Origin of the sequence: Microvirga sesbaniae (genome assembly GCF_025460805.1) — a bacterium.
Classification (GTDB): Bacteria; Pseudomonadota; Alphaproteobacteria; order Rhizobiales; family Beijerinckiaceae; genus Microvirga; species Microvirga sesbaniae.
Map to the genome: position 1 here is coordinate 283,555 of NZ_JAMXFJ010000003.1, position 56,864 is coordinate 340,418.

Annotated in this window: 55 protein-coding genes and 1 tRNA gene (1 of these 56 running past the window's edge); 45 read left to right on the forward strand and 11 right to left on the reverse strand. The window is 66.8% G+C overall.

Annotation, left to right across the window (positions count from 1 at the left end; genetic code table 11):
- Positions 1-187: 187 nt before the first annotated feature.
- Both rpsR and rpsF read right to left on the reverse strand, forming a co-directional pair.
- Entirely contained in the window at positions 188-448 is a 261-nt protein-coding gene (gene rpsR, locus OCW50_RS06605; protein ID WP_036353512.1) for a 30S ribosomal protein S18, read from the reverse strand.
- Between the two features lie 3 nt (positions 449-451).
- Positions 452-856: a 30S ribosomal protein S6 gene (gene rpsF, locus OCW50_RS06610; protein WP_262267808.1), complete on the reverse strand. Its 405-nt coding sequence runs from the start codon at positions 854-856 to the stop codon at positions 452-454.
- Positions 857-1,318: 462 nt separating this feature from the next.
- Here rpsF and OCW50_RS06615 point away from each other — a divergent pair, with 462 nt between their 5' ends.
- The 5 genes from OCW50_RS06615 to era all read left to right on the forward strand — a co-directional run bounded on the left by OCW50_RS06615 (position 1,319) and on the right by era (position 5,067).
- Positions 1,319-2,077: a pyridoxine 5'-phosphate synthase gene (locus tag OCW50_RS06615; RefSeq protein WP_262296886.1), complete on the forward strand. Its 759-nt coding sequence runs from the start codon at positions 1,319-1,321 to the stop codon at positions 2,075-2,077.
- Complete coding sequence (acpS, locus tag OCW50_RS06620) at positions 2,074-2,472, forward strand: holo-ACP synthase (RefSeq protein ID WP_262296887.1); 399 nt, start codon at positions 2,074-2,076, stop codon at positions 2,470-2,472. The genes OCW50_RS06615 and acpS overlap by 4 nt, the downstream gene beginning before the upstream one ends.
- Positions 2,473-2,675: 203 nt before the next feature.
- Entirely contained in the window at positions 2,676-3,452 is a 777-nt protein-coding gene (gene lepB, locus OCW50_RS06625) for a signal peptidase I (protein WP_373371319.1), read from the forward strand.
- Between the two features lie 3 nt (positions 3,453-3,455).
- Positions 3,456-4,166: a ribonuclease III gene (gene rnc / locus OCW50_RS06630; RefSeq protein WP_262271245.1), complete on the forward strand. Its 711-nt coding sequence runs from the start codon at positions 3,456-3,458 to the stop codon at positions 4,164-4,166.
- A complete protein-coding gene (gene era, locus OCW50_RS06635) occupies positions 4,153-5,067 on the forward strand; it encodes a GTPase Era (protein ID WP_262271246.1) in 915 nt (304 codons plus the stop codon). The genes rnc and era overlap by 14 nt, the downstream gene beginning before the upstream one ends.
- Before the next feature lie 130 nt (positions 5,068-5,197).
- On the opposite strand, the gene OCW50_RS06640 is transcribed toward era, so the two are convergent.
- Positions 5,198-6,907 carry a methyl-accepting chemotaxis protein gene (locus tag OCW50_RS06640; RefSeq protein ID WP_262296888.1) on the reverse strand — a complete coding sequence of 570 codons (1,710 nt, stop codon included), beginning with the start codon at positions 6,905-6,907 and terminating at the stop codon, positions 5,198-5,200.
- A 374-nt stretch (positions 6,908-7,281) separates the two neighbouring features.
- On the opposite strand from OCW50_RS06640, the gene OCW50_RS06645 reads away from it, so the two are divergent.
- Positions 7,282-9,054, forward strand: a complete 1,773-nt coding sequence (locus tag OCW50_RS06645) for an adenylate/guanylate cyclase domain-containing protein (protein ID WP_262271248.1) — start codon at positions 7,282-7,284, stop codon at positions 9,052-9,054.
- Between the two features lie 48 nt (positions 9,055-9,102).
- Here OCW50_RS06645 and OCW50_RS06650 read toward each other — a convergent pair whose 3' ends face one another.
- Entirely contained in the window at positions 9,103-11,037 is a 1,935-nt protein-coding gene (locus OCW50_RS06650) for an OmpA family protein (protein WP_262296889.1), read from the reverse strand.
- A 386-nt stretch (positions 11,038-11,423) separates the two neighbouring features.
- Here OCW50_RS06650 and recO point away from each other — a divergent pair, with 386 nt between their 5' ends.
- Positions 11,424-12,155: a DNA repair protein RecO gene (gene recO / locus OCW50_RS06655; RefSeq protein WP_262271250.1), complete on the forward strand. Its 732-nt coding sequence runs from the start codon at positions 11,424-11,426 to the stop codon at positions 12,153-12,155.
- Positions 12,156-12,221: 66 nt separating this feature from the next.
- Positions 12,222-14,468 (forward strand): DNA topoisomerase IV subunit A, encoded by a 2,247-nt coding sequence (gene parC / locus OCW50_RS06660; RefSeq protein WP_262296890.1) that lies wholly within the window; start codon positions 12,222-12,224, stop codon positions 14,466-14,468.
- 249 nt (positions 14,469-14,717) lie between these two features.
- On the opposite strand, the gene wrbA is transcribed toward parC, so the two are convergent.
- On the reverse strand, positions 14,718-15,398 hold the full coding sequence (gene wrbA / locus OCW50_RS06665; protein ID WP_262296891.1) for an NAD(P)H:quinone oxidoreductase: 681 nt from the start codon (positions 15,396-15,398) through the stop codon (positions 14,718-14,720).
- A 166-nt stretch (positions 15,399-15,564) separates the two neighbouring features.
- On the opposite strand from wrbA, the gene OCW50_RS06670 reads away from it, so the two are divergent.
- Positions 15,565-15,852, forward strand: coding sequence for a hypothetical protein (locus OCW50_RS06670; protein ID WP_262271253.1), 288 nt, complete (start codon positions 15,565-15,567; stop codon positions 15,850-15,852).
- A 25-nt stretch (positions 15,853-15,877) separates the two neighbouring features.
- Here OCW50_RS06670 and OCW50_RS06675 read toward each other — a convergent pair whose 3' ends face one another.
- From OCW50_RS06675 to hemB, 5 genes are all read right to left on the reverse strand, one after another.
- Positions 15,878-16,624, reverse strand: coding sequence for an arginyltransferase (locus OCW50_RS06675; RefSeq protein ID WP_262296892.1), 747 nt, complete (start codon positions 16,622-16,624; stop codon positions 15,878-15,880).
- Positions 16,625-16,911: 287 nt separating this feature from the next.
- Complete coding sequence (locus tag OCW50_RS06680) at positions 16,912-17,394, reverse strand: RDD family protein (protein WP_262271255.1); 483 nt, start codon at positions 17,392-17,394, stop codon at positions 16,912-16,914.
- Positions 17,395-17,404: 10 nt separating this feature from the next.
- Positions 17,405-18,667: a threonine ammonia-lyase gene (locus OCW50_RS06685; RefSeq protein WP_262296893.1), complete on the reverse strand. Its 1,263-nt coding sequence runs from the start codon at positions 18,665-18,667 to the stop codon at positions 17,405-17,407.
- A gap of 9 nt (positions 18,668-18,676) precedes the next feature.
- Positions 18,677-20,209 (reverse strand): branched-chain amino acid ABC transporter permease, encoded by a 1,533-nt coding sequence (locus tag OCW50_RS06690; RefSeq protein WP_262296894.1) that lies wholly within the window; start codon positions 20,207-20,209, stop codon positions 18,677-18,679.
- Between the two features lie 38 nt (positions 20,210-20,247).
- Entirely contained in the window at positions 20,248-21,291 is a 1,044-nt protein-coding gene (gene hemB, locus OCW50_RS06695) for a porphobilinogen synthase (protein WP_262271258.1), read from the reverse strand.
- A gap of 334 nt (positions 21,292-21,625) precedes the next feature.
- On the opposite strand from hemB, the gene OCW50_RS06700 reads away from it, so the two are divergent.
- From OCW50_RS06700 to OCW50_RS06755, 12 genes are all read left to right on the forward strand, one after another.
- Positions 21,626-22,678 (forward strand): enoyl-CoA hydratase/isomerase family protein, encoded by a 1,053-nt coding sequence (locus tag OCW50_RS06700; protein WP_262296895.1) that lies wholly within the window; start codon positions 21,626-21,628, stop codon positions 22,676-22,678.
- Positions 22,678-23,139, forward strand: coding sequence for a DUF6163 family protein (locus tag OCW50_RS06705; protein WP_262271260.1), 462 nt, complete (start codon positions 22,678-22,680; stop codon positions 23,137-23,139). The genes OCW50_RS06700 and OCW50_RS06705 overlap by 1 nt, the downstream gene beginning before the upstream one ends.
- A gap of 256 nt (positions 23,140-23,395) precedes the next feature.
- A complete protein-coding gene (locus OCW50_RS06710) occupies positions 23,396-24,667 on the forward strand; it encodes a L,D-transpeptidase family protein (protein ID WP_262296896.1) in 1,272 nt (423 codons plus the stop codon).
- A gap of 380 nt (positions 24,668-25,047) precedes the next feature.
- Positions 25,048-26,352 carry a serine hydroxymethyltransferase gene (gene glyA / locus OCW50_RS06715; RefSeq protein WP_262296897.1) on the forward strand — a complete coding sequence of 435 codons (1,305 nt, stop codon included), beginning with the start codon at positions 25,048-25,050 and terminating at the stop codon, positions 26,350-26,352.
- A 319-nt stretch (positions 26,353-26,671) separates the two neighbouring features.
- Positions 26,672-27,181 (forward strand): transcriptional regulator NrdR, encoded by a 510-nt coding sequence (gene nrdR / locus OCW50_RS06720; RefSeq protein WP_262271263.1) that lies wholly within the window; start codon positions 26,672-26,674, stop codon positions 27,179-27,181.
- On the forward strand, positions 27,178-28,326 hold the full coding sequence (ribD, locus tag OCW50_RS06725; RefSeq protein ID WP_262296898.1) for a bifunctional diaminohydroxyphosphoribosylaminopyrimidine deaminase/5-amino-6-(5-phosphoribosylamino)uracil reductase RibD: 1,149 nt from the start codon (positions 27,178-27,180) through the stop codon (positions 28,324-28,326). The genes nrdR and ribD overlap by 4 nt, the downstream gene beginning before the upstream one ends.
- A complete protein-coding gene (locus OCW50_RS06730; RefSeq protein WP_262271265.1) occupies positions 28,326-28,961 on the forward strand; it encodes a riboflavin synthase in 636 nt (211 codons plus the stop codon). The genes ribD and OCW50_RS06730 overlap by 1 nt, the downstream gene beginning before the upstream one ends.
- Positions 28,962-29,165: 204 nt before the next feature.
- Entirely contained in the window at positions 29,166-29,654 is a 489-nt protein-coding gene (ribH, locus tag OCW50_RS06735; RefSeq protein WP_262271266.1) for a 6,7-dimethyl-8-ribityllumazine synthase, read from the forward strand.
- A 2-nt stretch (positions 29,655-29,656) separates the two neighbouring features.
- Positions 29,657-30,139, forward strand: a complete 483-nt coding sequence (gene nusB / locus OCW50_RS06740) for a transcription antitermination factor NusB (protein ID WP_262271267.1) — start codon at positions 29,657-29,659, stop codon at positions 30,137-30,139.
- Positions 30,140-30,166: 27 nt separating this feature from the next.
- Positions 30,167-31,156, forward strand: a complete 990-nt coding sequence (gene thiL, locus OCW50_RS06745) for a thiamine-phosphate kinase (protein WP_262296899.1) — start codon at positions 30,167-30,169, stop codon at positions 31,154-31,156.
- The gene (locus OCW50_RS06750) at positions 31,131-32,360 is read left to right on the forward strand and encodes an MFS transporter (protein WP_262296900.1); all 1,230 of its coding nucleotides are present in this window, start codon (positions 31,131-31,133) and stop codon (positions 32,358-32,360) included. Before thiL ends, OCW50_RS06750 begins: the two co-directional genes overlap by 26 nt.
- 156 nt (positions 32,361-32,516) lie before the next feature.
- Positions 32,517-34,643, forward strand: a complete 2,127-nt coding sequence (locus tag OCW50_RS06755; RefSeq protein ID WP_262271270.1) for a sodium-translocating pyrophosphatase — start codon at positions 32,517-32,519, stop codon at positions 34,641-34,643.
- A gap of 599 nt (positions 34,644-35,242) precedes the next feature.
- Here the strand turns inward: OCW50_RS06755 and OCW50_RS06760 are convergent.
- Positions 35,243-35,695, reverse strand: a complete 453-nt coding sequence (locus OCW50_RS06760; RefSeq protein WP_262271271.1) for an outer membrane protein assembly factor BamE — start codon at positions 35,693-35,695, stop codon at positions 35,243-35,245.
- 102 nt (positions 35,696-35,797) lie between these two features.
- Here OCW50_RS06760 and OCW50_RS06765 point away from each other — a divergent pair, with 102 nt between their 5' ends.
- The 24 genes from OCW50_RS06765 to OCW50_RS06880 form a co-directional block, all read left to right on the forward strand.
- Complete coding sequence (locus OCW50_RS06765) at positions 35,798-36,328, forward strand: ubiquinol-cytochrome C chaperone family protein (RefSeq protein WP_262271272.1); 531 nt, start codon at positions 35,798-35,800, stop codon at positions 36,326-36,328.
- 12 nt (positions 36,329-36,340) lie between these two features.
- Positions 36,341-36,856 (forward strand): YceD family protein, encoded by a 516-nt coding sequence (locus OCW50_RS06770; RefSeq protein ID WP_262271273.1) that lies wholly within the window; start codon positions 36,341-36,343, stop codon positions 36,854-36,856.
- A 131-nt stretch (positions 36,857-36,987) separates the two neighbouring features.
- The gene (plsX, locus tag OCW50_RS06775; protein WP_262271274.1) at positions 36,988-38,022 is read left to right on the forward strand and encodes a phosphate acyltransferase PlsX; all 1,035 of its coding nucleotides are present in this window, start codon (positions 36,988-36,990) and stop codon (positions 38,020-38,022) included.
- Positions 38,023-38,034: 12 nt separating this feature from the next.
- On the forward strand, positions 38,035-39,012 hold the full coding sequence (locus tag OCW50_RS06780; protein ID WP_262271275.1) for a beta-ketoacyl-ACP synthase III: 978 nt from the start codon (positions 38,035-38,037) through the stop codon (positions 39,010-39,012).
- A 126-nt stretch (positions 39,013-39,138) separates the two neighbouring features.
- Positions 39,139-39,450, forward strand: a complete 312-nt coding sequence (locus OCW50_RS06785) for an integration host factor subunit alpha (protein WP_009491113.1) — start codon at positions 39,139-39,141, stop codon at positions 39,448-39,450.
- Positions 39,451-39,472: 22 nt separating this feature from the next.
- Positions 39,473-39,973, forward strand: a complete 501-nt coding sequence (locus tag OCW50_RS06790) for a MerR family transcriptional regulator (RefSeq protein ID WP_262271276.1) — start codon at positions 39,473-39,475, stop codon at positions 39,971-39,973.
- Positions 39,974-40,157: 184 nt separating this feature from the next.
- Positions 40,158-40,234, forward strand: a tRNA-Asp gene (locus tag OCW50_RS06795).
- A 184-nt stretch (positions 40,235-40,418) separates the two neighbouring features.
- A complete protein-coding gene (locus tag OCW50_RS06800) occupies positions 40,419-40,847 on the forward strand; it encodes a low affinity iron permease family protein (protein WP_262271277.1) in 429 nt (142 codons plus the stop codon).
- Positions 40,848-41,020: 173 nt separating this feature from the next.
- Positions 41,021-41,386 carry an NADH-quinone oxidoreductase subunit A gene (locus tag OCW50_RS06805; RefSeq protein WP_036351452.1) on the forward strand — a complete coding sequence of 122 codons (366 nt, stop codon included), beginning with the start codon at positions 41,021-41,023 and terminating at the stop codon, positions 41,384-41,386.
- Positions 41,356-41,961, forward strand: a complete 606-nt coding sequence (locus OCW50_RS06810; RefSeq protein ID WP_373371320.1) for a NuoB/complex I 20 kDa subunit family protein — start codon at positions 41,356-41,358, stop codon at positions 41,959-41,961. Before OCW50_RS06805 ends, OCW50_RS06810 begins: the two co-directional genes overlap by 31 nt.
- A gap of 14 nt (positions 41,962-41,975) precedes the next feature.
- Entirely contained in the window at positions 41,976-42,578 is a 603-nt protein-coding gene (locus OCW50_RS06815; protein ID WP_262296901.1) for an NADH-quinone oxidoreductase subunit C, read from the forward strand.
- 18 nt (positions 42,579-42,596) lie between these two features.
- Positions 42,597-43,787 (forward strand): NADH-quinone oxidoreductase subunit D, encoded by a 1,191-nt coding sequence (locus tag OCW50_RS06820; RefSeq protein WP_262296902.1) that lies wholly within the window; start codon positions 42,597-42,599, stop codon positions 43,785-43,787.
- A gap of 115 nt (positions 43,788-43,902) precedes the next feature.
- Positions 43,903-44,961 carry an NADH-quinone oxidoreductase subunit NuoE gene (nuoE, locus tag OCW50_RS06825; protein ID WP_262296903.1) on the forward strand — a complete coding sequence of 353 codons (1,059 nt, stop codon included), beginning with the start codon at positions 43,903-43,905 and terminating at the stop codon, positions 44,959-44,961.
- A gap of 14 nt (positions 44,962-44,975) precedes the next feature.
- Positions 44,976-46,277, forward strand: a complete 1,302-nt coding sequence (gene nuoF, locus OCW50_RS06830) for an NADH-quinone oxidoreductase subunit NuoF (protein WP_262271282.1) — start codon at positions 44,976-44,978, stop codon at positions 46,275-46,277.
- 8 nt (positions 46,278-46,285) lie between these two features.
- Positions 46,286-48,364, forward strand: a complete 2,079-nt coding sequence (gene nuoG / locus OCW50_RS06835; protein WP_262296904.1) for an NADH-quinone oxidoreductase subunit NuoG — start codon at positions 46,286-46,288, stop codon at positions 48,362-48,364.
- 11 nt (positions 48,365-48,375) lie between these two features.
- Positions 48,376-49,401: an NADH-quinone oxidoreductase subunit NuoH gene (nuoH, locus tag OCW50_RS06840; protein WP_262296905.1), complete on the forward strand. Its 1,026-nt coding sequence runs from the start codon at positions 48,376-48,378 to the stop codon at positions 49,399-49,401.
- Between the two features lie 11 nt (positions 49,402-49,412).
- The gene (gene nuoI / locus OCW50_RS06845) at positions 49,413-49,901 is read left to right on the forward strand and encodes an NADH-quinone oxidoreductase subunit NuoI (protein WP_210811803.1); all 489 of its coding nucleotides are present in this window, start codon (positions 49,413-49,415) and stop codon (positions 49,899-49,901) included.
- A 138-nt stretch (positions 49,902-50,039) separates the two neighbouring features.
- Positions 50,040-50,654: an NADH-quinone oxidoreductase subunit J gene (locus OCW50_RS06850; protein WP_262296906.1), complete on the forward strand. Its 615-nt coding sequence runs from the start codon at positions 50,040-50,042 to the stop codon at positions 50,652-50,654.
- A gap of 11 nt (positions 50,655-50,665) precedes the next feature.
- Entirely contained in the window at positions 50,666-50,974 is a 309-nt protein-coding gene (nuoK, locus tag OCW50_RS06855) for an NADH-quinone oxidoreductase subunit NuoK (RefSeq protein WP_173950489.1), read from the forward strand.
- 24 nt (positions 50,975-50,998) lie between these two features.
- A complete protein-coding gene (nuoL, locus tag OCW50_RS06860; protein WP_262296907.1) occupies positions 50,999-53,062 on the forward strand; it encodes an NADH-quinone oxidoreductase subunit L in 2,064 nt (687 codons plus the stop codon).
- The gene (locus tag OCW50_RS06865; protein WP_262296908.1) at positions 53,062-54,573 is read left to right on the forward strand and encodes an NADH-quinone oxidoreductase subunit M; all 1,512 of its coding nucleotides are present in this window, start codon (positions 53,062-53,064) and stop codon (positions 54,571-54,573) included. Before nuoL ends, OCW50_RS06865 begins: the two co-directional genes overlap by 1 nt.
- 7 nt (positions 54,574-54,580) lie before the next feature.
- A complete protein-coding gene (gene nuoN, locus OCW50_RS06870; protein WP_262268913.1) occupies positions 54,581-56,020 on the forward strand; it encodes an NADH-quinone oxidoreductase subunit NuoN in 1,440 nt (479 codons plus the stop codon).
- Between the two features lie 2 nt (positions 56,021-56,022).
- On the forward strand, positions 56,023-56,853 hold the full coding sequence (locus tag OCW50_RS06875; RefSeq protein ID WP_262268914.1) for a biotin--[acetyl-CoA-carboxylase] ligase: 831 nt from the start codon (positions 56,023-56,025) through the stop codon (positions 56,851-56,853).
- On the forward strand, positions 56,853-56,864 hold the 5' portion of the coding sequence (locus tag OCW50_RS06880) for a ribonuclease J (RefSeq protein ID WP_262268915.1). 1,662 nt of this gene lie beyond the right edge of the window; the window shows 12 of its 1,674 coding nt (coding positions 1-12); its start codon is at positions 56,853-56,855; its stop codon lies beyond the right edge, outside the window. The genes OCW50_RS06875 and OCW50_RS06880 overlap by 1 nt, the downstream gene beginning before the upstream one ends.

A 56,864-nucleotide genomic window follows, 5' to 3' on the forward strand; every position in this document is an offset into this window, starting at 1 on the left:
TTGGGGCCTCGCCCCCAACTGACCCGGGGTTTTCCCCCGGCTGGGCTATCTTATGGAGGAGCGGCGGGCCGCACGGCGGCCCGCCGGAGGTCTTGCTTGAAGCATCGAACTCACGCGCGACGCTTCAAGCTTTTGTCTTACGGCATCTTTTCACGCAAAACCGGTTCCCGCTTTTGCGTCCGATGCTCTAGCGGATCACGTAGGGCAGCAGGCCCAGGAAACGGGCGCGCTTGATCGCCTGGGCGAGCTCACGCTGCTTCTTGGCCGACACGGCCGTGATGCGCGAAGGAACGATCTTGCCGCGCTCGGAGATGTAGCGCGACAGGAGCTTCGTGTCCTTGTAGTCGATCTTCGGCGCGTTCGGGCCCGAGAACGGGCAGGTCTTGCGACGGCGGAAGAACGGACGACGGCCGCCGCCAGCGGCGCCACCAGTTGCACCAAATGCCATGACTTACGCCTCCTCGCCTTCGTTGCCGCCGTCGAAGCTGCCGCCGTCGCGCTCACGGCGCTCGCGGTCCTTGCGCTCGTCGCGGTCGCGCTTCTGCATCATCACGGACGGCTCGGTCTCGAGCTCTTCGACCTTGATGGTCATGAAACGAAGGATGTCTTCGTTGATGCGCATCTGACGCTCCATCTCGGCCACGGCCGGAGCCGGAGCGTTGAGGTTGAACATCGTGAAATGCGCCTTGCGGTTCTTCTTGATGCGGTAGGCGAGGGACTTCACGCCCCACATCTCGGTCTTGTCGACGCTGCCGCCGTTCTGCTCGATGACGCCCTTGTACTGGTCGACCATTGCTTCGACCTGCTGCGGGGTGACATCCTGGCGAGCCATGAAGATATGCTCGTAGAGAGGCATAGTGGGCCTTTCTCAGGTTTGAGGTTCAAGCCTCGGCACTGTTTTCAAGAGTGTCTTGGCCGTTTCGCGCGTCCGATCGGCGCCAAGCCCTTCGAGCCTGCAAGGCCCGAGCGGTTGTCGAAGGCGGAGACACGGGACGACGGAGCCGAAACCCCTGCATGGCCAAGCCATACCGTCCGTTCAGCCCCCGGCCGGAGCGAACGCGAAGCGGCGGCTATAGTCGATTTGAGCCGGGAAGGCAAGGGATGTCTGGCGACGCGCCGACCACGTCATCACCGCCTCGTCCCGGCCATCCCGATCCTTTGAAGCTCGGCGTTCTTCCGATCGGGATGGCCGGGACGAGCCCGGCCATGACGGCGAGAGGGGCGTCCCGGGCCGCCGCACGGGCGATTTGCCGTTGATAGCGCATCCACGGGCCAACGGAACCCTGGTCAACGGATCGCCTTGGGCTAAAACACCCTTATGAAAGCTCCTCCTCTCCGCCTCGGCGTCAACATCGATCACGTCGCTACCGTCCGCAACGCCCGCGGGGGCGATCATCCGGATCCGGTCCGGGCCGCGCATCTCGCCGTCCTGGCCGGCGCGGACGGCATCACGGCCCATCTGCGCGAGGACCGGCGCCATATCCGCGACCAGGACATGGAACGGCTCAAGCGCCAGCTCTTCGTGCCGCTCAACTTCGAGATGGCCGCCACCTCGGAGATGGTCGGGATCGCGACGCGAATCCATCCCCACGCGGTCTGCCTCGTGCCGGAGAAGCGGGAGGAACGCACCACGGAGGGAGGCCTCGACATCCTCGGCGCCCATACCCATCTGCGTCCGGTGATTCAGGAATTGAAAGGCGAGGGCATCCGGGTGTCCCTCTTCGTCGAGCCGGAGATCGCCGTCATGGACGCCGCCTGCGACCTGCAGGCGCCCGTGGTCGAGCTCCATACCGGAACCTATTGCGAGGCCGTCGCCGAGGGCGACCAGGCCCGGATCGCCCATGAGCTGGAGCGTCTCAAGCGCGCCGCCGAGCATGGCGCGAGGATCGGCCTCGAGATCCATGCGGGGCATGGCCTCGCCCTCGATTCGGTCCGACCGGTCGCGGCGATCCCTCAGATCGTGGAGCTCAACATCGGCCATTCTCTCATCGGGGAGGCCATCTTCGTCGGCCTCGACGAGGCGGTCAGGGCCATGCGGGCGGCGATGGACGAGGGCCGGTCACAGGTGCCGGCGTGATTCTCGGCATCGGGTCCGATCTCTGCGACATCCGGCGCATCGAGAGGTCGCTGGAGCGCTTCGGCGACCGCTTCACCCACCGCATCTACACCGAGGGGGAGCGGGCGAGGAGCGACCGCCGGGCGGCCCGCGCCCCGTCCTACGCCCGGCGCTTCGCCGCCAAGGAGGCCTGCGCCAAGGCCCTGGGAACGGGACTGAGCCACGGGGTCTTCTGGCGCGACATGGAGGTGGTCAACCTTCCGACCGGCCGGCCGACCATGCGCCTGACCGGCGGCGCCCTGGAGCGTCTCGAAGCCATGACGCCGGCCGGGCACAGGGCAGTGGTGCACGTCTCCCTGACCGACGACCCGCCCATGGCGCAAGCCTTCGTGATCATCGAGGCGCTTCCGGCCTGAGCAGGCCGCGTTGCGGCAGGACGCCGCTTGGGTTAGAGCATGGCCGCCGCGGAACGGGCTCCGGTCCGCGGCAGTGACTGCAGTAAGGACGAATTCTTTCGAGAGTGGTTTGCCCCTGGGGCTGAGGCGCAAACCCCTCTCGACCTGCCACACGGACGAGGTCGGCTCAGGCCGCCGCCGTCCAAGAGCATAGGTCGACGGACGTGAGCGAAAAAAGCAGCAAGTACGTGGGTAGCAGCGCGAAGAACGAAGAAGGCGGCCTCTGGGAGACCATCAAGGTCATCGTCCAGGCCCTTCTGATCGCGGTCGTGGTGCGCACCGTGCTCTTCCAGCCCTTCAACATCCCGTCGGGATCCCTCATCCCGACCCTCCTCATCGGCGACTACCTGTTCGTCTCCAAGTATTCCTACGGGTATTCGAAGCACTCCATCCCGTTCAGCCCGGGCCTCTTCTCCGGCCGCATCTTCGGCTCCGAGCCGAAGCGGGGCGAGATCGCCGTGTTCAAGCTGCCCAAGGACAACTCGACCGACTACATCAAGCGGGTGATCGGTCTGCCGGGCGACAAGATCCAGGTGATCGGCGGCGTGCTGCACATCAACGGCCAACCGGTCCAGCGCGAGCGGGTGGAGGACTACAAGACCACCGACCTCTACGGCCGCACGATCTCGGTGCCGCAGTACAGGGAGACGCTGCCCGGCGGCGTCGCGCACTTCGTCATCGAGCGCGACGGCGACCGCGGCTACTGGGACAACACCAACGTCTACACGGTGCAGCCCGGCCATTTCTTCATGATGGGCGACAACCGGGACAACTCGACGGATTCCCGGGACGAGGCCAGCGTCGGGCAGGTGCCGTTCGAGAATCTGGTGGGCCGCGCCGAGATCATCTTCTTCTCGATCGACGAGAGCGCCTCCCTGTGGCGCCCGTGGGAATGGCCGCAGAAGATCCGCTGGAACCGTCTCTTCGAGCGGATCCGGTAAGCCGTGAAACGTCGCAAGCCGAACCTCGACGAGCTTCTGAAGAAGCTCGACTACCGCTTTGAAAAGCCTGAACTCCTCGACGAGGCCCTGACCCATGTCAGCGCCCCGCAGGCCGCCGGCCAGAGCTACCAGAGGCTGGAATTCCTCGGGGATCGCGTCCTCGGCCTGTCCATCGCCGAACTGCTCTACGGGACCTTCCCCGGCGCCCCCGAGGGCGAGCTGTCCCGGCGCCTCGCCGAACTCGTGCGGCGCGAGAGCTGCGCCGAAGTGGCGATCGCCTGGGATGTAGGGCCCCATCTCAAGCTCGGCGCCGGCGAGGCGCATTCGGGCGAGCGGCGCAATCAGACCATCCTGGCCGACGTCTGCGAGGCGATCATCGGGGCTGTGTTCCTCGACGGCGGCTACGAGGCCGCCCGCAGCCTCGTGGTGCGTTCGTTCCAGCCGTTGCTGGCGGCGCCCCGCCGCCCCCTGCGGGACCCGAAAAGCGCCCTGCAGGAATGGGCGCAAGGCAGGGGGCTCCCGCCGCCGACCTATTCCATCGCCGAGCAGTCGGGGCCCGATCACGCGCCGAAGTTCCGGATCATGGTGAAGGTCAAGGGAAGCGAGAGCGAGTTCGGCCAGGGGAGTTCGAAGCGGGTCGCGGAACAGGCGGCGGCGCGGAGCCTTCTCTTGAGAGAGGGCGTCTGGACGGAGGACGAGCATGGAACAGCCTGAGCAAACCACCACCAAGGCCGGTTTCGTCGCTCTCATCGGGGCGCCGAACGCCGGTAAGTCGACCCTTCTGAACTCGCTCGTCGGGTCGAAGGTCTCCATCGTGTCGCGCAAGGTGCAGACGACCCGCGCCCTTGTGCGCGGAATCGCCATCGAGGGCGACGCGCAGATCGTGTTCGTGGACACGCCCGGCATCTTCAAGCCGAAGCGCCGCCTCGACCGGGCCATGGTCACATCGGCCTGGGGTGGGGCGGGCGACGCGGACGTGATCGCCCTGCTGCTCGACGTGCGCAAGGGCATCGACGAGGAGGCCGAGGCCATCCTCGGCAAGCTCCCCGAGCTGAAGCGCCCGAAGGTGCTGATCCTCAACAAGATCGATCTGATCGAGCGTTCGAAGCTTCTCGAGCTCGCCTCCCGGCTCAACGAGGCCGTGCCCTTCGCTCACACCTTCATGATCTCGGCCCTGAAGGGCGACGGCATCGACACGATGAAGCGGCAGCTCGCCGCCCTGATGCCGGAGGGGCCCTGGCTCTATCCGGAAGACCAGATCTCCGATGCGCCGCTGCGGATGCTCGCCGCCGAGATCACCCGGGAAAAGATCTACGAGCGCCTGCACGAGGAGCTGCCCTATCAGTCAACGGTCGAGACCGACCAGTGGCAGGTGCGCCCCGACGGGTCGGTGCGGATCGAGCAGACCGTGTTCGTGGAGCGCGACAGCCAGCGCAAGATCGTGCTCGGCAAGGGCGGCCAGACCATCAAGGCCATCGGCCAGGCAGCCCGCAAGGAGATCGCCGAGATCGCCGAGAGCCCGGTGCATCTCTTCATCTTCGTGAAGGTGCGCGAGAACTGGAGCGACGATCCCGAGCGCTACCGGGAGATGGGCCTGGAATTCCCGCGGGGGTAGAAGGGCGGGGGATAGCGGGGCGGAGGTGCCGTCCTGAGCCACGCTCCCATCGTCACCGTCCTGCGCACGTCATCACCGGCCTTGTGCCGGTGATCCCGACGATGGGCGGCGCCGCCCTCTCGCTCGACACTTAAGCCCTATAGGCGGTTCTCAGCCCGCCCCAATGGCGTCCGAGAACGCGGATCGGAGCATCCACCTCCTGCATCATGACGATTTTGCCGCCGCCCATGTCGCGGGCATAGGCCTGCACGGCGAAGGGCCGCGTGGAGCGGGCCGCCGTGATGCCGGCGCGGTCGTCGAAGATGCGCCTGTTGCGGGCGTTGGCCGCGTTCCACACCGGGTCGGCCGGGCGTTGGGGCTGCGAATAGAGCCGGTTGTGGACCGGGATGTAGCCGTTGCGGTCGATGGCGAGGCAGAACGCCATGGCCGGGTCGGAGGCCAGGACCTTCTCCAGGATCGGCGGCAGGATCCGCTCGAAGACGGGAAGATACGCGGTGGCGTATTGCACCGGATCGGTGCCGGCAACCGGCCGGTACTGCATGTCGAAGACCGCTTCCCTCGACAGCCGGCCGTCCGCCACGGCCTGCTCGATGATCGCCTCGACTTGGCCCGCGGTGTCCCGTGCCAGCAGGATGCGCGGCGCGTAGGCTGCCTCCACCTGGGCGACGAAGCCGTCGATGCGGGCGCGGGTCTCGGCATCGCAGCGGTCGAAGGCGCCATGGATGCCCATGGCGCTCCTCGCCACGATGCGCAGTCCGGCCCGGCCGATCTGCGCGACCTCGATGTCCCCGGTCCCGCCGGCTTCGACGGGCAGGTCGGCGGTCGCCGCCAGCAGGACGCCTCCCTGGCTGATGTCGATCAGGCGCGTCGAGGCGCTGCGTCCGCCGATCCGCAGAGTCGCCGGGCGGTCCACGGGCAGGCGATCCGAGCGCCGCCGGTCGCCGAGCTCGCTCTGGCGCATCACGGTGACGAAGCGCTGACCGAGGGCCTTCGCCAAACCGTCCGCGGTCCTCGTCGCCCGGTCGGCCTGGTGCGCCCTGCGGCCGGCCTCGAGGGAAATGCCGTCCACGTCTCCCGCGCGCTCGCTGACCCGGCCGACGCTGGAGGACGTCAGGCCCGCCAGGCGGGATGCTTCCCCGATGGCCGCATTCTGCTCGCCGACCGCGTGGCGGACCGAATCGAAGACCGGCCCGACCCCCTGGATCACCTCCACCACCTCGGCGACCGCGCCGGTCGAGGCGTGCGCCGTCTCGCGCAGGTGGTCGATCCGCCGGCGGATGTCGTCGGCCGCCCGCGCCGTCTGGGTCGACAGAGCCTTCACCTCGGACGCCACGACGGCGAAACCCTTGCCGGCCTCGCCCGCGCGGGCCGCCTCGATGGTGGCGTTGAGCGCCAGCAGGTTGGTCTGCCGGGCCACCGTCGCGATGGTGTCGACGATGCCGACGATCTCCGCGGTGGCGGAGGAAAGCTGCGTGATGAGGTCGCTCGCCTTGCGGGCCGCCTCGACGGCGTTGTCGATCCGCTGGCTCGCGTGATCCATCGCGCGGCCGATGTCGGCCGACGTGACGGCGAGCTCTTCGGTCGAGGAGGCGAGGGAGAGGGTCTCCTCGGAGGCTTTCCGGCCCGACGAGGCGAGCTCTCCGGCGTGGGTCCGGATGGCCGCGAGGTCCTTCTCGACCGCCGCGACGTCCGCGGCCGCCACCGCGATGGCCTGCGTGACCCCGTCGATCGCCTTCAGGACGTCGGCCTCCAGGGCATCCAGGATATCCGGGTCGAGACGGCTCTCGCGCACGGCTGCCGTCGCGGCTTCCTCGGGGGCGATCGGGACGACGTTGTCCAAAGAACCCGTATGTGAAGCGCGCCGCAATAGACCCAACATCGCTGCCCCCTTTGCTTATGTTCTTGACCAAACGTCACGTTAAAAGGTTAAAGAAGGCAGAATACTTGAGGGATCTTCTCCTAAGGTCTTAGGCGTCAGTATTGCGCTGATCGATCTACAGTGAGAGCGCCTCGAGGAGGAGAAGGTCGGGCTCCTGCCGGAAGTCACATAATCCTTTGAAACATGTTAGTTTTCACGGATTTTGCGCGTCGTCTCGACGCAACCAGATCAGCCGTCGGGCTTTATCCTGAAAGGATCGTGGGAAGGCGCGTTGCTTCCAGTAAAACCTTCCAGTGGTAGATGACCGGTGCCGACGTCGACGTTTCGGGGAGGCCATGAGCAGCTCTTCCGACCAGACGGCGCAGAGACGTCTCGCTGCCGTGCTCGCCGCGGACGTGGTGGGTTATTCCGATCTCATGTCCAGAGACGAGGAAGGGACGCTGGCCCGGCTGCGGGACCTGCGGCGCCAGGTGATCGAGCCGCGGATCCGGTCCCACCGGGGCCGCCTCGTGAAAACCGTGGGCGACGGGTTCCTGTGCGAGTTCTCGAGCCCCATCGAGGCGGTCCGCTGCGCCGTCGACCTCCAGGAGGCGATTGCCCAGGCGTCCGACGACGAGCGCGCCAAGCCGCTCCAACTGCGGATCGGGATCAATCTCGGGGACATCATCGTCGAGGAGGACGGGGACATCTTCGGCGATGGGGTCAATGTCGCCTCGCGGCTGCAGAAGATGGCGCTGCCGGGGGGAATCTGCCTCTCCGGCAAGGTCTATGAAGAGGTGAGGGACAAGCTCCCGTACCAGTTCGAGGATCACGGCGAGCATCGCTTCAAGAACATCGGCAGGCTGATCAAGGTCTATTGCCTCTTGGCAGGTCTGGACCCGTCCACGACCGCGCAGGGGCCATCCACCGCCGCGTCGCTGGACAGGCCGTCGATCGCCGTGCTGCCGTTCGTCAATCTCGGAAACGATCCCGAGCAGGAATACTTCGCGGACGGGATCGTCGAGGATATCATCGCGGCCCTGTCGCGGTTCAGGTCCTTCTTCGTCGTCGCCCGCAACTCGACCTATACGTACAAGGGGCGCAACGTCGGCGTCCAGCAGATCGGGCGCGAGCTCGGAGTGCGATATGTGCTCGAGGGCAGCGTCAGGCGCTCCGGCGACAGGATCCGGATCACCGCTCAGCTGGTCGATTCCGTCAGCGGCATGCATCTCTGGGCCGAGCATTACGACGGCGTCATGGCCGACGTGTTCGACCTTCAGGATCAGATCACCGCCAGCGTCGTCGGATCGATCCAGCCCTCCATCCGGGCAGCCGAGATCGAGCGCGCGCGGCGCAAGCGCCCCGAGAACCTCGACGCGTACGACCTTGTCATGCGCGCCCTGCCTTATGTCTGGGCGCTGGAATTCGAGGCCAACAAGGAGGCGACACGGCTCATCGACAAGGCTCTTCTGCTCGATCCGGGCTATCCGCTCGCCCTGTCGCTGGCCGCGTGGTGCCGGGGGCAGCGGATCGTCTACAACTGGTCGAAGAACGTGCCGGAGGACAAGCGGGAGACCTTGCGCCAGGCCCAGGCCGCGGCGGCGATCGCCCACGACGACCCTTTCATCCTGACGGTGCTCGGGGCCGCCCTGACGATCACCCGGGAATACCAGCGCGCCGAGGCGCTCCTGGAAAGGGCCCTCGCACTCGACCCGAACTCGGCCTGGGCCTGGAACCGCAGCGGATGGCTCCACAACTACCGGCACGATCCGGAGGTTGCGATCCAGCATTTCGAGCGCTCGCTGCGTCTCAGCCCGTTCGACCCCATGGCCTTCAACTGCGACATGGGAATCGGCTGTGCCCACTTCATCGCGAAGCGGTACGATCTCGCCGTGCAGTGGCAGGAGAAGGGGTGGCGGACGAAGCCCAGCGCCACCTGGGTCCACCGGACCCTCGCGCCCGCCTATGCCCTGGCGGGCGATCTCGACAGGGCGCGGGAGAGCGTGGGCGAACTGGTGAGGCACTACCCCGGGATCAGGATCTCGCAGATCATCGAGGCCATGGCGTTCAGCCAGGAAACCATGGGCCGCTTCGCGGAAGGCCTGCGCCTGGCCGGTCTGCCGGAGTAGGGACCCGGGAAGACAACCGGGAGGGTCTCGCCCTCCCGGTTGAGTTCGTCACTGCTGGTTCTGGCCCTGGAGCAGCGGCGTGATCCGGCGCAGGGTCACGCGGCGGTTCTCCTGCTCGGGCCCCTGGCTGGCGACCTTCAGATACTGCTCGCCATACCCTTGCGTGGTCAGGTTTTCGGCCGGGATCTGGAAGCGCTGCGTCAGGATGGTCGCGATGGTCTCGGCGCGGCGGTCCGACAGGGTCAGGTTGTCCTCGTCCGAACCGACCGCATCCGTATGGCCCTCGACCAGGAAGATCTCGTTCGGGTTGCGGGAGATCGCCTGGCGCAGGCCGTCGGCGATGCCCCTGAGGGCATCGATCTGGTCCGGCGGCAGCTCCCAGGAACCGAACTCGAAGTTGATCGTGTCGAGGTCCACGCGACGCATGCGCTCGCGCAGGGGCTGGCTTCTCCGCACCTCGTCGAGGGTATAGGCGCGCTCGATGCGCTCCACCGGCGGCGCCCGGAAGGCCTCGGCGATATCGGCCTCGGACGCGCGCTCGGTCTCGACGATGTACTCCTCGCGCGGGATCCTGACGGTCGGGGGCGGCAGGCGGACGACCTCCTCCTCCACGTAGCCGTAGCCGGGACGCCGGTCGATGCCGCTGCGCCGGTTCTCGATCAGGACGACCTCGCGGCCGGCCGGCTCGCGCCTCACCCGGCGGACGAGATTGCCCTCGGCATCGCGCACGGTGAGGATCTCCGAGCCGTCGGGACGACGCACGATGGTGACCTCCTCGTCGGCGCCGCGCCGCTCGGTGCGGATGTCGGCATCGCGATAGGTCTGGCGGAACCGCTCGGTCTCGTCGTGCCGGATGATGACCTGGTTGCCTTCGCGGATGATGGTGCGGTTGCCCGGCTCCTCGATGATGACCCGGTCGCCCTCCCGGCGCTCGCGGCGCTGGCTGCGCAGATCCTCGATGCGGACCCGGGACGCGTCGAGCGGCTCGGCGCGGCCGGGCGCCGCCTGCTGGGGCCCGAAGCGTCCCGGCGCCTGCTGGGCCGCCGGAGGCGTGCCGGGAGCCGGCGGTTGCGCGCGGGTTGCCGGGGCAGGAGCCGCCGGGGCAGGAGCCGCCGGGGGAGGAGCCGCCGGAGCAGGAGCCGCCGGAGCAGGGGGCGGCGGTGCGGCCGGTGCCGCGGTCGGAGCTGCCGGAGGCGCGCCCGGAGTGCCGGGCTGGGCCTGTCCGGGGCGCTGGCCGCGCGGACGCTCGGCATCGCCTGGACCGCCGGGACGGCCTGGCCGGTCGCGCTCGGCCGGGCGAGCGGCATCAGGGGCCGGACGCGGCTGGGCGGGAGCCGGGGGAGCGGCCTGCTGGGTGGCCGGAGGTGCGGCTGCCGGAGGCGCAGGAGGCGTCGCGGGCTGAGCCGCCGGGGCCGGTGGCGTCGCCGGGGTTGGACGGGTCTGGCCGGCGGGAGCCTGCGGCCGCGGACGCTCCGCCGGCGGCTGCTCGCGCTCCTGTGCGGCGGGACGTTGAGGACGTGAAGGAGCCTCGGCCGGGGGCCGCTCGCCGGGAGCCTGATCGGCAGGAGCCCGCTGGGCCGGCCGGGCCGGCGCGGCATCGGGCGCCGCCCGCTCGGCCGGCGCCGCCCGTTCGGACGGCGGACCCGGCTCGCGGCGGGGACGCGGCGCGCCCGGGCCCTCGTCCGAGCCTGGGCCGCCGGGGCCCGCTCCGCGGCCCGGTCGCGGACCCCGCTCTTCGGAGGCGCCAGGGCCTCCCTGATCCTGTCCGCCCTGGCGGCGCTCCTGGCCGGGGCGCTGGCCGCGCTCGCCGTCGGGTCCCTGCCGCCGCGGCCGGGCGCCCGGCGGCAGCTCCTCATCGGCCGGGGGGCCGGCCTGCGCCAGGACCAGGGGCGTCGCGGGCGCGGGCTGGAGTGCCGACACGTGGGCCGGGAGCAGCATCAGAGGCAGGGCGGTACTCGCAAGAAACAGACGGGAGAGCTTCATGATCCTCAATTCACCGTTGGGCACAGTTAAGTCATCGACAATGACGGGGTGCCGGGTTGGTTCCGAAAATGGCAGGATTCCGCTTGTGAAACAGAATTTTAGAAGTTCGAGCATATGGTTGGAGACCATGGATGAATGCCGTCTGAATGCCTACATCAGGAGGGCAGGATCCGGCCGAATGCGCCGTAGCCTCCGTCGTGGCCGGGCCTGTTCCGGCCATCCCGACTGGAAGAGCGCGGCGCTCCGGACAATCGAGATCGCCGGCACAGGGCCGGTGATGACGAACGAGGTTGGCCGGCACTTGGGATTGGCCGGCACTTGGGATTGGCCGGCACTTGGGATTGGCCGGCACTTGGGAATGACACGACACGAAGGCAGCCGAACCGGTGCAATGGACTGACGAAGGCGTCGTTCTCGGCGTCCGCAAACATGGGGAGACGAGCGTCATCCTGGAGCTGATGACGCGCGAGCACGGCCGGCATCTCGGCCTCGTGCATGGCGGCCGCTCGAAGAGCCTCCAGGCGGTCCTCCAGCCGGGGAACACCGTCCAGGCGACCTGGCGGGCCAGGCTCGACGAGCATCTCGGGACCTATCAGGTCGAGGGCATCAACTTGCGGGCCGCGCGCCTCATGGGTTCGTCCATGGCCCTCTACGGCCTCGCCACCCTGGCTCACCTCCTGCGCTACTTCCCGGAACGGGACCCGCATTTCGCCCTGTTCGAGACCCTGACCGTCCTGGTCGATCACCTGGACGATCCCGACCTCGCGCCGGCGCTCTTCGTGCGGTTCGAGCTCGCCATGCTGACCGAGCTCGGCTTCGGTCTCGACCTCACGTCCTGCGCGGCGACCGGGTCCGAGCGCGACCTCGCCTACGTGTCGCCGAGGAGCGGGCGGGCCGTCTCGGCGTCCGCCGGGGAGCCGTACAAGGACCGGCTGCTCAAGCTGCCGGGCTTCCTGATCGGCCAGTCCCGGTCCAACCGGCCCGGCGAGGAGGAGATCCGGGCCGGATTTGCCCTGACGGACTTCTTCCTGCATCAGAACGTCTTCGACCCGCACGGGCAGCGGGCGCCGGACGAGAGGGCGCGTTTCGTCGCACTGGCCACGGCTGGGGACGAATGAGGTTTGTTTCTGTTATGTTCTCTTTTCAGATGATAAGAAGCGATTCGCAATTGAGGATTTCGACGAATGGGTAAGCCGGTCAATCCGCCGTCAGGGGGCGAGATCGAGAACATCAATCTCAAGGATGCCCTGGAGGAGCGCTACCTCGCCTATGCGCTTTCCACGATCATGCACCGGGCGCTGCCGGACGCGCGCGACGGGCTGAAGCCGGTCCACCGGCGCATCCTGCACGCCATGCGGCTCCTGCGCCTCGACCCGAAATCGGCGCCGAAGAAATGCGCCCGCATCGTCGGCGACGTGATGGGTCAGTTCCACCCGCACGGCGACCAGTCGATCTACGACGCCCTTGTCCGCATGGCGCAGGACTTCGCCCAGCGCTATCCGCTCGCGGACGGCCAGGGCAATTTCGGCAACATCGACGGCGATAACGCGGCCGCCATGCGCTACACCGAGGCGCGCATGACCGAGGTCGCGCGCCTGCTCCTGGAGGGCATCGACGAGAACGCGGTCGATTTCCGCGAGACCTACGACCAGACCAACGAGGAGCCGGTGGTGCTTCCGGCGGCCTTCCCGAACCTGCTCGCCAACGGCTCGCAGGGCATCGCGGTCGGCATGGCGACGTCGATCCCGCCGCACAACGCGGCCGAACTCTGCGACGCGGCGCTGCATCTCATCGCCAAGCCGAACGCGACCTCCGAGCAGCTGATGCAGTTCGTGCCGGGTCCGGACCTGCCGACCGGGGGCATCATCGTCGACACGCCCGCTGCCATGGCCGAGACCTACCGGACCGGCCGCGGCTCGTTCCGGGTGCGCGCCCGCTGGGCCAAGGAGGACCTGGGCCGCGGCAACTGGCAGATCGTCGTCACCGAGATCCCGTACTCGGTGCCCAAGTCGCGCCTGATCGAGAAGATCGCCGAGCTGCTGCAGGAGAAGAAGCTGCCGCTCCTCGCCGACGTGCGCGACGAATCCGCCGAGGACATCCGCGTGGTGCTGGAGCCCCGCGCGAAAACGGTCGATCCGATCATCCTGATGGAATCGCTCTTCAAGCTCACCGAGCTCGAGAGCCGCATCCCGATGAACGTGAACGTGCTGGCCGGCGGCAAGGTGCCGAAGGTCCTGAGCCTTGCCGAATGCCTGCGCGAATGGCTCGATCACCGCCGCGAGGTGCTGATCCGCCGCTCGGGCTTCCGCTTGGCGGCCATCGACCGGCGCCTGGAGATCTTGGGCGGCCTGCTCATCGTCTATCTCGACCTCGACCGGGTGATCAAGATCATCCGCGAGGAGGACGAGCCCAAGGTCGAGCTGATGCGCGTCTTCCAGCTCACCGAGGTCCAGGCCAACGCCATCCTGGACACGCGCCTGCGCTCGCTTCGCAAGCTCGAGGAGATGGAGCTCAAGCGCGAGCAGAAGAACCTGCAGGACGAGAAGGCCAAGATCGAGGAGCTTCTGGGCTCCGAGAAGGTCCAGTGGAAGACGATCTCGGCCGAGATCAAGGAGGTCCGCAAGACCTTCGGGCCCGAGACCGCCCTGGGCCGCCGCCGGACCTCCTTCGCCGAGGCGCCGGACACCTCGGACATCGACTTCGCCGAGGCGATGATCGAGCGCGAGCCGATCACCGTGATCGTGTCCCAGAAGGGCTGGATCCGCGCCATGAAGGGCCATCAGGCCGATCTCTCCGGCGTGCAGTTCAAGGGCGACGACGCGCTCAAGGTGTCGTTCTTCGCCGAGACCACGTCCAAGATCGTCGTGGTGGCCGATAACGGGCGCTTCTTCACCCTCGAGGCCTCGAAGCTCCCGGGCGGGCGCGGCTTCGGCGATCCGATCCGCCTCATGGTCGACCTGGAGGAGGGCGCCGACTTCATCGCGGCCTTCCCGTACCGGGCGGGCGGCAAGCTGCTCGTGGCGGCCACGGACGGGCGCGGCTTCGTGGTGCCCACCGACGAGATCACGGCCAACACCCGCAAGGGCAAGCAGATCCTCAACCTCGACGCGCCGGCCAAGATGGTGGTGTGCACCGAGGCCGAGGGCGACCACGTGGCGATCATCGGCGAGAACCGCAAGCTCCTGGTCTTCCCGGCCAAGCAGGTGCCGGAGATGACCCGCGGCAAGGGCGTGCGCCTCCAGCGCTACAAGGACGGCGGCGTCTCGGACGCCAAGGTCTTCAAGCTGAAGGAGGGCCTCACCTGGAAGGACACCGCCGGCCGCACCTGGACGGTCGCCAAGGAGGACCTGCGCGACTGGATGGGCGACCGCACCGAAGCCGGCCGCCTGCCGCCCAAGGGCTTCCCGAAGTCGAACCGGTTCGGGGAATAGGGAGGCGATCCTCCGCTAAAGCATCGGACCCAAAAGTGGACTTGCACTTTTGGGATCCATCCGATGCTTTCTTCTTGAATGAGAGCATCGGTCAGAACGGAAAACCGGGGCCACTTTTCCGTCCGATGCTCTAGGTCATGGCCGGGCCTGTCCCGGCCATCCCGAACCGTCGAGGCGCGGCGTTCCAATCCATCGGGATCACCGGCACAAGGCCGGTGATGACGTGGAGGGTGACATCGGCCGAAGCCCTCAGGGCCGCCCCTCCGTCCCGCCGGTGGTCTCGGTCGGGTTGTCCAGGTCCGGCGGGACCGGCCCGCGCTCGCCGGCGCCCCGTTCGAGCCGGGTGGCGATCTCGGCCACATGGCGGCCCTGGAAGCGGGCGCCGCCGAGCTCGTTCTCGCTCGGCTGGCGCGAGCCGTCCCCGCCCGCGAGCGTGGTCGCCCCGTAGGGCGTGCCGCCCGTGACCTCGTCCATCTTGGTCTGACCCGGATAGGAATAGGGCAGGCCGACGATGACCATCCCGTGGTGCAGGAGCGTGGTGTGGAACGACGTGATCGTCGTCTCCTGACCGCCGTGCTGCGTGGCCGTCGAGGCGAAGACGCTGCCGACCTTGCCGACCAGCGCGCCCTTTACCCAAAGGCCGCCGGTCTGGTCGAGGAAGTTGCGCATCTGGGCCGCCATGTTGCCGTAGCGGGTCGGGGTGCCGAAGATGATGGCGTCGTAGTCGCCGAGCTCGTTCGGGCTCGCGACCGGGGCCTCCTGGTCGATCTTCATGCCCGACGTGCGGGCGATCTCCTCGGGCACCAGCTCGGGCACGCGCTTGACCGTCACCTCGGCGCCCGCGACCGAGCGGGCACCCTCCGCGACGGCCCGGGCCATCGTCTCGATATGGCCGTAGGAGGAGTAGTAGAGGACGAGGATCTTGGCCATGGCGCACCTTCCGTCGCGTGGGAGTTACGCAACGAACCAGGGGAGCGCGGTGTTGTTCCGGATTCATCGGCATCGCCCCCTCCGTCCGGAGGGCTCCGGCAACCGCATCTTCCTTTAAGGCAGGATATCGCTCCGACGAACCGACGCCTTTCCGGAAGGAGACCCCATGATCATTCGATTGCTGTTGACGGCCGGCCTCGCGGGCGGCTTCCTGGCCGAAGCCTCTTCGGCGATGGCTCAATCCATGCCGTCCGGCCCGGCCATGAACGCTGCCGGCCGGGCCCCGCAGGCGGGCACACCGCCGGCGAGCCTCGAACCGGGTGACGGCCGGGTTGTCGGCACCGGGCGGGCGAAGGGAGGCGCCATGCCGTCGCGCCCGGTTTCCCCGCAGCCCTTCAGCGACAGGCCGGCGAGGCGCAAGCATCCCGTCAACATATCCCGCGACAATGGCTGAACCACCGACGGGCCGATCCCGGGCGTCAGTCCACCCGCACCCAGCCGTGCGCCATGAGCCGCTCCTGGGGCTTGAAGCGGGCCTTGTAGCCCATCTTCTTCGAGCCCTCGACCCAGTAGCCGAGATAGAGATAGGGCAGGCCCATCGCCTTCGCGCGACGGATGTGGTCGAGGATCATGAAGGTGCCGAGGCTGCGGTCCTGCATCACGGGCTCGTAGAACGAGTAGACCATGGAGAGGCCGTCGCTCATCTCGTCGGTGAGGCTCACCGCGATGAGATCGCCCGCGCCGCGGCCCGTGAGGCCGCTGTCGATTCCCCGTCGGCGGTACTCGACCACCTTCGTGTCCACGTGGCTGTCCTCGACCATCATGGAATAGTCGAGCACCGTCATGTCGGCCATGCCGCCATCGGCGTGGCGCGTGTCTACGTAGCGGCGGAAGAGTGAATACTGCTCCGAGGACGGGCGGTTGGGCAGGGGCGTGCCGATCAGGTCGGCATTCTCCTTCAGGACGCGGCGCAGGTTGCCGGAGGGCTCGAAATCGTCGACCACCACGCGCACCGACACGCAGGCCCGGCACGCGTCGCAGGCGGGCCGGTAGGCGATCGTCTGTGACCGCCGGAAGCCGCCTTGAGTGAGGATCTCATTCAGCTCCCGGCCGCGTCGTCCCACGATGTGCGTGAAGACCTTGCGCTCCTCCTTGCCCGGCAGGTAGGGGCATGCGGACGGGGAGGTGAGATAGAATTGCGGTGCGTCGCGGGGCTGGCTCGTCAATCGGGAAAGCCTTGTGGAGAAACCTTGAGCGCTTCGTCAACGCCCAAGGATAACATTGGTGTCCGGGACGTCCAGGAAAAGAGGGGGAATGTCACAGGCGTTTGATGGGGCGCGGTTCCCGCGTGCCGCCGCGCGCTCGGCGGGACCGGCATCCTCCACGTCGCATCCTCCACGTCAAGGCCGGCCTCGTGCCGGCCATCCCGATCCGCTGAGGTGCGGCGTCTCGGACCATCGAGATCACCGGCGCGAGGCCGGTGACGACGAGGGTCGGTGATCGGAGAGACCGTCTAAGCCCTCACCACCCACATGCCCGTGAGCAGGTCGCGGATGAAGCGGCGGTCGTCGCGCACGAAGCCGACGAGCACGTCGCAGGCCCAGAGCAGGAAGGTCGAGATCGCCACGTAGAAGAACAGCGCGTGCACGGCGGCGGCGAGCGGCGAGGCGCCCCGGCCGGTGCGCGGGTCGATCACGCGCAGCCCCATGTAGCGCATGCCGACCGTCGCCTGCGCGGCGCCCCCGATGGTGACCGCGTTGTACACGATGAAGATCAGCGCCGTGAGCGGAAGGGCGAAGAACAGCCCCCAGCCGAGGCCGAGCGTGATGATCCCGAGGAAGAAGATCCCGATTGAGATCAGCACCACCCAGAGGGCGATGACGACGAGGTCGATCAGGTAGGCCCAGAAGCGCCGGGAGATCACGCCTTCCGTCAGACGGGTGTCGAGCTCGTAGGACGGATAGTTCAGCGTCGGCGGGTAAGGTCGGTTGACCATCGGTCTCTCCTCAATAGGCGGCCTCGGGCAGGCTGCGGGACTCGATCCGCTGCGGGGCGAGTCCCTCCGCCGCCAGCGCCTCGAACACCTCCAATGTATGTTGTCGGTCCCGCGTTTCGATAGTGATGTCGATGGAAACGCCCTTGGCCGGCACGTCCAGGAACAGGCGGCCGTGGGACACCTCCAGGATGTTGGCCCCGAGGCTCCCCAGAAGGCTCGCCACGCGGCCGAGGAGGCCCGGCCTGTCGTTGGACGTGATGCGGAACGAGGTGATCCGGTCGTCCCGCTCCAGTTCGCGCACCATCACCGAGGCGAGGATGCGCGCGTCGATGTTGCCGCCGCAGAGCACGAGGCCGACCCGCTTGCCCTTGAAGCGCTCCGGCTGCGCCATCATGGCCGCGAGGCCGGCCGCGCCGGCACCCTCGGCCATGGTCCGCTGCAAGGTCGCATAGGCGTTGACGGCGCGCTCGATCAGCGGCTCCTCGACCGGGATGATGGTGGACACGAGGTCGCGCACGATGGGCAGGGGAAGCTGGCCCACGGTCTTGACCGCAATGCCTTCCGCCAGCGTGGCGCCCCCGATGGGGCGGTGCTCGCCCAGAATCGCATTGCGGAAGGACGGGTAGAGGGCCGCCTCCACGCCGACGATCTCGATGTCGGGCCGGATCGCCTTGGCGGCCACCGTGATCCCCGAGATCAGCCCGCCGCCCCCGATCGGCACCACGATCTGGTCGAGATCCGGCGCGTCGGCGAGCATCTCGAGCGCGATGGTGCCCTGGCCGGCCATGACCTTCGGATCGTCGTAGGGGTGGACGAAGACGAGCCCCTCCTGGTCGGCGATCTCGCGGGCGCGGGCGGCGGATTCGTAGAGCGTCTCGCCCTCCAGGATCACCCGCGCCCCGTAGGAGCGGGTGTTCTCCGCCTTCACCAGGGGCGTGCCCTCCGGCATCACGATGGTGGCCGGAATGCCGAGGCGGCGCGCGTGGTAGGCGACCGCCTGGGCATGGTTGCCCGCCGACATGGCGATGATGCCGCGGCGGCGCTCGTCCGGATCGAGGCTTTCCAGCTTGGTTGCGGCGCCGCGCTCCTTGAAGGAGCCCGTGGGCTGCATGTTCTCGTGCTTCACGAAGACGGTCGCCCCGGTGAGCTGCGACAGGCGCGGCGCGGGAACGAGGGGCGTGCGCAGGACCTGGCCCCGGATCGTCTCCGCCGCGCGCTCCACGTCCCGGATGGTGATGGCGTAGTCGGCCACGTTGTCCTCCGAAAATCTCATTATACGCCCTTAGACGGGTCTCGGTGTCGGATCTCTGAATCCCAGCAGGCCGCCGGGCCGAAAAACCAGGAACACGACCAGGGCCACGTAGAGGGCCATGTCGCGCGCCTCGATGGGGAGATACGCCGACCAGAGGGTCTCGAACAAGCCCACGGCGAATCCGCCGAGCATCGCGCCCGGGATCGACCCGATGCCGCCGATGATCGCCGCGATCAGGGCCTTGAGGCCGTACTGGAAGCCGCCGGCGAAGCCCAGGCCGCCATATTGCGCCACGATCAGCGTGCCGGAGAGTCCGGCCATGGCGCCGGCGAGCGCCAGGGTCTGGACCAGGAGCCGGGGACCGTCGACGCCCATGAGCGCCGCCGCCTTCGCGTCGTCCGCATAGGCCCGCCAGGCCCGTCCGAACCGGGTCGCCTGGACGAGCCAGAGGAGGGCGACCGCCGCCACGAGGCCGATGCCCGCCGTGATGACGGTGATCGGCGTCAGGCTGACGATGAACGCGCCGGCCCGCACGAGGGGCCAGGCCTCCGACCAGATCGGCGGCAGCCAGACCGTCACCGGGCTCTGCACCAGGCGCAGGTATTCCATCAGGAAGAGCGAGAACCCGACCGTGGCGATCAGGCTCGGCTGCGGGCTCGCGCTGACGATCCGGCCGATGGTGAAATAGCCGCCGACCGCGCCGTGGATGGCGCCGGCGAAGAGAGCGGCCGCGAGCCCCGCCGCGAGGCCGAGCACCGGCGAGCTCCCGCCGTACCCGAGCACCACCGAGGCGCCGGCGATCGTCGCCGCGGAGCCGACCGCCGCCAGCTCCCCGAAGGCCAGGTTGATCCGCCCGCTCAGGCCGAACACGAGGGCGAACGCGACCGACAGCAGGGCATAGATCGCCGTTCGCGGCAGGCTCACCACGATCTGCTGAAGCCAGTAGGCGGCACCCTCGGGGATCTCGGCCACGTCGGCGCCCAGCGGGCTGCCCGGATCGCCCGCCGAGCCCTCGGGCGTGTCGATGTAATAGCGCTTGAGCAGATACAGGCTGGCGCCGGACAGGGGACCCTCTTCGGTGGCGAGGCCCTCCAGCTCCGCCTTCCTGGCCGACAGCCCCTCGGCCACGAACTGGCAGATCGCGAAGCGCTGGAGGATCGGCCGGTCCGGGAACTGCGCCAGGTACTCGACCCGCAGGCTGCGCGGCGCGGGACCGGCCTGGATCCGTTCCACGGTGATCGCCGCGCCGGGATTGAGCGCCGGCAGGGCCGACCGGCAGACCCGCGCCTGCTCGGCGTCGGTGGAGAGACCGCAGGCGGAAAGAAGGCAGAGGCTGAGCAGGAGGGAGGCGAGACGGGCCAGATCCAGGAAGTGTCGGACGAGCGGGGCGGGCCCCGGCCGACCTTGCCGGACCTTCATCGTCACCGGGCTTGCGCCGACGATGCGGAACGCTGCGCTCTTCGCATCGGGATCACCGGCACAAGGCCGGTGATGACGTGGGAGGGATCGTTGCGAGGGTCCTTCGATCACGATCGCGCCCTGAGCCAGTCTCCGAAACGCCATGAGCCCGACACGGAACGACCCCCGGATGCGACGGGCGATCAGCCCTGGTTCTTCAGCTTTTCGGCGACCCTCGGGGCGAAGTAGGTGAGGACGCCGTCCGCGCCCGCCCGCTTGAAGGCCAGGAGGCTTTCCATCATCGCCCGTTCCCCGTCGATCCAGCCGTTCCCGGCCGCGGCCTGGATCATGGCATACTCGCCGGAGACCTGGTAGGCGAAGGTCGGAACGGCGAAATTGTCCTTCACCCGGCGCACGATGTCGAGATAGGGCATACCGGGCTTGACCATGATCATGTCGGCCCCCTCCTCGAGATCCAGCGCCACCTCGCGCAGGGCCTCGTCGGAATTGGCCGGGTCCATCTGGTAGGTGCGCTTGTCTCCCACGAGGCACGCAGTGGTCCCGATGGCGTCCCGGAACGGGCCATAGAAGGCGGACGCGTATTTCGCCGCATAGGCCATGATCTGCACGTCCTGGAACCCGGCCTGGTCGAGGCCCCGGCGGATGGCGGCCACGCGCCCGTCCATCATGTCCGACGGGGCGATGACGTCGGCCCCGGCCTCCGCCTGGAGCACGGCCTGGCGCACCAGAAGGGCGACGGTCTCGTCGTTGAGGATGCGCTCGCCGTCCATGACGCCGTCATGGCCGTGGCTGGTATAGGGATCGAGCGCCACGTCGCAGATGATGCCGATGCCCGGCACCGCCTTCTTGATCTCGCGCGCCGCGCGGCAGACCAGGTTGCGGCCGTTGAGGGATTCCGACCCGGTCGGATCGCGCAGAGCCGGGTCCGTGTAGGGAAAGAGCGCAATGGCCGGGATGTTGAGGGCGGCGGCCCGCTCGGCCTCGCGCACGGCCTCGCCGATGGTGAGGCGCTCCACGCCCGGCATGGATGCGACGGGCGTGCGCCCGCTCGCGCCCTCGACGACGAAGATCGGCCAGATCAGGTCGTTCGTCGTCAGCACGTTCTCCTGCACCAGGCGCCGGGACCACTCGGCCTTGCGGTTGCGTCGCAGGCGGTGGGACAGGTTCAGGGAAGAAGAGGGGGCTTCGTCCGCGGAACGGCGGGGGAACGGCGACAGTTTCGACATCATCCTCATCCAGCGCCGGCTTCGATGCGCCGGCCGATGGGCAAGACGGTTAGCACATTTAAATCGCTCTAAAAAAGGGTTCGAGGTCGCAGATCGGGCCGATCCATGGGAAATCGGCCTCAACCCAGCCATGCATTCGAGGCTGCGCGGGTCTGTCATGCCATCTCGATCAGGAAGGCCCCGGCGCCGGAAGGAATCAGGATCACCGGCGCGAGGCCGGCCATGACGGGGCGGGGGCAATCCGTCATGCTGGTGCCGTTCCGGCATAGGCATGATTGCATTGACGTCCGGCGCGTGCCTTGTTTTAAGCCGCCACCAACCGAAGGAGTGTTCCATGGACGAGAGCGTCGACGTGCTCTGCGAGAGGCAGGGCGAGGCAGGCCTCATCACGCTCAATCGTCCCAAGGCGCTCAACGCCCTGACGCTCGGCATGGTGCGCGAGATGCGCCGGGCGCTCGATTCCTGGGCGCAGGACCCGGCGGTCACGCGGGTGGTCGTCCAGGGCGCGGGCGAGAAGGCCTTCTGCGCCGGCGGCGACATCCGGCAGTTGACCGAGGACCTCAAGGCCGGCCGGCGCGAGGACGCGCTCGCCTTCTGGCGCGAGGAGTACCAGCTCAACATCGCCATCAAGCGCTACCCGAAGCCCTATGTGTCCCTCATCGACGGGATCTGCATGGGCGGCGGCGTCGGCGTGTCCCTGCACGGCACCCATCGGGTGGCCGGCAACCGTTACCTCTTCGCCATGCCGGAGGTGGGCATCGGGTTCTTCCCCGACGTTGGCGCCACCTACGCGCTGCCGCGCCTGCCGGGCCGGACCGGCATGTACCTCGCCCTCACGGGCGATCGCGTGAAGCGCGAGGACGCCCTGATGCTGGGCCTGGCGACCCATGCGGTGCCGAGCGGCGACATCCCGGGCCTTCGCGACGCGCTGATCGCCGGCGACCGGGTCGAGGCGGCCCTGTCGCGGGTCGCGACCGACCCCGGCCCGGGCCCCCTGGAGGATGAGCGGGAGACGATCGATTCCTGCTTCTCCGGCGCCAGCGTCGCCGAGATCCTGGCCCGCCTGGACCGGGCGGCCGCCGGCGGCTCCGCCTTCGCGGCCCAAGCCGCGTCCGGCATGCGGACGAAGTCGCCCACGAGCCTGAACCTGGCCTTCGAGCAGGTGCGCCGGGGCGCCGCGGTGGACTTCGAGGAGGCGATGCGGACCGAGTTCCGGATCGTATCCCGCATCGGCGACGGCCACGACTTCTTCGAAGGCGTGCGGGCGGTGCTGATCGACAAGGACAACCGGCCCGGCTGGCAGCCATCCAGCCTGGACCAGGTGGACGAAGCCATGATCGAGCGGCATTTCGCCAGCCTCGGCGAGCGGGACCTGGAGGTCGCCTGATGCCCCGCACCGGAACCCAGCCCCCCTCGACCCCGGCCACCCGGGAGTACCTGTCCGACCGCATCGAGGAGCGGCCGGTCTCCAGCTCCATCATGCGCTGGAGCTTCGTCCTGACCTGGTTCATGCGGGTTCTGGCGATCCTGTGGATCATGAAGGGCCTGAGCGCCTGGGCGGTGATCCTCGGCGTCTGGACCCCGGTCGGGCAGTTCGAGGCCCGGTCGACCGGCTACCAGGCCACGGTCATCTATTTCGCGCTCATCGACATCGTGGCGGCGGTCGGCCTGTGGATGGCCAGCACCTGGGGCGGGATCATGTGGCTCCTCGCCGTGATGAGCCACCTGATTCTCGCCGCCTTCTTCCCGGGAATCGTCTCGGGCGGGATCGTCACCGTGGCGTTCTTCCTGACCCTGATGGCGGTCTATCTGGCGATCTCTTGGCTGGCCGCGCGGGAGAACCACTGACCGGGGGCGGCCAAGCTCCTCACGCAGAAGTGTATCCCCAAGAGCACAGTTCAAAGTTACATAAGTCCCGAAGGCGGTTGCGGAGCGCCAGGAGCCCGGGGCGGGCCGGTTTGCCATAAAACGGCCCCGATGTTCCTCGTTTTCGATACCGTTCCTTAATCCTATCCCGGCACTTATCGCTGGGAAGGGGGCTGTCGTGGGCGTTTGCCCGCCGCTCCCGCCGTCGGAAACATCTAACCGGGAAGAGCCTGCGCTCATGTTCTCTCGCCGTACCCTCCTGACCGGATCGCTTGCCCTGATCTTCACGCCGGCTACCGGAGCCCTGGCCCAGCAATTCGCCCAGAGCCAGGCCGAGTGGTCGCAGAACTACGAGGCCGTGTCGCGCACCCGCGTGCAGCGCACCTCGACCCCGATGATGTCAGCCGAGGCGCTCGCCGCCACCGAGCAGATGATCGAGTACTACCGCAACATCGCGGCCCGCGGCGGCTGGCAGCCCGTCCAGGGCGTCCAGGGTCTGCGCGTCGGCTCCAAGAGCCCGGCCGTGGTGGCCCTGCGCCAGCGCCTCATCGTCACCGGCGACCTGGACCAGGCGGCCGGCGAATCGCCGATCTTCGATTCCTACGTCGAGGCGGCTGTCCGCCGCTTCCAGGCCCGCCACGGCATCAGCTCCACGGGCACCGTCACGGCCCCGACGGTCGCCGCCATGAACGTGCCGGCCGAGGTGCGCATCCGCCAGCTCGAGATCAACGTGGCCCGCATGCGGACCCTCGTGGGCGCCGGACTGCCCAACCGCTACGCAGTGGCCAACATTCCGGCCGCCCTGGTGGAGACCGTGGAGGGCGGCGTCGTCCACACCCGCCACGCCGCCGGCGTCGGCAAGATCGACCGCCAGTCGCCGCTCCTGAATTCCAAGGTGGTCGAGGTCAACTTCAACCCGTTCTGGACGGCTCCCGCCTCGGTGGTGAAGAAGGACCTCATCCCGAAGATGCAGAAGGAGCCGAACTACCTGACGGAGAACCGGATCCGCATCTTCAACTCGGCCGGCCAGGAGGTTCAGTCGAGCCAGATCAACTGGTTCTCCGACGAGGCGACCCGCTACCGCTTCCGCCAGGACCCGGGCGGCGACCTGAACTCCATGGGCTTCGTGCGCATCAACATCCCGAACCCGCACGGCGTCTACATGCACGACACGCCCTCGAAGGGCATCTTCGGGGACGATTTCCGCTTCGTGTCCTCGGGCTGCATCCGCATCCAGAACGTGCGCGACTACATCGAGTGGCTGCTGAAGGACACCCCCGGCTGGAGCCGCGAGCAGATCGACGCCACCTTCAAGTCCGGCGAGCGCATCGACGCGCGCCTGGCCCAGCCGGTGCCGATCCACTGGATCTACATGACCGCCTGGGCGACCCCGGACGGCCTCGTGCAGTTCCGCGACGACATCTACAACAAGGACGGCCTCGGCAGCGCCATCCCGGTCGCGAGCCGCACCCCGACCGAGCCGGACGAAGAGATGTTCCTGCAGAACTGAGGACCGGGCGACCGCCCCCGGCCCAGCGTCACGACGACCCCATCGCCGGCCTTCGGGCCGGCGATCGCGTTTGGGGCGGGGTTGTGACCCTCCACGTCATCACCGGCCTTGTGCCGGTGATCCCGCTTCCCTAGAGCGCCACGCTTCACCTTGTCGGGATGGCCGGGGCAGGCCCGGCCATGACGTGAGGGTGGCAGGAAAGGGCGGAGGGTGCCATGACGGGGGAAGGTGTCGTCACCGGCGCCCCGTTGCAGTTCCGGCGCCCGGGGGGCATGTGTCCCGGGCGGGTTGGCGCGGTCAAGGCAGCCATGGTAAAGGCCTGGGCCATATCGGATCGAGCGGCCCGCCCCAGCCGGGCTCCCAGGAAGACGAGGTGACCCATGAGCGCGAGTGAAGCGGCACGCAACCATCTGTCCAACAGCTTTTTCTCGGCGAGCCTCGCCGACAGCGATCCCGAGATCGCCCGCGCCATCGGGCTGGAGCTCGGCCGCCAGCGCGACGAGATCGAGCTGATCGCCTCCGAGAACATCGTGTCCCGCGCCGTCCTCGAGGCGCAAGGGTCGGTGATGACCAACAAATACGCCGAGGGCTATCCGGGCCGGCGCTATTACGGCGGCTGCCAGTACGTCGACATGGCCGAGGAGCTCGCCATCGAGCGCGCCAAGCGCCTGTTCGACTGCCGCTTCGCCAACGTGCAGGCCAATTCCGGCTCCCAGGCCAACCAGGCTGTGTTCATGGCCCTGATGAAGCCCGGCGACACCTTCATGGGCCTCGACCTCGCCTGCGGCGGCCACCTGACCCACGGCTCGCCGGTCAACATGTCCGGCAAGTGGTTCAACGTGGTGAGCTACAAGGTGCGCGAGAGCGACCAGATCATCGACATGGACGAGGTGGCGGAACTCGCCCGCACCCATCGGCCCAAGGTGATCGTGGCCGGCGGCTCGGCCTATTCCCGGTTCTGGGACTTCGCCCGCTTCCGCGAGATCGCCGACGAGGTCGGGGCCTTCTTCATGGTCGACATCGCGCATTTCGCCGGCCTCGTGGCGGGCGGCGCGCATCCGTCCCCGTTCCCGCACGCCCATGTGGTCACCACCACGACCCACAAGACCCTGCGCGGCCCGCGCGGCGGCATGATCCTGACCAACGACGAGGACATCGCCAAGAAGGTCAATTCGGCGATCTTCCCCGGCCTGCAGGGCGGCCCGCTCATGCACGTGATCGCGGCGAAAGCCGTGGCTTTCGGGGAGGCCCTGCGCCCCGAGTTCAAGCTCTATGCCCGCTCGGTGGTCGACAACGCCAAGGTGCTGGCCGACACGATGCTGGCCGGCGGCTACGCCATCGTGGCGGGCGGCACGGACAACCACCTGATGCTGGTCGACCTGCGGCCGAAGACGCTCACGGGCAAGGCCGCGGAGGCGGCCTTGGGCCGCGCCCACATCACCTGCAACAAGAACGGCGTGCCCTTCGACCCCGAGAAGCCCATGGTCACCTCGGGCATCCGCCTGGGGACGCCCGCCGCCACCTCGCGCGGCTTCGGCGTGGCCGAGTTCAGGAAGGTCGGAGAGCTGATCGTCGAGACCCTGGACGGGCTCGCCGCCCATGGGGACGCGGCCAACGGGTCGGTCGAGGAATCGGTCAAGCACCGCGTCCACGAGCTGACCCGCCGCTTCCCGATCTACGCCTGACCGGACCATCGGAGTGCGGCCGGACGTGTCCCTTCCACGTCATCACCGGCCTCGTGCCGGCGATGTCGGTTGCCGGACGCGTTGCGCCTTTCCATATCGGGATGGCCGGGACGAGCCCGGCCATGACGTGGGGGGATCATCACCCGCTCACACCACCCTCCACGTCATCACCGGGCTTGTCCCGGTGATCCCGATCGGAAGAGCGCCACGCCTCACCGTGTCGGGATGGCCGGGACGGGGTTGTCCACGATAGGCTCGAATCCGGTCCGCGTCGGCGCGGTCCGGACCCATCTTGAACTTGTTTTCGGATAGAAGGCTGATGCGCTGCCCCTATTGCGGGAGCCTGGACACCCAGGTGAAGGATTCCCGCCCCACGGACGATTCCTCGTCCATCCGCCGTCGCCGCATCTGCCCGGATTGCGGCGGCCGCTTCACGACCTTCGAGCGCGTGCAGCTGCGCGAGCTCACGGTGCTGAAGCGCTCCGGCCGGCGGGTGCCGTTCGACCGGGACAAGCTCCAGCAATCGGTCGAGGTGGCACTGCGCAAGCGGCCGGTCGATCCGGAGCGGGTCGAGCGGATGATCAACGGCATCGTGCGCCAGCTCGAGAGCACCAGCGACGGGGAGGTGCCGAGCGAGACGGTGGGCGAACTCGTCATGGAGGGACTGAAGGGGCTCGACGACGTGGCCTATGTGCGCTTCGCCTCCGTGTACAAGAATTTCCGGGAGGCCAAGGACTTCGAGGAGATCCTCGGCAAGCTGGCGGAAGGCGAGGGAGAGGACGACCTGCCGCCTCCGCCCAAGAAGAAGCGTGCGCCGAGCGAGCCATGACCCGGGCCGGGGCCGAGCGGCCGTCCCCTGACAGGATTCTGCGCGACGAGCGCTTCATGCGCCTGGCGATCGCCCTGGGCGGGCGCCATCTCGGGCTGACCTGGCCGAACCCGTCGGTGGGCGCCGTGCTGGTCGACGAGAGCGGCGATCGTCCCGTCATCCTGGCCCAGGGCGTCACCCAGGCCGGTGGCCGGCCCCATGCGGAGCGCGTCGCCCTCGAGGCGGCCGGCGAGCGGGCCCGCGGGGCGACGCTCTACGTGACCCTGGAGCCCTGCGCGGCCCGCAGCAGCCACAGTCATGGCCCGTCGTGCAGCGACCTCATCGTGGCGGCGGGAATCGGCCGCCTGGTGGCGAGCGTCCCGGATCCGAGCCCCTTCGCGGCCGGCCAGGGCCCGGAACGCTTCGGCCGCGCCGGGATCCCCATGTCCGTCGGCTGCCTGGCTGCCGAGGGCGCGCGGCTCCATGGCGGCCACGTCACCCGGGTGACCAGGGGGCGGCCGGCCGTCACGGTCAAGCTCGCCCGAAGCACGGAGGGCTTTGCCGGCTCGCGTCGCGGCCCGCGCCTGATGCTCACCGGGGAGGCGGCCAACGGCCGGGTGCACCTGATGCGCGCCCATGCGGATGCCATCATGGTCGGGGTCGGGACGGCTCTGGCGGACGATCCGCTGCTCAATGTCCGCCTGCCGGGCCTGGAGGCCCGCTCGGCGGTGCGCATCGTGGTCGATTCCCGCCTGCGCACGCCTGCGACCGCCCGCCTGGTGCAAGGCGCCCGCGAGATCCCGACCTGGATCGTCACCACGGTCGATGCGCCCACCGAGGCCGAGCGGGCGCTGACGGCGCGCGGGGTCGAGGTCCTGCGCGTCCCGGCCGACGGGAACGGCCGCGTCCATCTGTCCGAGGCCCTGCACCTCCTCGGCACCCGCGGCCTCACGAGCGTCTTGTGCGAGGGCGGACCGGACCTGGCAGATGCGCTCGCCCGGGCCGATCTCATCGACGCGCTGGTCCTGGTCACCGGCCGCTCGGCCCGGGGGCAGGGCGACGTGCCGGCCCTCGGCCCGGCCCTGCAGGACCGGATGGAATTCTTGAACCCCTGGGCCGAAGAGCAGCTCGGACCCGACCTTTTCATGTTCTGGGAGAGACCCTGATGTTCACGGGTATCGTCACCGATGTCGGTGAGATCGCAACCGCCGAGGGCTCGCAAGGAACCCTGAAGCGCCTGCGGATCCATGCGTCCTACGACCCCGCCACCATCGCGCTCGGCGCCTCCATCGCGTGCGGCGGGCCATGCCTGACCGTCGTGGCCGTCGGCCCGCGCGAGGGCGGCTGCTGGTTCGACGTGGATGCCGCCGCCGAGACCCTGGAGCGCACCACCGTGGGCGCCTGGGAAGCCGGCACCCGGGTCAACCTGGAGCGCTCCTTGAAGATCGGCGACGAACTCGGCGGCCACATCGTGACCGGGCACGTGGACGGCGTCGCCACCATCGTGGCCAAGGAGGCGATCACGGCCGGCGACGATCCGTGGGGTCCGACGGCCCGGTTCACCATCAAGGCACCCCCTGGGCTCGCGCCGTTCATCGCCGAGAAGGGGTCCGTCTGCCTCGACGGCACGTCGCTCACCGTGAATTCCGTGAGCGACGACCTGTTTTCCGTGCTCATCATTCCGCACACCCTGGCGGTCACCACCTGGGGCGACCGGCAGGTCGGCGACCGGCTCAATCTCGAGGTCGACCTCATGGCCCGCTACGCGGCGCGGCTTGCGGATGCGCGCCGGGCGGAGTAGGGACGTCCGACTATCCCTCTCGAGTGAAGGACGCCGGGCGCCAGCCCTTCCCACGTCAGGGCCGGGCTCGTCCCGGCCATCCCGATCGTGTGAAGCGCAACGCCTCCCCTCATCGGGATCACCGGCACGAGGCCGGTGATGACGTGAGGGCCGAATTTCCAGCCTTCATCAGGCTGTCCACGAAAGATCTTTGCAGAGTCCGCCATGGTCGCGCCATCCGACAAGCCCAAAAGCCCCCGTCCGCCGGTTCCCGGCGCCCGCATCCTGGTCGTGGAGGCCCGCTTCTACGACGACATCGCCGACGAGCTCCTGCGCGGGGCGCAGGGGGCCGTCGAGGCCGCTCAGGCCACCATGGACGTCCTGACGCTCGACGGCGCGCTCGAGATCCCGGCCACCATCGCAATCGCCCTCGACGCGGCCGAGAAGGCCGGCCGGCCCTACGATGCCGTCGTGGCGCTGGGCTGCGTGATCCGTGGCGAGACCGGGCATTACGACATCGTGGCGGGCGAGAGCGCCCGCGCCCTGATGGATCTCTCCGTCGCACGCCGCATTCCCCTGGCCAACGGCATCCTGACCGTGGAGAATGATCAGCAGGCCTGGACCCGCGCGAGCGTGAATGAATTGAATAAGGGCGGTGGAGCGGTGGATGCGGCTCTGGCCGTCCTGCGCATCAAGAAGACATTGGAGGCCTGATCATGACGAAGCCAGCAGAGCGCTCGGCCGCTCGCCTCGCTGCCGTCCAGGCCCTCTACCAGATGGACCTGTCGGGCAAGTCCGTGCTCGACGCCTTCGCCGAGTTCGAAACGTTCTGGATCGGCCGCGAGGTCGAGGGCATCGCGTTCCAGCCCTCGGACAATGCCTTCTTCCGCGACATCGTGTCGGGCGTGGTCAAAAACCAGCGCGAGATCGACGTGAAGATCGACAACGCTCTGGCGACTGACTGGCCGCTGAAGCGGGTCGAGGCGGTGTTGCGCGCCATCCTGCGCGGGGGCGGCTACGAGCTGATGTTCCGCAAGGACGTTCCGGCCCGCGTGGTCATCACCGAATACGTGGACGTGACCCACGGCTTCTACGGCGAGGACGAGCCGGGCCTGGTGAACGCCGTGCTCGACAAGGTCGCCCGCGATGTCCGCCCGGGCGAGCTCGAGAAGAAGGCGGCCGGGCAGGGCAAGCGCTAGCACGATGCGGGCGAGGGCAGCTGCGTGATGAGTTCGAACAATCGCCCCTCGGAAGACAGCCTGATCGCCCGGTACTTCGCCCCCATGGCCGGCGAGGGCGGCCTCGGCCTCGAGGACGACGCCGCGCGCCTGACGCCCAGGCCCGGCCACGACCTCGTCCTCACGGTCGATGCGCTGGTGGAGCGCGTCCACTTCCTGCCCGAGGACGCGCCGGGCTCCATCGCCCGCAAGGCGCTCGGCGTGAATGTCTCGGATCTTGCCGCCAAGGGCGCCGATCCCGCCGGTTTTCTGCTCAGCCTGGCCCTGCCCGACGACTGGACCGAGGGCTGGCTCGCGGCCTTCGCGACCGGCCTCGGGGAGGCGTCCCGCGATTTCGGATGCCCGCTCCTCGGCGGCGACACCGTGAGGGCGAGGGGGCCGCTGACCCTGTCGGTCACGGCTTTCGGCGAGGTCCCGTCCGGTCGCATGGTGCTGCGCACGACGGCCCGGGCCGGCGACTGGGTCTGCGTGACCGGCACCATCGGCGACGCGGCGCTCGGGCTCGGGCTCCGGGCCGACCCGGCCTGGGCCGCTCTCCTGTCGGTGGACGAGAAGGTTCATCTGGCCGACCGCTATCTCCACCCCCGGCCCCGCCACGCCCTGGCGACGGCTCTGCGCGATCATGCCAGCGCGGCCATGGACGTATCCGACGGCCTCGCGGGCGATCTCGCCAAGATGATGCGGGCCGGCGGCGTCAGCGCCTTCGTCGACCTGGACCGGGTGCCGCTCTCGCCGGCCGCCGCGAAGGCTGTCGAGACATCGCCCGCTCTGCGCGACCTCGCCGTGACCGGAGGGGACGACTACGAGATCCTCTGCACCGTCCCGGAAAAGAATCTCGACACTCTGCGGAAAGAGGCCGATACGGTCGGCATCGCCCTGTCCGTCATCGGCCGAGTCGTCTCCGGGCAGGATCGGCTGGTCTTTCGGATCAACGGTCTTGAAAGACGCTACGATGTCGGCTCCTACCAGCATTTCTGACAGCTCTGTCCAGGCGCCCTCCGGCGACGCCGTCGCGAAGCACAACGCGGTGGTTCTGGCGGTCGCCATGGCGCTCGGCGGGTCGAGCCCGGCCATCGTCGTGTCCCTTGGCGGGCTGGTCGGTCAGTCGCTTGCATGGAACAAGGATCTGGCCACGCTCCCGGTGAGCCTGCTCAATCTCGGCCTGGCCCTCGGCACGATTCCCGCCGCCATGCTGATGAGAAAGGCCGGACGTCGCTTCGGCTACATCGTCGGAGCAGGCATCGGGCTGACCGGCGGCTGCCTGGCGGCCTTCGGCATCGCGTCGTTCAGCTTCACCCTGTTCTGCCTCGGCACCCTGATCATCGGCAGCTACGGCTCGTTCAACCAGAGCTACCGGTTCGCCGCGACGGATGCGGCCTCCGAGCGTTTCAAGCCCAAGGCCATCTCCTGGGTGATGACGGGCGGCCTTGCGGCCGGCGTGATCGGCCCGCAGACGGTGATCTGGACCCGGGACGCCGTGCAGGCGGCCCCGTTCGCGGGCGCCTTCCTGGCGCAGGCGACCCTGGCTCTGCTGTCGATGATCGTGGTCTCGTTCCTGCGACCGGCGCCGCTCGGCGTGGCGTCCACGAAGGCTGCCGGCCGGCCCCTGATCGAGATCGTGCGCCAGCCCCGGTTCATCGCGGCGGCGGTCACCGGGCTCGTATCATACAGCCTCATGACCTTCGTCATGACGGCCGCTCCCCTGGCGATGATCGGGTGCGGACATTCCGTTGGGGTCGCGGCGCTCGGAATCCAGTGGCACATCCTGGCCATGTTCGGGCCGAGCTTCTTCACCGGCCGCCTGATCGCCCGATTCGGGAAGCGACCGGTGACGGCCGCGGGCCTGGTGCTGATCGCCCTCTCCGCCCTCATCGGCCTGTCCGGGATCGGGATCCCGCATTTCTGGACGGCGCTCATTCTCCTCGGACTTGGATGGAACTTCGGCTTCATCGGCGCGACCTCCATGGTGACCGATTGCTACCGGCCGGAGGAGCGCGCCAAGGTCCAGGCCGCCAACGACTTCCTCATCTTCGGGTCCGTGGCCGCTGCATCCTTCTCGTCGGGCAAGCTTTTGAGCGCCGGCGGCTGGGAGAGCGTCAACTGGCTGGTCTTCCCACCGGTCGCCATCGCACTACTTCTGCTAGCTTGGCAGCAGAGGACGAAGGCGATCGCACCCGCTTAAAGTATAAAGGCCTTCCTGTGAGTTGCGCCCGTAGGATTGTTGCGGACAGCCTGGTTTTTTGTCACCAAATATGACGTTCGCTGGGGGTAGGGGCCGGTCAAGGCCAAGAAACGGGCCTTGATGAGCGGCTTTCTGCTTTCCCATAACAAGGATGGCATGATGGCACTCACCCTCATTATCTTGGGCGGCCTTCTCTCGATTGCCTATGGCTTCTGGGCCATTAGCGACGTGATGAAGCGGGACGCCGGTTCTCAACGCATGCAGGAAATCGCCGGGGCGATTGCCGAAGGCGCAAAAGCCTATCTCCGCAGGCAGTATTTCACGATTGCGATCGTCGGCGTCGTCCTGTTCGTCATCATTGCCTATTTCCTCGGTATCCGGGTTGCCATCGGCTTCGCCATCGGGGCCATTCTGTCGGGAGCCGCGGGCTTCATCGGCATGAACGTATCGGTGAGGTCCAACGTCCGGACGGCCCAGGCGGCCACGCAGTCCCTGGGCGGCGGCCTCGACGTCGCCTTCAAGGCCGGCGCCGTCACCGGCATGCTGGTGGCCGGCCTCGCGCTCCTGGGCGTGGCGCTCTACTACGGCTATCTCACCCGGGTATCGGGCCTGAATCCCTCGGACCGGGTTGTCATCGACAGCCTCGTGGCGCTCGGGTTCGGGGCTTCGCTGATCTCCATCTTCGCCCGTCTCGGCGGCGGCATCTTCACCAAGGGCGCCGACGTGGGCGGCGATCTCGTGGGCAAGGTCGAGGCCGGCATTCCGGAGGACGATCCGCGCAACCCGGCGACCATCGCGGACAACGTGGGCGACAACGTCGGCGACTGCGCCGGCATGGCGGCCGACCTGTTCGAGACCTATGCGGTCACCGTGGTCGCCACCATGGTTCTGGCGGCGATCTTCTTCGCCGGCCAGCCGGCCCTCGACACCATGCTCATGTACCCGCTGGCCATCGGGGCGGCCTGCATCGTCACCTCGATCATCGGCACCTTCTTCGTGAAGCTCGGCCAGAACGAGTCGATCATGGGGGCCCTCTACAAGGGGCTGATCGCGACCGGCATCCTGTCGGCCGCGGCGATCGCCGTCGTGACCTGGCAGATGATCGGTTTCGGCCCGATTGCCGGGGCCAACTTCACCGGCCAGGCCCTGTTCTGGTGCGCGATCATCGGTCTCGCCGTGACGGCGCTCATCGTGGTGATCACCGAGTACTACACGGGTGTCGGCTTCCGTCCCGTGCGGTCGATTGCCCAGTCGTCGGTGACCGGCCACGGCACGAACGTGATCCAGGGCCTCGCGGTATCCCTGGAAGCGACGGCCCTGCCGACGATCGTGATCATTGCGGGCATCATCGTGGCCTTCAAGCTCGCGGGCCTCTTCGGCATCGCCATCGCGGTCACGGCCATGCTGGCCCTGGCCGGAATGATCGTCGCCCTCGACGCCTTCGGCCCGGTGACGGACAACGCTGGCGGCATCGCCGAGATGGCCGGCCTTCCGAAGGAGGTCCGCAAGTCCACGGACGCTCTCGATGCGGTCGGCAATACCACCAAGGCCGTGACGAAGGGCTATGCCATCGGGTCTGCCGGCCTCGGCGCCCTTGTGCTGTTCGCCGCCTATACCTCCGATCTGAACTACTTCACCCAGAACGCCGCGCAGTATCCGTACTTCCAGGGCGTGGCGCCGAACTTTTCCCTGACGAACCCCTACGTGGTGGTCGGTCTCCTGTTCGGCGGTCTCATCCCGTTCCTCTTCGGCGGCATCGCCATGACGGCGGTCGGCCGGGCGGCAGGGGCCGTGGTGGAAGAGGTGCGCCGCCAGTTCCGCGAGCGGCCGGGGATCATGGCCGGGACCGACCGCCCGGATTACGGCCGCGCCGTCGACATGCTGACCCGCGCCGCCATCAAGGAAATGATCGTTCCGTCGCTCCTGCCGGTGCTGGCGCCCATCGTGACCTACTTCGTGGTCTACTGGGTGGCGGGCAAGTCAGAGGCGTTCTCGGCCGTCGGCGCCATGCTCCTCGGCGTCATCGTGACGGGCCTGTTCGTCGCCATCTCGATGACGTCGGGCGGCGGCGCCTGGGACAACGCCAAGAAGTCGTTCGAGGACGGCTTCACGGATGCCTCGGGCACGACGCATCACAAGGGATCGGAGGCACACAAGGCTTCCGTGACGGGTGACACCGTCGGCGATCCCTACAAGGACACGGCGGGACCCGCCGTCAACCCGGCGATCAAGATCACCAACATCATCGCCCTGCTGCTCCTCGCGATCCTCGCGCATTCCTGAGGGCGGCAAGTCGGGATCTCGGAAAGCCGCGGCCTGCGCCGCGGCTTTTCTCTTGAAGCATCCGACATGAACAGTGGACCCGGGTTTGGCTCGGCCGGATGGTCACCCCTTCGTCATCTCCGGGTCACACCACCCTCCACGTCATCACCGGGCTTGTCCCGGTGATCCCGCTTGTCTGAATCGCGGCGCCTCTCGGATCGGGATGGCCGGCACAGGGCCGGCCATGACGTGAGAGGGTGGCGGGAAGGGTGCAGGGTGGTCCGTGACGCCGGAGGGTGTCATCACCCTCTCACACCACCCTCCACGTCATCACCGGCCTTGTGCCGGTGATCCCGATTGATTGGAGCGCCGCGCTCTTCCGTATCGGGATGGCCGGCACAAGGCCGGCCATGACGTGAGAGGGTGTCATCACCGGGCTTGTCCCGGTGATCCCGATTGTCGGGAACGCCGCACCTCACCGGCTCGCGATGACCGGCCATGACGTGAGAGCGTTCAACCTGTCCGGGAGTGGCGCGGGCCTCGAGCGATGCGCTGGCCCCCTGAAAGACAATGGCCGGGACGAAGCCCGGCCATCCTGAATCTCGCGTGCAAGCGTGGGATCAGCTGAATGGGTTGAAGTTGCCCACGCCCTTGAAGATCTGACCGAGGAAGTTGGATTCTTCGCCGCCCGCCGGGGTCGTGCGGCTGATGAAATCGAAGACCCTGCCATCCTGCAGGCCGTAGAGGGCGACACGCTCGACGCGCAGACCCTGGTCGAAATAAACGGCCGTGACCTGCTGATCGACCACCTGCTCGCCCATGAACTGCAGGGTGCGCCGCGATTTCTGGCTGATATAGTACCAGTTGCGATTGCCCACCGTGGACACGGTCGAGGGCGTACCGAGGGTCTGAAGGACCTGATCGGCGCTCATTCCCTTCTTCACCGACGCGATGGCACGCTCATCCACGACATAGCCGCGCTGGAATTCTTCGCCCACCGTGCAGGCGGCCAAGGACGAAGCGAGTACGGTTGCAGTAGCCAAGCGTACCAAAAGAGTATGATATCGACGCATCGTACGGTTCTTCCAGAAATGCGGCGCGGAGGAACTTGCGCCTACGGATGGTGATGGCGTAACCCGAGGCACCGATTTTGACAAGCTTGGAAGGGCAGAGCCGTGATCTTCAGTCTCTTCCGCAAAGATCCCCGGCGCACCATGATCGCGACCCTCTACAAGAGAATCGCGACAGGATCGCGCAGCCCGGGGCTTTATGCGGCACTTGGCGTCCCGGATACCCTCGAGGGACGGTTCGAGGCCCTGTCCTTGCATATGGTGCTCGTCCTGCGCGCCCTGCGCGAACTTCCGCCCCCGGCCGACGAGGTCGCCAAGGACCTGACGGACGCCTTCTTCCGCGACATGGATGCCTCGCTGCGGGAAATGGGCGTCGGCGACACGGTCGTGCCGAAGCGGATGAAGAAGGTCGCGGAGTCCTTCTATGGCCGCGCCCATGCCTATGACGCCCCCCTCAATGCCGCCGACGACGCCGGCCTGGCCCTTGCTCTCGGCCGCAACGCATACGGCAGCGAGGCACCGGCCACCCCCCTGGCGCGTTATGCCCTTGCAGCCGACCAGGGATTGAGGGCGCTTGCTCTGGACACGCTTCTCGAGACGGGTCCTGTCTTTCCAGAGCCCGAGACCTTTGCTTAAGGAGGCAACCTGATGACACCCGAGACCGTGGGGCCTCTGTCGCGGCTCATCGACGTCATGAAGATCCCGCCCCGGGGGCAGGACGTGCATGTGGAGGCGACCGCTGAGGAATGCGCCGCCCTGGCCCGGGATTTCGGCCTGCCGGGGATCCAGGCCCTTTCGGGAGACTACCATCTCCAGGCGTCGGCCAAGGGGATCCATGTGACGGGCGTGGTGCGGGCCTCGATCACGCAGGTCTGCGTCATGACCCTCGACCCTTTCGATTCGATGATCGAGGAGGAGGTCGAGGTGGATTTCGCCGAGTCGTCGGGAATGCCCGCGGAGCCTCCGACCGACATCAACGAATACGAGCCGCCGGACGAGATCGTGAACGGCCAGATCGATCTGGGCGCACTGACCGCCGAGTTCCTGGCCCTCGGGTTGGATCCCTATCCCCGCAAGCCCGGCGTCGACTTCAGCTACCGGGATCCCGCGGACGAGAAGGATTCGCCGTTCGCCGCCCTGAACAAGCTGAAGGAACCGGAGTAGGGTTGGGCCGCCGCGGCGGCCAGGGCAAAGGTCGGGCTGACATCGCCACTCCAGAATTCAGTTGCGATGAGGCTGCAAACCGCTATTTTCCGCCCCCTGTTGAATGACTTATCAAGAAAGAACAATCGTTCATGCCGAAGCCGGTGCGTATTTCGCTTGACGCGATGGGGGGCGACCACGGGCCCTCGGTCGTGATCCCGGGCGCAGCCTTGGCCTTGGAGCGCCATCCGGATCTTCGCTTCCTGATGTTCGGCAATGAGACCGTTGTTGCGCCCCTCCTGAATGCTCATCCCAGGCTGAAGGACGCCACCGAGCTTCGCCATACGGACATCGCGATCGCGATGGACGAGAAGCCCAGCCAGGCCATCCGGATGGGACGAGGCAAGTCGTCCATGTGGCGCGCCGTCCAGGCCGTCCGGGACGGGGAGGCGGATGCGGCGGTCTCGGCGGGCAACACCGGGGCCCTGATGGCGACCGCCAAGGTCTGCCTCAAGACCATGGCCCATATCGAGCGCCCGGCGATCGCCTGCATGTGGCCGACGATGCGGGGCGAGAGCATCGTGCTCGACGTCGGTGCCACCATCGGGGCGGATGCCGGGCATCTGGTCGACATGGCCATCATGGGCGCCGCCATGGCGCGCATCGTGTTCGACCTCGATCGCCCGACCGTGGGGCTGCTCAACGTGGGCACGGAAGAGATCAAGGGGATAGAGGCCGTGAAGGAGGCCAGCCGGATCCTGAAGGAATCGAACCCTCCGCACCTGGATTACCGGGGCTTCGTCGAAGGCGACGATCTCGGCAAGGGGACGGTCGACGTGGTCGTGACCGAGGGGTTCACGGGCAACATCGCCTTGAAAACCGCCGAAGGAACGGCCAAGCAGATCGCCCAGTACCTGCGCTCGGCCATGAGCAGGACCCTGATGGCGAAGATCGGCTATCTGTTTGCGAAACAAGCCTTTAACGCTCTTCGGGACAAGATGGACCCGCGCAAGGTCAATGGCGGCGTCTTCCTTGGTCTGGAAGGGGTCGTCGTCAAGAGCCATGGCGGGACGGACGATCTCGGCTTCGCCAGCGCCATCGACGTGGCCTACGACATGGCGCATTTTGAACTGATGAACACGATCCGGAGCATGTTGGACCATGATCCGGTTGGCCAACCGGCCTGAGGAAGGCGCATCTTGACACGCACCCGTTCCGTCGTACGCGGCGTCGGCTCCTATCTGCCGAGGCGCAAGCTGACAAACCAGGACCTCGAGAAGCTGGTGGAAACCTCGCACGAATGGATCGTGCAGAGGACAGGCATCGAGGAGCGCCACATCGCCGACGATGACGAGACCACGTCCGTGCTGGGGATCAAGGCCGCGGAGGCGGCCCTGGCCGATGCGGGGCTCACGGCCGACGACATCGACCTCATCATCTGCGCCACCTCGACCCCGGACTATACCTTTCCGTCGACCGCCACGATGATCCAGACGGGGATCGGCATGACCCATGGAGCGGCCTTCGATCTCCAGGCGGTTTGCACGGGGTTCGTCTATGCCGTCGCAACGGCGGACAAGTTCCTTCAGTCCGGCTCGCACAGGCGTGCCCTCGTGGTCGGCGCCGAGACATTCTCGCGCATCCTCGACTGGAACGACCGCACGACCTGCGTGCTGTTCGGCGACGGGGCCGGGGCGATCGTCCTCGAGGCCCAGGAGGGGGAGGGCACATCCGCCGATCGCGGCGTGCTGACGTCTCACCTCCGTTCCGACGGACGCTACCGGGACAAGCTCTACGTGGATGGCGGGCCGGGGTCGACGAAAACCACCGGCGTGCTGAAGATGGAAGGACGAGAGGTCTTCAAGTTCGCGGTCGGGATGGTGGCGGACGTGGTGCAGGATGCCTTCAAGGCGACGGGGACGAGCGCCGAGGAACTCAAGTGGTTCGTTCCCCATCAGGCCAACAAGCGCATCATCACGGCCAGTGCGGACAAGCTCGGGATCGCCCCGGAGAAGGTTGTCATCACCGTGAACCGGCACGGCAACACGTCGGCGGCTTCGATTCCCCTGGCCCTGGATGCAGCCAGAAAGGACGGGCGCATCAAGGACGGAGACCTCGTGATGATCGAAGCGATCGGTGGCGGGTTTACCTGGGGAAGTGCCTTGATCCGCTGGTAGCTCGGACGAGCACCCACTCCGGTGGTATGCGGTATTTTGGACCTTGGCGGTTGACCGTAGGGAGCCATCTGCATAGCGTCGTCCGGGACGACAAGACCAACGAACTCATTCGCGCTGGGGAGCTCAATGGCTGGCAAAACGATAACGAGAGCGGATCTGAGCGAGGCCGTCTATCAGAAGGTCGGACTCTCGCGGACAGAATCGGCTGAACTGGTGGAGCGGGTGCTGGCGGAAATCTGCGACAGCCTGGCCGCCGGCGAGACGGTGAAGCTCTCTTCGTTCGGCTCCTTCATCGTGCGAAGCAAGGGCGAGCGCGTCGGGCGCAATCCAAAGACCGGCGTCGAAGTCCCGATCGATCCCCGTCGGGTGATGGTCTTCAAGCCATCGAACGTCTTGAAGGCTCATATCAACGGTGAGACCTTCGAAGGCGAGGATTGATCCGGCTATGACGAGCGGCGTCATGGACAAGAGCCCCGACGCATTCCGCACCATCAGCGAGGTCGCCGAGGACCTCGACGTGCCTCAGCATGTGCTGCGCTTTTGGGAAACCCGGTTCAACCACATCAAGCCTCTCAAGCGTGGCGGAGGGCGCCGCTATTATCGGCCCGATGACGTCGATCTGCTCAAGGGCATCCGCCAGCTCCTCTACGGAGAGGGCTATACGATCAAGGGAGTTCAGCGGATCCTGAAGGAAGAAGGGATACGCTTCGTCCAGGGTGTCGGCCGTGGGGAACAGAGCGTTCCGGCTCTCCAGACGGAACCGGCTCAGGATTCAGGGGTTGGTGAGGCCCCGGACGGCGGCCGATCCGACGAGGAAGAAGAGGAGGCCTTCATGCCTCCCCGTCAGGGGCTGACGTCCGAGGCTCTGGGCGAATTGCGGGCAGCCCTCGACGAGCTTTATGAATGTGACCGGGTGCTCGCCTCTCTGAAGGGCCCGAGCGAAGCGCCGGCCGGAGAGTGACCCCGTCCTGGGAGTGACCTCGCATGGAGAGCGGCCTCCCCTTGGCCATTCTGCCACCCCCGGATGTCCCGGCTCTCAAAGGGAACCGGTTTCCGGCAGGCATGCGGAAATGAGTGCATTCGTCCCTTGACAGGGGTCGGGGGCGCCCTTAAACCGCACGCACACCGCTTCGGCGGTCCAATGCGCGGGCGTAGCTCAGTCGGTTAGAGTGCCGGCCTGTCACGCCGGAGGTCGCGGGTTCGAGCCCCGTCGCCCGCGCCACTTTCCTCTCGAAATCGCCAGCTTCTAAGGGCCGGGTCCAGCGCGTCTGGGCTGCTTCGACGCCGTGCGATGGCGCGCAGCCGCCAGGGAAGCGGCACTTTTCCCCTTCCGGCGCATTCTCCCCCACGGCTGTGAGACGTTTGGGGAAGCTGGGCGTTATCGAAAGGCAGGCGAGGGGTTGCGTATGGTGACGTCCAGATGGTTCACGAGTTTCTCCAACTGGGTGGCCCAGGTGGCGGGACGGCCCATAACCTTTGGGATATGCCTTGTCGTTATCGTGGTCTGGGCGCTCAGCGGGCCGCTGTTCGGGTTCTCCGATACTTGGCAGCTGATCGTGAACACCGGGACGACCATCGTGACCTTCCTGATGGTGTTCCTGATCCAGAACACCCAGAATCGCGACGGCGCGGCCATCCAGGCCAAGCTTGACGAGCTGATCCGGGCCAGCGCGGCTCAGAACGTGTTCATCGGTATCGAACACCTGACCCAGGAGGAGCTCGACGAGATTCGCGCGAAGTGCGAAGCCAAGGCCAGGGCGGAGGCCGCAGCCGGCCAGGCGGAGGCCGCAGCCAACGAAAAGGCCGCGAGAGCGGCCGAACGGGCCACGTCGTAGTTTGGAATGGTTCTTTTTGCGGCAGTGCAAACACTTGTCAGCGAAAGGGAACTCAGCTAAGCCAACCGCGCAATCAGCGTGTTGTCGCAGGGGCTTTTGTCGGGCCTTTCTGAGGCCTAAATGCGTTTCAGATTGCCGGCCGCGGGCCGAGCTCAGTTCGTTCTAGGTGTCGCATGACGAATCTCCTCGCCGACTACCTGCCTCTTGTCATCTTCATCGGCGTGTCGCTCCTGATCGGGGTCGCGCTGCTCGTGGCGCCCTTTATCGTCGCCTACAGCCGCCCGGATACCGAGAAGCTGTCCGCCTACGAATGCGGTTTCAACGCCTTCGACGATGCCCGCATGAAGTTCGACGTGCGGTTCTATCTCGTGGCTATCCTTTTCATCATTTTCGACCTTGAGGTGGCGTTCCTGTTCCCCTGGGCCATTACCTTCGGGAACCTGGGCTGGTTCGGATTCATCTCCATGATGATCTTCCTTGGCGTCCTGACGGTCGGATTCATTTACGAATGGAAGAAGGGGGCCCTGGAATGGGATTGATCTCCGAGACCCAGTCGACCCTGGTCGCTCCCGCGCCGCGTGGCGTCATCGACCCGAACACGGGCAAGCCGGTCGGTTCGACGGATCCTTATTTCGTTTCGATCAACGAGGAATTGTCCGACAAGGGTTTCCTCGTCACCTCGACCGAGGACCTCATCACCTGGGCGCGTACGGGCTCGCTCATGTGGATGACCTTCGGCCTGGCCTGCTGCGCCGTCGAGATGATGCAGATGTCCATGCCGCGGTATGATGCCGAGAGGTTCGGCTTCGCTCCGCGCGCGTCGCCGCGCCAGTCGGACGTGATGATCGTGGCCGGCACCCTCACGAACAAGATGGCTCCCGCCCTCCGCAAGGTCTACGACCAGATGCCGGAGCCGCGCTACGTCATCTCCATGGGCTCCTGCGCCAATGGCGGCGGCTATTACCATTATTCCTATTCCGTCGTTCGTGGCTGCGACCGCATCGTGCCGGTGGACATCTATGTCCCGGGCTGCCCGCCGACGGCCGAGGCACTCCTGTATGGCGTGCTGCTCCTGCAGAAGAAGATTCGCCGAACCGGCACCATCGAGCGCTGAGCAAAGGTCATTGCATGAGTGCTGATCTCCAATCCCTGAGCGATCACATCGCCTCGTCCCTGGGCGAGGCGGTGGAGAACCGGGCCATTGCCTTCGACGAGCTGACGATCATGGCCCGCCGGGAGGACATCGTCCGTGTGGCGACGTTCCTCCGCGATGATCCTCAGTGCCGTTTCGTTTGCTTCATCGACATCTGCGGGGCCGATTACCCGGCCCGGGAAAACCGCTTCGACGTGGTTTATCACTTCCTTGCCCCCCACCATAACCGGCGCATCCGCGTGAAGGTGGAAACCGACGAGGTGACGCCTGTGCCGTCCCTGGTCGGCCTGTGGCCGGCGGCGAACTGGTTCGAGCGCGAGACCTACGATCTCTACGGCATCCTGTTCTCCGGCCACCCGGACCTGCGCCGGATCCTCACCGATTACGGCTTCGAGGGGCATCCGTTGCGCAAGGACTTCCCGATGACCGGCTATGTCGAGGTGCGCTACGACGATGGTCAGGGACGCGTGGTCTACGAGCCGGTGAAGCTCAATCAGGAGTTTCGCAACTTCGACTTTCTCTCGCCCTGGGAAGGCACGGACTACGTGCTGCCGGGCGACGAGAAGGCCAAGGCCTAAGGAGCGGAGAGGCGACCCATGGGCGAGCATAATATCCGCAACTTCACGATCAACTTCGGCCCGCAGCACCCTGCGGCGCACGGCGTTCTGCGCCTCGTTCTGGAACTCGATGGCGAGGTGGTCGAACGCGTCGATCCCCATATCGGGCTGCTGCATCGCGGCACCGAGAAGCTCATCGAGTACAAGACCTACGTTCAGGCGAATCCCTATTTCGATCGCCTCGACTATGTCGCGCCTCTGAACCAGGAGCACGCCTATTGCATGGCGGTCGAGAAGCTCCTCGGCATCGAGATCCCGCGCCGCGCCGAGTTGATCCGCGTCCTCTATTCCGAGATCGGACGCCTTCTCTCACACCTTCTCAACGTGACCACGCAGGCCATGGACGTCGGCGCGCTCACGCCGCCCCTCTGGGGCTTCGAGGAGCGCGAGAAGCTCATGATCTTCTATGAGCGGATTTCCGGCTCGCGCATGCATGCCAACTACTTCCGTCCCGGCGGCGTGAACATGGATATCCAGCCGGAGCTGATCGACGATATCGAGGCCTTCTGCGACCCGTTCCTGCGGGTTCTCGACGATCTCGACACCCTCGTCATCGGCAACCGCATCTTCAAGCAGCGCAACGTGGACATCGGCGTGCTCACGCTGGACGATTGCTGGAAATGGGGCTTCTCGGGACCCATCGTCCGCAGTTGCGGCGTCGCCTGGGATCTGCGCAAATCGCAGCCATACTCGCTCTACGAGGAGATGGAATTCGACATCCCCGTGGGCAAGAACGGCGACAACTACGACCGTCAGGTGATCCGCATGGAGGAGATGCGCCAGAGCGTCCGCATCATGCGCCAGTGCCTGGACAAGCTGCGGGCGCCGGACGGGCAGGGCCCGGTGACGACCCTCGACGGCAAGGTCGCCCCCCCGTCGCGCAAGGACATGAAGCGCTCCATGGAAGCGCTGATCCATCACTTCAAGCTCTACACGGAAGGCTTCCACGTGCCCGCGGGCGAGGTCTATGTGGCCGTGGAAGCTCCGAAAGGCGAGTTCGGCGTCTACCTCGTGTCTGACGGCACCAACAAGCCGTACCGCTGCAAGGTGCGCGCTCCGGGTTTCGCGCACCTTCAGGGCATGGATTTCATGTGCCGGGGTCACATGCTCGCGGACGTCGCGGGCGTTCTGGGTTCGATCGACATCGTGTTCGGCGAGGTCGACCGCTGAGGAATACCCGCCCCGAGGTCGGGGCAGGGGCCACGCTTCGACAAGCGTGCTGAAATGGTTCAAGTCGTCCATGGCCGGGCTTCATGCCCGGCCATGGCGATGAGGAGAAGAGTGTATGGCCGTTCGCAAGCTCGCGCCTGAAGACATGCAGCCCGAGAGCTTCGTTCTCTCCACCGAGACCGAGGCTTTCGCCGACAGGGAAATCGCCAAGTATCCGCCTGGCCGGCAGGCCTCGGCCGTGATCGCCCTCCTGGGCAAGGCTCAGGAGCAGGCGGGCGGCTGGCTGCCCCGCAAGGCCATCGAGGCCGTCGCGGCGAGGCTGGACATGCCGGTGATCCGCGTGATGGAGGTGGCGACCTTCTACACGATGTTCAACCTCGAGCCGGTCGGGAAATATTTCATCCAGTTCTGCGGCACCACGCCCTGCGTGCTCCGGGGCGCCGGCGACATCCGCAAGGTGCTGGAGCGCCGCGTCGGCGACCAGAATCATGTGACGGCCGACGGCAATTTCTCCTGGCTCGAGGTGGAATGCCTGGGAGCCTGCTCCAACGCCCCGATGGTTCAGATCAACGACGATTATTACGAGGATCTGACGACCGAGAACTTCGAGAAGCTTCTCGACGATCTCGCGGCAGGCCGCCCGGTGAAGGTCGGTTCTCAGATCGGACGCAACCGGTCCGAGCCGTTCGAGGCCGTGAACACCCTCCAGGATCCGGCCCTGTACGACGGTTCCGTGATCGGCGCCTGGCGCAAGCGTTTCGAGGAGCAGGCCAAGGCCGCCGAAACCGCGGAGCCCGCCGCCGCCATGGCGTCCATTCCGCAGGACGTGAAGGCCGCCAAGCCGACCGCCGGTCGCCCGATCGAGAGCGATGCGGCCGACACCCCGGCCAAGCGCGCGAAGGAAGGCGAGACGCCGATCAATCCGACCGACCAGAAGGAAGCCGCCGATCCATCGACGGCCACCAAGGGCCGGTCGCACACCGAAGCCGAGCCGAGGCCCGCCCCGCAGAGCGGAAAGTCGTATGTGGCGTCGCCCAAGAAGGAAGGCGAAGCCGTGCCGAGCAGCCCGACGACCCCGGTCGCCGGTACGCCGCCGGCCCAAGCCGAGAGCCGCCGCGACGGCAGCGAAAGCAAGCCGGGCGTGGTCGTCGACAAAGACAACAAGTCGTCCTGATGGAGTGATCGGGAATGCTTCAGGACAAAGATCGTATCTTCACCAACCTCTACGGGTTCCACTCGCCGGATCTCCAGGCCGCGAAGATGCGCGGCGCCTGGGACGGAACGAAGTTCCTGCTCGAGCAGGGCCGCGACTGGATCATCAACGAGATGAAGGCGTCGGGGCTGCGCGGCCGCGGCGGCGCCGGCTTCCCCACGGGCCTGAAATGGTCCTTCATGCCCAAGCAGTCGGACGGCCGTCCGCATTACCTGGTCGTGAACGCCGACGAGTCCGAGCCGGGGACCTGTAAGGACCGGGAGATCATGCGGAACGATCCGCATCTCCTCGTGGAGGGCTGCCTCATCGCGTCCTTCGCCATGGGAGCTCACGCGGCCTACATCTATATCCGCGGCGAGTACGTGGCGGAGCGCCATGCCCTCCAGCGGGCGGTGGACGAGGCCTACGAGGCCAAGCTCATCGGCAAGGACAACATCCACGGCTATCCCTTCGACCTCTACGTCCACCACGGCGCAGGCGCCTATATCTGCGGCGAGGAGACGGCGCTCATCGAGAGCATGGAAGGCAAGAAGGGCATGCCGCGCCTGAAGCCGCCGTTCCCGGCCAATATGGGCCTCTATGGCTGCCCGACCACGGTCAACAACGTGGAGTCGATTGCCGTCGCGGGCACGATCCTGCGTCGCGGCGCCTCCTGGTTCTCCAGCATCGGCCGCCCGAACAACGTCGGCACCAAGCTGTTCTGCGTGTCCGGCCACGTGAACAAGCCGTGCAACGTGGAAGAGGCCATGGGCCTCACCTTCCGCGAGCTGATCGACCGCCATTGCGGCGGCATCCGCGGCGGCTGGGACAACCTGCTCGGGGTGATTCCGGGCGGCTCGTCCGTGCCGATCGTCCCGGCCGATCAGATCGCCGACGCCTACATGGATTTCGATACGCTTCGGAATCTGAAGTCCGGTCTCGGCACGGCCGCCGTGATCGTGATGGACAAGTCCACCGACATCGTCCGCGCCATCGCCCGCATCTCCTACTTCTACAAGCACGAGAGCTGCGGCCAGTGCACGCCGTGCCGTGAGGGCACGGGCTGGATGTGGCGCGTGCTCACCCGCATGGCCGAAGGCCGCGCCCAGAAGCGCGAGATCGACATGCTGCTCGAAGTCTCGACCCAGATCGAAGGTCACACCATCTGCGCCCTCGGCGACGCGGCGGCTTGGCCGGTTCAGGGTCTGATCCGCCACTTCCGTCACGAGATCGAGAAGCGGATCGACGATTACGCGGCAAACCCGCATTCCGAATCCGTCCTGATCGCGGCGGAGTGAGATTGAAGATGGCGAAAATCATCGTTGATGGCGTCGAGGTCGACGTTCCCGCGGAATACACCCTGCTCCAGGCGGCCGAGGCGGCCGGAGCGGAAATTCCGCGCTTCTGCTACCACGAGCGGCTTTCGATCGCCGGCAACTGCCGCATGTGCCTCGTCGAGGTGAAGGGCGCGCCGAAGCCGGTCGCGTCCTGCGCCTGGGGCGTGCGCGACTGCCGCCCGGGGCCGAACGGCGAGCCGCCGGAAATCTCCACCAAGTCCGCGACGGTGAAGAAGGCCCGGGAAGGGGTGATGGAGTTCCTCCTCATCAACCACCCGCTCGATTGCCCGATCTGCGACCAGGGCGGCCAGTGCGACCTGCAGGATCAGGCCATGGCCTACGGCGTCGACACCAGCCGGTACCACGAGAACAAGCGTGCGGTGACCGACAAGTACCTCGGTCCGCTGGTGCGCACCTCCATGAACCGCTGCATCCACTGCACGCGCTGCGTGCGCTTCTCGGCCGAGGTGGCGGGCGTGCCGGATCTCGGCGCCCTCTGGCGCGGCGAGGACATGGAGATCACGAGCTATCTCGAGCGGGCCCTCGGCTCCGAGCTCCAGGCCAATGTGGCGGACCTTTGCCCGGTCGGCGCTCTCACCCACAAGCCGGAGGCCTTCCACTATCGGCCGTGGGAGCTCACCAAGACCGACTCCGTCGACGTGATGGACGCGGTCGGCTCCTCGATCCGCGTCGATTCCCGCGGCCGCGAGGTCATGCGCATCCTGCCGCGCGTGAACGAGGCGGTGAACGAGGAGTGGATCACGGACAAGACCCGCCAGATCGTCGACGGTCTGCGCCTGCAGCGCCTGGATCGGCCCTTCGTTCGCGAGAACGGCCGGCTGCGTCCCGCCTCATGGCAGGAAGCCTTCGCGACGATCGCCAGCCGGGTGAAAGGCGCCGACCAGAAGCGCGTCGGGGCGATCGTAGGTGATCTTGCGGCCGTCGAGGAGATGTATGCCCTGAAGCTCCTCATGCAGAGCCTCGGGGTCACCAACATCGACGCCCGTCAGGACGGATCGGTCCTGACGCCGGTCTACGGCCGTGGTTCCTACCTCTTCAACAGCACCATCGCGGGCATCGAGGATGCGGACGCGATCCTGATCGTGGGATCGAACCCCCGGATCGAGGCCTCTCTCGTCAACGTGCGGATCCGCAAGCGCTGGCGCATGGCCCCGCCGCCGATCGCCATGATCGGCGAGCATGCCGACCTGACCTATCCCTACGAGTATCTCGGCGCCGGACCCGAGACTCTGGCCGATCTGGCCGGAGGTCGCCACAGCTTCATCGAGAAGCTTCGTGCGGCGGAGCGTCCGCTGGTCATCGTGGGGCAGGGTGCTCTGTCCCGTCCCGACGGCCTGGCCGTTCTCTCGGCGGCCGCGCAGCTCGCCCGCGACGTCGGGGCCGTCAAGGACGGCTGGAGCGGCTTCTCGGTCCTGCACACCGCTGCCTCCCGCGTCGGCGCTCTCGACCTCGGAATGGTCCCCGGAGAGTGGGGTCTGAACGCTCAGACCATGGCGCAGGGCGAAGTGGATGTGCTGTTCAATCTCGGTGCGGACGAGATCGAAATCGCTCCCGGAGCCTTCGTGATCTACCAGGGCACCCACGGCGACCGCGGCGCCCACCGGGCAGACGTGATCCTGCCGGGAGCCACCTATACGGAGAAGTCCGGTACCTACGTGAACACGGAGGGCCGGGTGCAGCTCGCCAACCGGGCCGCTTTCGCGCCCGGCGAGGCGCGTGAGGACTGGGCCATCCTTCGTGCGCTCTCCGATGTGCTGGGTCATCGTCTGCCCTTCGACTCGCTCAATGCTCTCCGGGCGAAGCTCTATGCCCATTACCCGCACTTCGCGGCCGTCGACATGGTCCAGCGGGCGGACGGATTTGCCGCCGTTCAGGCCCTTGCCGGGCTCGGCGGAACGCTCGGGCGCGAGCCGTTCGTGAGCCCCGTGAAGGACTTCTATCTGACGAACCCGATTGCCCGCGCGTCCGGTGTCATGGCCGAGTGCTCGGCGCTCGCCCGTGAGCTGAAGCTCGAGGCGGCTGAGTAAGAGGAACGATCATGGACCTTGGTGACATCCTCCTCGCAGTCGCGATCATGCTGGGCAAAAGCCTGCTCATGCTGGTGGCTCTGCTCATCTTCATCGCCTATGCGCTCTATGCCGACCGCAAGGTCTGGGCGGCCGTCCAGCTCCGCCGCGGCCCGAACGTGGTCGGGCCCTGGGGCCTGCTCCAGTCCTTCGCCGATCTGCTCAAGTTCGTCCTGAAGGAGCCGGTGATCCCGGCGCCGGCCAACAAGGGCATGTTCCTGCTCGCCCCCCTGGTGATGTGCACGCTCTCGCTGGCCGCCTGGGCGGTGATCCCGCTCAATGCGGGCTGGGCCATCGCCGACATCAACGTGGGCATTCTCTACATCTTCGCGATCTCGTCGCTCGGCGTCTACGGCGTCATCATGGGCGGCTGGGCTTCGAATTCGAAGTATCCATTCCTCGGAGCGCTGCGCTCCGCGGCCCAGATGGTCTCCTACGAGGTGTCGATCGGGTTCGTGATCGTGACGGTGCTCATGTGCGCCGGGACGCTGAACCTCTCGGCCATCGTCGAGTCGCAGAACACCCGCCTCGGCCTCTTCGGCTGGTACTGGCTGCCGCTGTTCCCGATGTTCGTGGTGTTCTTCATCTCGGCCATGGCCGAGACGAACCGTCCCCCGTTCGACCTCCCGGAGGCCGAATCCGAGCTCGTGGCCGGCTACATGGTGGAGTATTCCTCCACCCCGTACCTGCTCTTCATGCTCGGCGAGTACGTGGCCATCATGACCATGTGTGCGCTGGGCACGATCCTGTTCCTCGGTGGGTGGCTGTCGCCGATCCCATTCGCGCCCTTCACCTGGGTGCCGGGCGTGATCTGGTTCGTCCTCAAGGCGAGTTTCCTCTTCCTGCTCATCGCCATGGTGAAAGCCCTGGTCCCACGCTACCGCTACGATCAGCTCATGCGCCTCGGCTGGAAGGTCTTCCTTCCGCTCTCCCTGGCCATGGTCGTCATCGTGGCGGCCGTCCTGATGGCCACCGGCAACGCGCCGGGCGTCCGCTAAAGGAGATCGGCATGCATCTCGACCGCATCGCCCAGTCCCTCCTGCTGAAGGAGTTCATCTCAGGCTTCATCCTGACGGTGAAGTACTTCTTCAAGCCGAAGGCGACCCTCAACTATCCGTTTGAAATGGGCCATCGCGGACCTCGCTTCCGCGGCGAGCACGCCCTGCGCCGCTACCCCAACGGGGAAGAGCGCTGCATCGCGTGCAAGCTCTGCGAGGCGATCTGCCCGGCCCAGGCCATCACCATCGAGGCCGGCCCGCGGCGCAACGACGGCACCCGCCGGACGACGCGTTACGACATCGACATGGTGAAGTGCATCTATTGCGGCATGTGCCAGGAGGCCTGCCCGGTGGACGCCATCGTCGAGGGCCCGAATTTCGAGTTCTCGGTCGAGACCCGCGAGGAGCTCTACTACGACAAGGCCAAGCTTCTCGAGAACGGGGAGCGCTGGGAGCGTGAGATCGCGCGCAACATCGCGAAGACCGCGCCCTACCGGTAGGAACGCCTTCCGCCCGGCAAGGGCAGGGGGCAAGCAGGTCCGGCGGGTTGTGCCCGTCGGATTCGGATTTTATAGACAGGCCGCCGGATTCTCCGGCGCCACGTCGGAAGGGGCCGCCTCGGGCGGCTTAAGCTGAGCATGACGGTCACTGCCGCCTTCTTCTATCTGTTCGCGACGATCACGGTCGCCTCCGGCTTCATGGTGATTGCCTCCCGCAATCCCGTGCAGTCGGTGCTCTTCCTCATCCTGGCCTTCGTCAACGCGGCGGGCCTGTTCCTGATGATGGGAGCCGAGTTCCTGGCGATGATCCTGGTCATCGTCTATGTGGGGGCGGTCGCGGTGCTCTTCCTCTTCGTGGTCATGATGCTCGACGTGGACTTCGCGGCGCTTCGCCAGGGCTTCCTGCAGTATCTGCCGGTCGGCGGCGTGATCGGGGTGATCTTCCTCCTCGAGCTGATCCTCGTCGTCGGAGCCTATGCGGTCGATCCGGGCCTCGTCCGCTCGCCGGCCGTTCCGATCCCGGCGCCCGACGTCATGACCAACACCGAGGCGCTCGGCCAGGTTCTCTACACCCGCTACTTCTACTTCTTCCAGGCGGCCGGCCTGATCCTGCTGGTCGCCATGATCGGCGCCATCGTGCTGACCCTGCGCGAGCGGGTCGGCGTGCGGCGCCAGGATATTTCCAAGCAGAACGCCAGGACGCAGGAGACTGCCGTGGAGGTCCGGAAGGTTCCCTTCCGGCAGGGCATCTAAGGAGGCACGCAATGGTTATCGGACTGGGCCATTACCTTACCGTCGCGGCCGTGCTCTTCACGCTCGGGGTGTTCGGGATCTTCATCAACCGGAAGAACGTGATCGTCATCCTGATGTCGGTCGAGCTGATCCTGCTCGCCGTGAACATCAACATGGTCGCCTTCTCGACCCACCTGAACGACATCGTCGGCCAGATCTTCGCCATGCTGATCCTCACCGTCGCGGCAGCGGAGGCGGCCATCGGCCTTGCCATTCTCGTGGTCTTCTTCCGCAACCGCGGGTCGATCGCAGTCGAAGACGTCAACAGGTTGAGGGGCTAAGCCCGAACGGCGAAGTAAACGACAATGTATCACGCAATCGTCTTCCTGCCGCTCGTCGGCTTCCTCATCGCAGGCATCTTCGGGCGCGTCCTCGGAGCCCGTCCCAGCGAGCTCATCACCACGGCGCTGCTCTTCATCGCGGCGGTCCTGTCCTGGATTTCCTTCATTCACGTCGGCTTCGGCGAGGGCGCCACCCGCGTCCAGGTGGCCCAGTGGATGTCGGTGGGCGACCTTCAGGTCGATTGGGCGTTCCGGATCGACACGCTGACGGCCATGATGCTGGTCGTCGTGAACACGGTGTCGGCGCTGGTTCATCTCTATTCGATCGGCTACATGCACGAGGACCCGCACCGTCCGCGCTTCTTCGCCTATCTCTCGCTCTTCACCTTCGCCATGCTCATGCTGGTGACGGCGGACAACCTCATCCAGATGTTCTTCGGCTGGGAGGGGGTCGGTCTCGCGAGCTATCTCCTCATCGGCTTCTGGTACCAGAAGGACTCGGCCAACGCGGCCGCCATGAAGGCCTTCATCGTCAACCGCGTCGGCGACTTCGGCTTCCTGCTCGGCATCTTCACGATCTTCGTCCTGTTCAACGGCGTGACCTTCGACGGGATCTTCCCGCGCGTCGCCGAGTTCGCGAACGCGCGCTTCACCTTCCTGGGGATCGAATGGCACGCGCTGACGATCGCCTGCCTGCTGCTGTTCATGGGCGCCATGGGCAAGTCGGCCCAGTTCCTGCTGCACACCTGGCTCCCGGACGCGATGGAGGGCCCGACCCCGGTCTCGGCTCTCATCCATGCCGCCACCATGGTGACGGCGGGCGTGTTCATGGTTGCCCGTCTGTCCCCAGTCTTCGAATATGCGCCGGCCGCTCTGACCGTCGTGACGGTGATCGGCGGCATCACGGCCTTCTTCGCCGCGACCATCGGCCTGGTTCAGAACGACATCAAGCGGGTGATCGCCTATTCGACCTGCTCGCAGCTCGGCTACATGTTCGTCGGCCTGGGCGTCGGAGCCTACAGCGCCGGCGTGTTCCACCTGTTCACGCACGCCTTCTTCAAGGCTCTGCTGTTCCTGGGTGCCGGCTCGGTCATCCACGCCATGCATCATGAGCAGGATATCCGCCACATGGGGGCCCTGCGCCGCTACATCCCCTTCACCACGGCCATGATGGCGGTCGGCACGCTGGCGCTGACGGGTTTCCCGTTCACGGCGGGCTACTACTCCAAGGACGCGATCATCGAGGCGGCCTATGCGGCTCATTCGTCGGCAGGCTCCTTCGCCTTCCTGGCCACGGTCGTCGCCGCGTTCATGACCTCGTTCTATTCCTGGCGCCTGTTCTTCCTCACCTTTGAGGGAACCGCCCGCTGGGGCCATGGACACCATACCCCGAGCGCGCACGAGGGCGTGGAGCACGACGAGTCCGGCCATGACGTCGAGCCGGGCTCTCATGCCCAGCACGAGCACGGCCATGACGATCACGCTCATGACGACCACGCCCACGGGCACCACGGCTCGCACATGCCGCACGAGAGCCCGCTCGTGATGCTCGTGCCGCTGCTCGTGCTCGCCATCGGGGCGGTTCTGGCCGGCGTCATCTTCCACGGTGCGTTCATCGGGGAGGGCTACGAGGAGTTCTGGAAGGGAGCGCTCTTCACGGGGCCGAACAACCATATCCTGGAGACGATGCACCATCTTCCGGGCTGGGTCCCGCTTCTGCCCACGATCATGATGATCCTCGGCTTCCTGGTCGCAGTGTACATGTACATCATCGACGCCAAGCAGCCGGCGAAGCTGGCGGCCGACCACCCGATCCTGTACCGGTTCCTGCTCAACAAGTGGTACTTCGACGAGCTCTACGACGCGATCTTCGTACGGCCCGCCATGGCGATCGGGCGCTTCCTCTGGCGCACCGGTGACCAGCGGATCATCGACGGCCTCGGGCCCGACGGCATCTCCGCCCGCGTTCTCGACGTGACGCGCGGCGTGGTGCGGGTGCAGACGGGCTACGTCTATCACTATGCCTTTGCGATGCTGATCGGCGTTGCGGCTCTCGTGACCTTCTATCTCTTCAGGGGAGCCCACTAATGCTCGGCTTCGGCATCCTCTCCGGCCTTCTCATCCTGCCTCTCGTCGGAGCGGCCTTCATCCTGACCCTGCGCGGCGACAGCGAGGCTGCCCGCTCGAATGCGCGCTGGGCGGCGCTTGCCACGACCATCGCGACCTTCCTGCTGTCCCTTGTGGCGTGGGCACGTTTCGATGTTGCTTCGGCCTCGTTCCAGCTCGTGGAAAGCCATTCCTGGCTGACCGAGACGATCCGGTTCAAGCTTGGCGTCGACGGCTTCTCGATGCCGCTCGTCCTGCTCACCACGTTCCTGATGCCGTTCTGCATCCTGGCCTCGTGGGAGTCGATCGAGAACCGGGTCAAGGAGTACTTCGTCGCCTTCCTTGTGCTCGAGACCACGATGATCGGCGTGTTCTGCGCCCTCGACCTCGTGCTCTTCTACCTGTTCTTCGAGGCGGGCCTGATCCCGATGTTCCTCATCATCGGCATCTGGGGCGGCAAGCGCCGCATCTATGCGAGCTTCAAGTTCTTCCTCTATACGCTGCTCGGGTCGGTCCTGATGCTCCTGGCCATCATGGCCATGTACTGGGCCGCCGGGACCACCGATATCCCGACGCTGCTGGCCTTCAAGTTCGCGCCGAACCTGCAGATCTGGCTCTGGCTGGCCTTCTTCGCGTCCTTCGCGGTGAAGATGCCCATGTGGCCGGTCCATACCTGGCTGCCGGACGCTCACGTGGAAGCCCCGACGGCCGGCTCCGTCATCCTGGCGGGCGTCCTGCTCAAGATGGGCGGCTACGGCTTCATCCGAGTGTCCCTGCCCATGTTCCCGGATGCGTCGCTCTATTTCGCGCCGCTGGTCTATGCGCTGTCCGTCATCGCGATCATCTACACCTCGCTGGTCGCCCTGATGCAGGAGGACATCAAGAAGCTGATCGCCTATTCGTCGGTGGCGCATATGGGCTTCGTGACCATGGGCCTGTTCAGCATGAACGAGCAGGGCATCCAGGGCGCCATGTTCACCATGATCTCGCACGGTCTGATCTCCGGCGCGCTGTTCCTGAGCGTCGGCGTGATCTACGACCGCATGCATACCCGCGAGATCAAGGCCTATGGCGGCCTCGTCAACCGCATGCCGCTCTACGCGGTGGTGTTCCTCATCCTGACCATGGCGAACGTGGCCCTGCCCGGGACCTCGGGCTTCATCGGCGAGTTCCTGACCCTGATGGGAGCCTTCCGGTCGAACACCTGGGTGGCGTTCTTTGCGGCGACCGGCGTGATCCTCTCGGCCGCCTATGCGCTCTGGCTCTACCGTCGCGTGGTCTACGGACCCCTCGAGAAGCCGGCCCTGCAGGGCATCACGGACCTGAACCGTCGCGAGATCATCACCTTCGCGCCCCTTATCCTGCTCATCATCTATTACGGCGTCCAGCCGGGCCCGATCCTTGATGCCTTCGCGGCACCGACGGATGCGCTCATGAACAGCGTCCAGGCTGCGCTCGCCACCGTGAAAACGGCCGCTGTTGCGGCACACTGAGGTCACGATGAACCCCGCCCTCGCCATTCCCGCTTTCGGTCCGCTGCTGCCAGAGATCCTGATGGCAGTCGGAGTTCTTGTCCTGGTCCTGTTCGGCGCGTTCCGCGGCGAGCGCCCCGGCTACGGCATGAGCATTATCGCGCTCGCGCTGCTCGCCGTGACCTTCGTGGCGGTCCTGATGCTCCCCTCGGAGCGGGTCGAGACCATGGCCGGCTCCTTCGTGGTGGACGGCTTCGCCAAGTTCATGAAAGCGCTGACGCTCCTTGCGTCGGCCGGGGGCATCATCCTGTCCCTGGACTACATGAGGCGCGAGGGCATTTACCGGTTCGAGTACCCGATCCTGATCGTGCTCTCGACCATCGGCATGATGATGGTCATCTCGGCGAATGATCTGATCGCGCTTTATCTCGGCCTCGAACTGCTCAGCCTGTCGTCCTATGTCATCGCGGCCTTCGACCGTGACAACGAACGTTCGACGGAAGCCGGTCTGAAGTATTTCGTGCTCGGGGCGCTTTCGTCGGGCATGCTGCTCTACGGCGCTTCCCTGGTCTATGGCTTCAGCGGCAGCGTGTCCTTCCCGGTCATCGCATCCGTCCTGCAGGGGAATGTCGGCATCGGCGCCGTCGTGGGCCTCGTCTTCGTGGCGGCCGGCATCGCCTTCAAGATCTCGGCCGTGCCGTTCCACATGTGGACGCCGGACGTGTACGAAGGGTCGCCGACCCCCGTGACGGCCTTCTTCGCGGCCGCCCCCAAGATGGCCGGCATGGCCATGGCCACCCGCGTGTTCATCGATGCCTTCCCGGGCATCCTGGTCCAGTGGCAGCAGATCATCGTCTTCATCTCGATCGCCTCGATGGCCCTCGGATCCTTCGCGGCCATCGGTCAGCGCAACCTCAAGCGCCTGATGGCCTATTCGTCCATCGGCAACGTGGGCTACGCGCTGATCGGCCTGGCTGCTGGCACGCCGGAGGGCATCCAGGGCGTTGTGGTCTACATGGCCATCTACCTCGCCATGACGCTCGGCACCTTCGCGGTGATCCTCGGCATGCGCCGCGGAAACGTGATGTTCGAGTCCATCGACGATCTTTCAGGTCTGGCCCGCACTCACCCCGCGCTCGCGTTCTGCCTGGCCATGATGATGTTCTCGCTGGCCGGCATCCCGCCGCTGGCGGGCTTCTTCGCCAAGTTCTACGTCTTCGCCGCGGCGATCCAGGCCAACCTCGTGACCCTGGCCGTGATCGGCGTCGTGACGAGCGTCATCGGCGCCTATTACTACCTGCGCATCGTCAAGGTCATGTATTTCGATGCACCGGTGGAGCGGTTCGAGCGCATGTCTCCGGGCGTGAGCTTCGTCCTCGTCGTCTCGAGCGCCGTGGTCCTGCTGTTCTGGCTGGTGCCTGCCCCGATCGTCAATGCAGCGGGCGCCGCCGCGCGCTCCTTGTTCTGACCGTGCGTCTGTCGCCCGAGACCGAGGCCGCCGGCTACCGGCTTCTGTCGCTCGAGGCGACGAACTCGACGAACGACGATGCTCTGCAGGCGGCCCGCGCGGGTGATCCGGGCCAGCTCTGGATCACGGCCCGCGAGCAGCTGGCCGGGAGAGGGCGGCACGGTCGTCAATGGTCGTCGCCCCCGGGCAACCTCTATGCCAGCCTGCTCCTGATCGATCCGTGCGATCTGCGCTCGGCACCCCAGCTCGGCTTCGTGGCCGGGCTGGCGCTCCACGAGGCCGTCGAGGCCGTCTCAAGGATCGGCGCACCGCGTCTGGCCCTGAAATGGCCGAATGACCTCCTGCTCGACGGTGCGAAGGTGTCGGGCCTTCTGCTGGAAGGCCACCGGTTGCAGCCGGACGGGCCTCTGGCCATCGTGATCGGGTTCGGCGTCAATGTCGCCTTCGCCCCGAGCGGAACGCCTTATCCGGCAGCAGCGCTGCAGCATGTTCGCCCGGGCCTGACCAGGGAGGAAGTGTTCACCACCCTGTCCTCGGCCTTCGCCCGGACCTTCTCGGCGTGGCGGTCCTCGTCCCGTGGCCATGGATCGGACCCGTTCGGCGCGATCCGGCGGCTCTGGATGGAGCGTGCGGCAGGGCTCGGCCGGCAGGTGACGCTTCGACTTCCTTCGGGCGAGAAAACAGGGGTCTTCGACGGGCTCGACTCGTCCGGGCGCCTTCAGCTGAAAAGCAATGCCGGAATGGAACTCATCGACGCGGGCGACCTTTATTTTCCCCATTCGCTGCACGATATAGCAAAGCCTGACGCTGGCTCGAAAAGGTCTGGAACTTAATGGCTTCCCAC

Bases quoted from the DNA above. Each gene is read 5' to 3' on its own strand.
- nusB (WP_262271267.1), top strand. From the start codon at position 29,657: ATGACGAAGCCAGCAGAGCGCTCGGCCGCTCGCCTCGCTGCCGTCCAG.
- OCW50_RS06800 (WP_262271277.1), top strand. From the start codon at position 40,419: ATGGTGACGTCCAGATGGTTCACGAGTTTCTCCAACTGGGTGGCCCAG.
- OCW50_RS06755 (WP_262271270.1), top strand. From the start codon at position 32,517: ATGATGGCACTCACCCTCATTATCTTGGGCGGCCTTCTCTCGATTGCC.
- wrbA (WP_262296891.1), bottom strand. From the start codon at position 15,398: ATGGCCAAGATCCTCGTCCTCTACTACTCCTCCTACGGCCATATCGAG.
- OCW50_RS06705 (WP_262271260.1), top strand. From the start codon at position 22,678: ATGCCCCGCACCGGAACCCAGCCCCCCTCGACCCCGGCCACCCGGGAG.
- nuoG (WP_262296904.1), top strand. From the start codon at position 46,286: ATGGCGAAAATCATCGTTGATGGCGTCGAGGTCGACGTTCCCGCGGAA.
- OCW50_RS06820 (WP_262296902.1), top strand. From the start codon at position 42,597: ATGGGCGAGCATAATATCCGCAACTTCACGATCAACTTCGGCCCGCAG.
- nuoF (WP_262271282.1), top strand. From the start codon at position 44,976: ATGCTTCAGGACAAAGATCGTATCTTCACCAACCTCTACGGGTTCCAC.
- OCW50_RS06700 (WP_262296895.1), top strand. From the start codon at position 21,626: ATGGACGAGAGCGTCGACGTGCTCTGCGAGAGGCAGGGCGAGGCAGGC.
- nuoL (WP_262296907.1), top strand. From the start codon at position 50,999: ATGTATCACGCAATCGTCTTCCTGCCGCTCGTCGGCTTCCTCATCGCA.
- plsX (WP_262271274.1), top strand. From the start codon at position 36,988: ATGCCGAAGCCGGTGCGTATTTCGCTTGACGCGATGGGGGGCGACCAC.
- era (WP_262271246.1), top strand. From the start codon at position 4,153: ATGGAACAGCCTGAGCAAACCACCACCAAGGCCGGTTTCGTCGCTCTC.
- OCW50_RS06790 (WP_262271276.1), top strand. From the start codon at position 39,473: ATGGACAAGAGCCCCGACGCATTCCGCACCATCAGCGAGGTCGCCGAG.
- nuoE (WP_262296903.1), top strand. From the start codon at position 43,903: ATGGCCGTTCGCAAGCTCGCGCCTGAAGACATGCAGCCCGAGAGCTTC.
- OCW50_RS06670 (WP_262271253.1), top strand. From the start codon at position 15,565: ATGATCATTCGATTGCTGTTGACGGCCGGCCTCGCGGGCGGCTTCCTG.
- rpsF (WP_262267808.1), bottom strand. From the start codon at position 856: ATGCCTCTCTACGAGCATATCTTCATGGCTCGCCAGGATGTCACCCCG.
- OCW50_RS06645 (WP_262271248.1), top strand. From the start codon at position 7,282: ATGAGCAGCTCTTCCGACCAGACGGCGCAGAGACGTCTCGCTGCCGTG.
- nuoN (WP_262268913.1), top strand. From the start codon at position 54,581: ATGAACCCCGCCCTCGCCATTCCCGCTTTCGGTCCGCTGCTGCCAGAG.
- thiL (WP_262296899.1), top strand. From the start codon at position 30,167: ATGAGTTCGAACAATCGCCCCTCGGAAGACAGCCTGATCGCCCGGTAC.
- OCW50_RS06710 (WP_262296896.1), top strand. From the start codon at position 23,396: ATGTTCTCTCGCCGTACCCTCCTGACCGGATCGCTTGCCCTGATCTTC.
- OCW50_RS06680 (WP_262271255.1), bottom strand. From the start codon at position 17,394: ATGGTCAACCGACCTTACCCGCCGACGCTGAACTATCCGTCCTACGAG.
- OCW50_RS06770 (WP_262271273.1), top strand. From the start codon at position 36,341: ATGACACCCGAGACCGTGGGGCCTCTGTCGCGGCTCATCGACGTCATG.
- OCW50_RS06785 (WP_009491113.1), top strand. From the start codon at position 39,139: ATGGCTGGCAAAACGATAACGAGAGCGGATCTGAGCGAGGCCGTCTAT.
- nuoK (WP_173950489.1), top strand. From the start codon at position 50,666: ATGGTTATCGGACTGGGCCATTACCTTACCGTCGCGGCCGTGCTCTTC.
- ribH (WP_262271266.1), top strand. From the start codon at position 29,166: ATGGTCGCGCCATCCGACAAGCCCAAAAGCCCCCGTCCGCCGGTTCCC.
- OCW50_RS06685 (WP_262296893.1), bottom strand. From the start codon at position 18,667: ATGAGATTTTCGGAGGACAACGTGGCCGACTACGCCATCACCATCCGG.
- nrdR (WP_262271263.1), top strand. From the start codon at position 26,672: ATGCGCTGCCCCTATTGCGGGAGCCTGGACACCCAGGTGAAGGATTCC.
- OCW50_RS06760 (WP_262271271.1), bottom strand. From the start codon at position 35,695: ATGCGTCGATATCATACTCTTTTGGTACGCTTGGCTACTGCAACCGTA.
- OCW50_RS06865 (WP_262296908.1), top strand. From the start codon at position 53,062: ATGCTCGGCTTCGGCATCCTCTCCGGCCTTCTCATCCTGCCTCTCGTC.
- glyA (WP_262296897.1), top strand. From the start codon at position 25,048: ATGAGCGCGAGTGAAGCGGCACGCAACCATCTGTCCAACAGCTTTTTC.
- OCW50_RS06650 (WP_262296889.1), bottom strand. From the start codon at position 11,037: ATGAAGCTCTCCCGTCTGTTTCTTGCGAGTACCGCCCTGCCTCTGATG.
- OCW50_RS06815 (WP_262296901.1), top strand. From the start codon at position 41,976: ATGAGTGCTGATCTCCAATCCCTGAGCGATCACATCGCCTCGTCCCTG.
- parC (WP_262296890.1), top strand. From the start codon at position 12,222: ATGGGTAAGCCGGTCAATCCGCCGTCAGGGGGCGAGATCGAGAACATC.
- OCW50_RS06615 (WP_262296886.1), top strand. From the start codon at position 1,319: ATGAAAGCTCCTCCTCTCCGCCTCGGCGTCAACATCGATCACGTCGCT.
- OCW50_RS06805 (WP_036351452.1), top strand. From the start codon at position 41,021: ATGACGAATCTCCTCGCCGACTACCTGCCTCTTGTCATCTTCATCGGC.
- OCW50_RS06690 (WP_262296894.1), bottom strand. From the start codon at position 20,209: ATGGCGTTTCGGAGACTGGCTCAGGGCGCGATCGTGATCGAAGGACCC.
- nuoI (WP_210811803.1), top strand. From the start codon at position 49,413: ATGCATCTCGACCGCATCGCCCAGTCCCTCCTGCTGAAGGAGTTCATC.
- nuoH (WP_262296905.1), top strand. From the start codon at position 48,376: ATGGACCTTGGTGACATCCTCCTCGCAGTCGCGATCATGCTGGGCAAA.
- hemB (WP_262271258.1), bottom strand. From the start codon at position 21,291: ATGTCGAAACTGTCGCCGTTCCCCCGCCGTTCCGCGGACGAAGCCCCC.
- OCW50_RS06730 (WP_262271265.1), top strand. From the start codon at position 28,326: ATGTTCACGGGTATCGTCACCGATGTCGGTGAGATCGCAACCGCCGAG.
- ribD (WP_262296898.1), top strand. From the start codon at position 27,178: ATGACCCGGGCCGGGGCCGAGCGGCCGTCCCCTGACAGGATTCTGCGC.
- OCW50_RS06810 (WP_373371320.1), top strand. From the start codon at position 41,356: ATGGAAGAAGGGGGCCCTGGAATGGGATTGATCTCCGAGACCCAGTCG.
- OCW50_RS06850 (WP_262296906.1), top strand. From the start codon at position 50,040: ATGACGGTCACTGCCGCCTTCTTCTATCTGTTCGCGACGATCACGGTC.
- rpsR (WP_036353512.1), bottom strand. From the start codon at position 448: ATGGCATTTGGTGCAACTGGTGGCGCCGCTGGCGGCGGCCGTCGTCCG.
- OCW50_RS06750 (WP_262296900.1), top strand. From the start codon at position 31,131: ATGTCGGCTCCTACCAGCATTTCTGACAGCTCTGTCCAGGCGCCCTCC.